This is a genomic window from Kribbella sp. CA-294648, assembly GCF_050943845.1.
Classification (GTDB): domain Bacteria; phylum Actinomycetota; class Actinomycetes; order Propionibacteriales; family Kribbellaceae; genus Kribbella.
Genome location: NZ_CP191981.1, coordinates 4,414,300 through 4,469,945, shown reverse-complemented (window position 1 = coordinate 4,469,945; position 55,646 = coordinate 4,414,300). Strand labels below are relative to the sequence as shown.

Genomic DNA, 55,646 nt, shown 5'->3' with positions numbered 1-55,646 from the left:
GGCGCCGTCGATGATCGCGGCCTCGTCGAGTTCGCGTGGGATGGTCCCCACGAAAGCGCGGAACAGCAGGATGCAGAACGACAATCCGAACGCGATCTCGACCAGGATCAGCCCGGGCATGGTCCGGAACAGCCCGATCCGCTGGAGCACCCAGATCGTCGGTACGACGGCGGGCGGGATGATCAAGCCGGACAGCACCAGGAAATTGACCAGGCCGTTCCAGCGGGTCTGCCGCCGCTGCAGGACGAACGCGGCCATCGCGGCGAGCACCACCATCCCGGCCACGCTCGCGACCGTCAGGATGGTCGAGTTGATGAACGCGATGATCAGCATGTAGTCGCGCGCCTCGACCACGGCGATGAAGTTCTGCACGAACTGGAACTGGTGCGGCCAGGAGAAGTCCAGCAGCGATGCCTGCTGCCGGTCCTTGACCGCGGTCAGCACGATGAACGCGAACGGCACCAGGAAGACGACGATCGACACCAGGATCGCCACCACACTGAGCAGATAGTTCTTCCGTGGCCTGGGTCCGGACATCGTCGCGGTGCTCACAACTCCACCTCCTTGCGGTTGAGAAACCGCGACAACGGCAGCACGATCGCCGTCACCACGACGAACAGGACGACGTTGCCCGCGGTGGACAGGCCGTAGAACCCGGCCTGGTACTGCTTGTAGATGACCGAGGCGATCACGTCCGAGGTGAATCCCGGCCCGCCGCGCGTCATCGCCCAGATCAGGTCGAACGACCGCAGCCCGCCGATCAGCGACAAGATGATCACCGTGACGGTGGCCGGCCGGGCCAGCGGCAGGACGATCCGGCGGAAGCTCTGCCACCCGGTGGCGCCGTCGACCTTGGCGGCTTCCAGGTACTCCGCCGGGATCGACACGATGCCCGCGATGTAGATCAGCGTCGCCAGCCCGACACCTTTCCACACGTCCACCAGTGCCACCGACAGCAACGCGTACTGCGGGTCGGTCAGCCAGCCCGGTCCGTCCACCCCGAGCACCGCGAGCCCGCTGTTGATCAGCCCCCGCTCGGGGTTCATCAAGACCGTGAAGGTCAGTCCGACACCGATCGTGGAGACCAGTACCGGGAAGAAGACCACCGACCGAAGGTAGCCACGGGCAACGATCTGCGAGGTCAGCAGGACGGCCAGCAGCAAGCCGAGGACGACCTTCGTCCCCGACGTGACGACGGCGTAGATCAGCGTGTTGGTGAAGCCCTTCACCAGGGCGGGCTCCTGGAAGAACGTGACGAAGTTCTCGAACCCGATGAACTTCGACTCGAAGATGCTCCACCGGGTCAGGCTGAAGTAGAACGAGGCGAAGGTCGGGATCGCGAACAGGACGCCGTAGACGACCGCCGCCGGAGCGTAGAACCAGGTCGGGTACGGACTACGCAGCCGGCCACGATCCGGGCCCGCGACCCTCGAGCGCGTCTTCGTGGACGTGTCGATCGACGTCGTGGCCACGGCTCACCAGCCCTCCAGCCCGAGTTGCTGCGCCTGCTTCTTGACGTCCTCGTCGTAGAGCGAGGCGCCGGCGGCGGCCTTGCGGATCCCGGAGCCGACCTCGACGGTGATCTGCTCCAGCGACGGGCCCTTCACCGGCGAGAGGAACTCCAGCGCCAGGCTCGAAGCACCCTCGGTATCGATGTAGGGCTGCATGTCCTTGACGGCCTGCGGTACGTCGGCCGGCAGCTTGCACTCCGTCACCGCGAACGGCCCGGTGACGGCGCCGGCCTTCGCCTGCGAGTCACACCCCTCCTTGCTGCCCACGAAGCCGAGGAACTTCTTCGCCGCGTCCAGCTTGGCCCCGGTCGTGCTGGTCGGGATGTAGACGCCACCGGGAGCCCACACGGTCAGGCCGTTCTTCGCGGCGTCGTCACCGGGGATGGCGAACAGGCCGACGTCCTTCGCAGCAGCCGGGTAGGTGGCGACCAACTCGCTGACCACAGCCGACAGGATCGGGTAGTGCGCGCCCTTGCCCTGGGCAAGCAACCTGAGACCGTCCGGCATCTTGGCCGACGCGAAGTCCTTGTTGACGTAGCCCAGGTCGTGCACCTCCTGAAGATGCTCGAAACCCTTCCGGGCCGCCGCGGAGGTGCCGTACTTGGCCTGGTTCTTGGTGTACTTGTCCGCGAAGTCCGGCTCGGCCGCGGACACGTTGTGGAAGTCGCCCAGGACGAACAGCTGCGACGTCCAGGTCTCGCCATAGGTCTGGATCACCGGCGCCACCCCGGCCGCCTTGATCTTGGCGTTGTTCGCCATGAAGTCGGCCCAGGTCTTGGGCACCTGCAGATCGAGCTTGGCGTACAGCGGCTTGTTGTAGAGGATCGCGCCGGCCAGGAACCCGCCGTACGGCGCGCCGTAGACCTGGTCGCCGGCCGTGACGGTGCTCTTGAAGTTGTCGTCCAGCCCGCCGACGAACGGCTGGTCGCCGACCGCGACCAGGTTCTTCTGCGGAGCGATCGCCTGGAACAGCGAGCCCGAGTTGTAGGCGAACACATCGCTCATGTCGCCGGTGGACAGCCGGGTCTTGACGATGTTGTCGCCTTCGCTGCCGGCCGGGCGGGTCTCCACCTTGATGGTGATGCCGGGGTTCTTCGCGGTGAAGTCCTTGCCCAGCTGCTCGGCCGTCTTGACCGTCTGGTCGGCGTTGTCGACCAGGAAGTTCAGCGTGACGACGTCGCTGCCGCCGCCGCCCTCGTCACTCGAACCGAGGCTGCCGGCACTGCAGGCGGTGAGGGCGAGTGCCGCGATCGCCAGGCCGGCCAGGGGAGTTGTCCTACGTGAGCGGATCATGATGGCCTCCAGTGCTGTTCACTGCGCGATGAGCAAAGAGTCGAGCCGGGCCTTCAGGGCCTCGGCGCCGGTCGAGAACCCGCCGCTGACGGCCCGGACGAGCTCGGTCGCGGGAGCGTCCAGGTAGCGCTCGAGCTTGCCGGCCAGCTGGGCGTCGTCCTCGACCACACCGGCCTCCACCGCCGCGCTGACGACTGCCTGCCAGGTCGGCTCGTGGTCGAGGAGCTGCCGGATGCTCGGATCAGCCCCGAGCGGCGCTGCGTCGGAGTACGGGTCGGTGGTGGTCCACTGGTGCTTCCCATGTCGTACTTCGACCGGGCTGCTGCTGTCTGGCAGGTGCACGGTCGCGGTCGCCCCGACTGGGACGGTGATGGCGAGGCGGAAGCTGCCGTCGCTGCGGGTCCACTCGACACTTGCTTCGCCGTACGGCGTGAGGTGGCGAGCAGCGGCCCTGGTGAGGCGCGAGTTGGGCAGCGGGTCCACCACGAGCGTGCGGTAGCCCGGTTCGCCTGGCGCGATACCGGCAACTCGTCGGTGCATCCAGTCGGCGACTGCACCCAGTGCGTAGTGGTTGAAGGACGTCATCTGTCCGGGGTTGATGCTGCCGTCGGGAAGCATGCTGTCCCAGCGCTCCCAGACAGTGGTCGCGTCCATGGTCACGGCATAGAGCCACGAGGGGCAGCCGGTCTGCAGGAGCAGGCGGTAAGCCAGCTCAGGTTCACCAGCGTCGGTGAGTGCATCAGTCATCAGCGGCGTACCGATGAAGCCAGTGCTGATTCGGAAGCCCGACGTGCGAACCAGGTCGGCCAGCCGCTGACCGGCACGCTTCCGCTGCTCCTCTGTCGGCAGCAGGGCCCACTGCAGCGCCAGCGCGTACGTCGTAGCCGCGTCACTGAGCACCCGGCCACCCTCAGTCGTGTACTCCGCGGCGAAGGCCGCACGGACCTTCGCTGCGAGGCCGGAGTACCGCGCGGCCAAGTCGGCATCGCCGGCCAGCTCTGCCGCCCACCCGACGATCTCGGCCGAGCGCGCCAGGTGTGCCGTCGCGACGACGTCGTGGTCCGCCTTGGCCTGGAACGGGTTGTCCGGGGGCGCGGTTGGGTCCAGCCAGTCGCCGAACTGGAAGCCGCCGGTCCACAGCAGGTCGTCACCGGCCAGGTCGGTCATCCGGTCGACCCATGCCCGCATGCTCGGCAGCTGCCGGACCAGCAGGCTGAGGTCGCCCGTCCGTTGGTAGAGCACCCAGGGGACGACTGTTGCCGCGTCACCCCAGGCAGCGGTCGCCGGGCCGGCGTCACGGAGTACGTCGGGGATCACGAACGGGACCGAGCCGTCCTTGTGCTGCTCACTAGCGAGATCGGCCAGCCAGTTGGTGAGGAAGCCCGCGCTGTCGAACAGGAACGAAGCAGTCGGGGAGAAGACCTGGATGTCGCCGGTCCAGCCCAGCCGCTCGTCCCGCTGCGGGCAGTCGGTCGGTACGTCGAGGAAGTTGCCGCGCATCCCCCAGACCACGTTCTCGTGGAACCGGTCGAGCAACGCGTTCGACGACTCGAACCAGCCGGTCCGGCGCAGGTCGGAGCCGACCACGACGGCTTCGAGATCCTCCTTGGCCAGGCCGTCGACGCCGGTGACCTCGGCGTACCGGAAGCCGTGGAAGGTGAGTTCCGATTCGAGGGTGACCCCGTCCGGACCGGCCAGCACGTAGGAGTCGGTCGCCTTCGCCGAGCGCAGCGGACGGACGCCGAGCTCACCGTCTTCGAGCACCTCGGCGTGCCGTAGTACGACCTCGTCGCCGCGAGCGCCGCCCCGGACGCGCAGCCGGACCCGGCCGACCACGTTCTGGCCGAAGTCGACCAGTGTCTTGCCCGACGGCGAGGTGGTCAGCTCGACAGCCGGCAGTACCTCGGTGACTCGGACCGGTGGGCCGTCGGGAGCGACCAGCAATCCGAGGTCCGCGTCCAGTACCTCGACCGGCGTCGGGTCGGCGGGTGAGTGGGTGAGGTCGGTGCGCTGGCCGTCGTACAGGTCATCGTCGATGATCTGGCTGTCGCGGGCGGTCCAGGTGGAGTCGCTGGCGAAGACCTGGGTCTTGCCGTCGGCTGTGGTGACCTCTAGCTGCGCGAGTACGGCCAGGCGGTCGCCGTACAAGGCGTGCTGGTTCTGGAAGCCGAGGCGGCCGCGGTACCAGCCGTTGCCCAGCAGGAAGTCCAGGGTGTTCTCGCCTGGCTGCACGAGGTCGGTGACGTCGTAGGTCTGGTAGCGGAGGCGGAACTGGTACGCCGTCCAGCCTGGGGCCAGCTCCTCGTCGCCGACCCGCTGCCCGTTGAGTTCTGGCTTGTAGACGCCGTGGGCGGTCGCGTAGAGCCGGGCGCTGACTATGCCGTCCGGCAGCGTCGTGGTGCCGCTGACGATGGGTGCCGGCTGCTCATACGTGCCGATGTCACTGGGGCTGACGAAACGGGCGGTCCAGTCGTCAGGGCTGAGCAGGCCGGCCTCTACAACGGCCGGATCGCTCCAGTCGCTCCAGTTGGTGCCGTCGCTGACCCTGACGCGGACCTGGGCCTGTTGGCGAGACGTGAGCGGCGTACCGGGCCAGGGGACCAGCACCTGTTCCGGTGACTCGACGGTGTGAAGCTCGGGGAAGTCGTCGCCTCGGACGATCTCCACCTCATATGCGGTCTGGCGGTAGTCGTCAGCGGCGGTCGGGACCTGCCACGAGAGGCGGGGGGACGCAGTACCGAGGCCCAGGACGGGGCCGTCTCCAGTGCGATGCTCGAAGCGGATGGACGCGGGTGCGGCGGCAGGACGAGTCATGGCGCTCCAGTCGGTGAAACGATTCATTCTTGTCTTCTCGATCCTGCGGCCCGCGCCGGTTCGCGCATAGTCCGGAGTGCACCGGAGGTAGCACGAAATGCACCTGGGCTCGTATGTTGGACCATGGCCGATCCGCCGGTCGAAACCACCGGAACCCTGCTGCATTTCATCGACGGCTCCTACGCGTACGCCGGTCGCTACGTGCACCCGGACGGGCATCCCGTCCACACCCACAGCTTTTTCGAGGTGGCGGTGGTGATGAGCGGCGCCGGGCTGCACCACAGCCCGGCCGGCTACCAGGAGCTGTCGGTCGGAGATGTCCTGCTGCTACGGCCTGGGGTTTGGCACGGGTACGACGGCTGCACGGATCTCGATGTCTTCAACTGCTGCTTCTCCGCGGACCTGTTGCAGCACGAACTGTCCTGGACGCGTGAGGACCCGCTGCTCGGCTACCTGCTCTGGACCGGGCCCAACTCGGCCCAGCGGCGAGGCGTGCTGACCGGCCACCTCGACTCGATCCCGCTGGAGGAGTGCGTCAGCCAGCTGGAGCACCTGGAGGATTTGCGCGCCCGGCCGTTCGACCTGCATCGCGGCGATGTGGTCGGCCGGTTGTCGCTGTTCCTGAGTTGTCTGGCGCGCGCGTTGGCCGGCGAGGATCTCGGCGCCAGCAGGCCGGCGCATCCCGCAGTACTGACCGCGATGAAGCTGATGGAAGCCGACCCCGCGCATCACTGGACGCTGAAGGAGCTTGCCGCCGAGCTTCACCTGGCGCCGGGCTACCTGGTGCGGCTGTTCAAGTCGTCGACCGGGTTGCCGCCGATGGCCTACCTGTCCCGCCATCGCGTCGAGCTGGCCGCCGCTCGGCTGCTGCACACCGACGAGCCGATCAGCCGGATCGGCGAAGCGGTCGGCTGGCCCGACCAGAACTACTTCGCCCGTCGCTTCAAGTCCCACTACGGCCTGAGCGCCAGCACTTACCGGGCCCGGTTCACCCGCGCTTGATCAGTACTTCGAGCCCGTCCAGGATCACGTCGAGACCAAAGGTCAGCCCTTTGTTCTGGTGGCCGTCGACCGACCTCATCGCGGCCGCGAGACCGGGAAACCGCTCAGCCTGAGTGGCCAGTACTTCGCTCAAGGCCGAGGTGATGTGTTCCTCGGTCACGCCCGTGGTCCCGCCGGGCATGGTCAGCGACTGTTGCGCGACCGTGCGCACGTGCCCGACGACGGTCAGAACCGCGTCAAGCTGCTGACCGCCGTTCAGGCCGGACCCGGTCAGCGCGCGGATCCCGTGGTCCATCCAGGTCAGCTCGTTCGGTCCGAGCTCGCGCCGGCCGACGGTCGAGAGCAGTAGCCACGGGTGCTTCTCGAAGGCGGCGTAGAGGTCCAGCGCCCAGGTTCTCAACGCTTCCCGCCACGGCTGCTGCTTGTGCTCAGGCGGCGGGCCGATCGCCACGTCGGTCATCAGCGCGACCAGCTCGGCCTTGCCCGGGACGTACCGGTACAGGGCCATCTTCGTGAACGACAGCGCGCCCGCGACGCGCTGCATGGACACGGCGTCGAGGCCGTCGGTGTCGGCGAGTGCGATCGCGGCACCGGTGATGCCTTCGACGGTCATCGCCGGCTTGGGACCGCGGGTCGGCGGCAGCGGGTCACCCCAGAGCAGGTTGATCATCGGGCTCCCGGTTGTGCTGTCGGCTGAACTGTGTCTACCATACACATATTGAAACCGCGTCTGGTGGACACAATTAAACTTCGGAGGGCACATGAAGGTTCTTGTCTCGGGAGCGAGCATCGCGGGTCCGGCGCTGGCGTACTGGCTGGGCCGCTACGGGCACGAGGTGACTGTCGTCGAGCTGGCTCCGGCGCTGCGCAAGGGCGGGTACGCCGTCGACTTCCGCGGTACTGCGAACAAGGTGGTGCTGGAGCGGATGGGCGTGCTGGAGGACCTGCGAGTCCTGCAGACGGGCGGCTCGGCGATGCGGTTCGTCGCCGAGGACGACCGGCTGTTGATGCGGCTGCCTCCGGAGTTCGCCGGGGGAGAGCTCGAGGTACTGCGCTCCGACCTGTCGCAGGTGCTCTACGACCACAGCCGGGACAAGGCGGAGTACGTGTTCGGTGACTCGATCGCGTCGCTGACGCAGCACGGCGGCGGGGTCGACGTGACATTCGAGAGTGGGTCGGAGGCGACCTTCGATCTCGTGCTCGGGGCTGACGGGCTGCATTCCGTGGTGCGCCGGCTGGCGTTCGGTCCGGAGAAGGACTTCGTCCGTCATCTCGGGTACTACGTCGCAGGCTGGGATCTGCCGAACGACTTCGGGATCGAGCGCGATGCGTTGATGTACAACGTGCCCGGCCGGCTGGCGAGTGTCGGCGTGGATCATCGGGACGCGCGCCAGGCGGGCGCGATGTTCGTCTTCGCCTCGCCCGAGCTGACCTACGACCGGCGTGATCCTTCGCAGCAGAAGGCCATCTTGCGATCAGCGTTTGCCGGGCTCGGCTGGAAGGTGCCGCAACTGCTGGACGGGCTGGACGACTGCACCGAGCTGTACTTCGATTCGATCAGCCGGGTGGATGTCATGCGCTGGTCGCAGGGCCGCGTCGCACTGGTTGGGGATGCGGGCTACGGCGCGACGCTCGGCGGCATGGGGACCGGTACTGCGATCGTCGCGGCCTACGTTCTTGCCGGGGAGCTGGCGGCAACCGGCGGCAACCACGCGGCGGCGTTCGCGGCGTACGAGAGTCAATTGCGCAAGCCCGTGCAGGCGTGTCAGGCCGGTGGCAACCGCGCCGGGAAGTTCCTGGCGCCGAAGACGCGCTTCGGGATCGCTGCCCGCAACCGGCTGCTCGGCACGCCTTTCCTGCTCAACCAGATGCTGCGGGTGGGGGAGAAGGTGAGTAGCGACTTCGTCATCCGCGACTACGCGGCGACTCAGGACGCGACGGCTCAGGGCAGCAGCGGCAGCTTGCTCAGGAACGTCTCCCAGGAGTCCGGCAACCAGCCCGGTACGCCGAGCACGGCCATGTAGAGCCAGATGCCGACCAGCACGCAGAGGAACAGCAACAGCGTGCCGAGCGCCTTCAGCCAGGCCGGCTGCTTGCCGGTCCACGCCGTGAGTTGCTGGACCCAGCCCTTGACCCGGTAGAGCAGCCGCTGCGCCCACTCGAACTCACTGGCCAGCACGGCCAGGCCGGCGATGAACAGCGGGATGCCGCCCGGCCCTGGCAGCCAGCCGGTCAGCGGCGCCGCGATGATCAGGATGCCCCCGACCACGCCCACACCAATCCGGTAGATCGCATGCTTGCGCTTGTCCGCCCGGATCTTCCGCCGCCACTCCCAGCGATCATCCTGGGCGTCCAGCGTCATGTTGTCGTCCGTGCGGTCGGGACTGGTCTGCTCGGCCACAGGCCCTAGCGTACGTGCTGAAAGGAGCTATCCCGGGGAGAATCCCCATTACCACGTCTCTTGCCGCGAGCCCTCAACGGGGTGTTACGCAGTGTGAGGTTTGCCGAACTCCCAGTGCCAGGGTTCTTCGCGGTTGCCGCCCTGCTTGGCCCAGCGGGGGTGGACCCAGCCGAAGGACTCGGCGTTGGCGACCATCCACTCGTACTGCGGGGTGCCGAACTTGTCGACGCCGCCGCAGAGGTCTATGGCTACACCCCAGCCGTGGTTCGACGTACCGGGCAGGGCGGCCAGCGACGGCTTGCGGCCGTAGAGGTCGACCTGTGCGGAGTACGAGCGGTAGGAGTCAGTGATGCAGAGGTTCTTGCCGAACGCCTGGCGGTAGGCGGTCGAGAGCTGCTGGTACGCCCTGGCCGCGTCACACCGCAACATGTGTCCGGAGCCGAGGCCGCACAGCTGCGACGCGGGGATCAGGCCGTTGCTGTAGCCACCCCAGCCGACACTCGTGCCACCGGTGGCCAGGAACGGCATCGGGTTCACCGCGTCACCACCGAGCCGTACTTCGAAGTGCAGGTGGGCGCCGGTCGAGTTGCCTTCCGAACCGACCGCACCGATGTGTTGCCCGGCGCTGACCTGGGTGCCGTCGGCAACATCCACCGCACTCAGGTGTGCGTAGAGCGTCTCGAGCCCGTTGCCGTGGTCGATGCGAACCAGGTTGCCCGCCCACGCCGGGTGCTCCACCCGTACGACGCCTGCCGCGACTGCGCGGACCGGCGTACCGGTGGCGGCTGGGAAGTCCTGGCCGGTGTGGACACCGCTGGACCACAGGGCGCCGGTCTGGCCGAACGACGTACCGATCTCGTAGGTGCCTTCGGCCAGCGGCCAGGTCCAGGCGCCGGAGCCAACCTCGATCGAGGTGGCAGTGTTGCCGCAACGGAAGGCCGAGGCACTGGCGGTGGCGGCCGGTGCGACCTGCGCCTTGGTGGGCTTACCCAGTGTCGGCCGCAGTGCGGCGTACAGGCTGTCGGGGATGGAGCTGACGACTACTGAGCCCTTGGCCTCGTCGGCGGCGATCATCTCGGCGTTGTCGAGCGCGATGCCGACGTGGAACAGGCCGACGGACCTACTGCCCATCAGCAGGATGTCGCCTGGCTGCACCTGCGTGGCCGGGACCTTCTGGTAGCTGGCGTACACGCCGTTCGCGAGGCCGGCGAGCGTCGTGTAGGGCTGCCAGGCGGCTCGTGCCGCGCCGAGACAGCCGTACTTGTCAGGACCGGTCCCACCCACGCCGTATGGCTTGCTCATCAAGCTGAAAGCCTGGTTGACCGCCCGGATCGTCTCGGCCGGCAGCACGCGGATCCCACGCCCGGCGCTGATGACAGCGGCCGCGCCCGGGACAGGTGCTCCGGCGATCTTGTACTGCAGCAGACCGGACGGCAGGTCGAAGGGGTTCTTGATGGTCGCCGCGGCCGGGGGAGTGACCTTTGCCGCGGCGAGCTCGGCCAGGTACGTCTGCCAGTTCGCCAGTGCCTGCTGGTTGCGGGTGTTCTGCAGTTGCTTGGACAGCTGCGTCGCGCCGGCCAGGTCGGCGAGCTGGCCTTCCATGGCCATGGCTGCGCTGGCTGCCTTTTCCCGGACCGTCTTGCCGAGCTCACTGGCGGTCTTGGCTGCCTTGTCGGCTGCCGCGCGCTTCGCCGCCGCGTCAGCGGTCGCAGTACCGGCTGTCGACTCTGCCGCGGTGGCTGCTTTGTACTGCGCGACCTGGGTGCTGCCGAGCTGCCGGATGGCGGTCTGACGGTCGGCGATCTCCTGCAGGTTCTCCGCGACCGGCGCGAGCGACCAGATCATCGACTCGGTGCCCAGCATCGTCGGGATGCCCATTTGGTATGCCTGAGCGGTCAGGAGACCGAGCCGGCGCCGCTCGACCTGCGACCTGTTCTGGGTCTTGGCCGCATACGCCTCAGCCTTCTTGGCGGCGGCCTCGGTGGTCTGCGCGACCTTCAGTGCACTGGTGTAGGCGACGGTGGCCTTGGCGACGTCGATCTGGATCGCGGCGGCCTCGGCCTGGAGCTGCTCGAGCGACCGGTTGACGTCCGTGACGGAGGCCGGCGGGGGCGGAGTGGGGTCGGCGAAGGCGGCGTACGTGGGCAGCGCGAGCACTGCAGCCACCGCGCCGAGTGCGGCGAGCCGCAACCTCCGGCCGTTGACCAGCATCGAGCCCCCAATGTCCTCAAGACCAGATCCCTGCGAAAGGGCGCCTCACGCGCGCACAGAAGGAGGACAGCCCCCGTGCCAGCCCCAGCGTAGGCGTCGGACGGTCCTTACGGAACCCATGGGCCCGGCGGGAGGCGCGACCGACTAGGATTTCGGTCATGGCCTCGCACTTTGACGTTGTTGTCCTCGGCGCCGGCCCGGGTGGGTACGTCGCGGCGATCCGCGCCGCCCAGCTCGGGCTCAAGACCGCCATCATCGAGAAGAAGTACTGGGGCGGTGTCTGCCTGAACGTGGGATGTATCCCGTCCAAGGCGCTGCTGCGGAACGCCGAGCTGGCGCACATCTTCCGCAAGGAGGCGAAGACCTTCGGTATCAGCGGCGAGGTGAGCTTCGACTTCCCGACGGCGGTGCAGCGCAGCCGCAAGGTGGCCGACGGGCGCGTCAAGGGCGTGCACTTCCTGATGAAGAAGAACAACATCACCGAGTTCGACGGGTGGGGTTCGTTCGTCGACGCCAACACCCTCGACGTCACTCTTAACGGCGACGGCAACGCTGAAGACACTGTGACCGTCACCTTCGACCACTGCATCATCGCCACCGGCGCGACCACCAAGCTGCTGCCGGGCACCCAGCTGAGCGACCGCGTCGTGACGTACGAGGAGCAGATCCTCACCGAGGAGCTGCCGGGCAGCATCATCATCGCCGGTGCCGGCGCGATCGGTGTCGAGTTCGCCTACGTGCTGGCCAACTACGGCGTGGACGTGACGATCGTCGAGTTCCTCGACCGGATGGTCCCGCTCGAGGACGTCGAGGTCTCCAAGGAACTGGCGAAGGCCTACAAGAAGCTCGGCGTCAAGGTACTCACCTCGACCCGGGTCGACTCGATCGACGACTCCGGCGACAAGGTCAAGGTGACCGTCACCGGCAAGGACGGCAATCAGCAGACGCTGGAGGCCGACAAGGTGCTGCAGGCGATCGGCTTCCAGCCGCGCGTCGACGGCTACGGCCTGGACAAGATCGGCGTCAAGCTGACCGAGCGCGGCGCGATCGACGTCGACGGCGTCCTGCGCACCAACGTGCCGAACATCTTCGCGATCGGCGACGTGAACGCGAAGCTGATGCTCGCCCACGCGGCCGAGGCGATGGCGGTGATCGCGGCCGAGACGATCGCCGGTGTCGAAACGATGGAACTCGACTACGTGATGATCCCGCGCGCCACGTTCTGCCAGCCCCAGGTGGCCAGCTTCGGCTACACCGAGGAGCAGGCCCGCGAGCAGGGGTACGACGTCAAGGTGGCGAAGTTCCCGTTCACGGCCAACGGCAAGGCGCACGGTCTGGGCGACCCGACCGGCTTCGTCAAGGTGATCAGCGATGCGAAGTACGGCGAACTGCTCGGTGCGCACCTGATCGGGCCCGAGGTCACCGAGTTGCTGCCCGAGCTGACCCTGGCCCAGAAGTGGGACCTCACCACCAAGGAACTGGCCCGCAACGTCCACGCCCACCCGACCCTGAGCGAAGCCCTGCAAGAGGCGTTCCACGGCCTCGAAGGCCACATGATCAACTTCTGATCGATCGGCTGTTTCGAGCCGGGCTTGCTGACGCTGACGGTCGCTGCCAGGCTCGGACGTATGGGAACTCTGTATGAGGCCGCCGGTGGAGCCGAAGGGCTACGCCGGCTGGCCGGGGCTTGGCACGCGCGGGTGATGGCCGACGAGGTGGTCAGTCATGCGTTCCACCACGGCTTCCATCCAGACCACACCGAGCGCCTCGCCACCTACTGGGGCGAGGCGCTCGGCGGTCCGCCTGCCTTCACCGAGGGTGGCGGCAGTGAGAGCGCGGTAGTCTGGATGCACAGCGGCAACGGACCGCACGAGGACATGGACCGCCGGGCGATCGCCTGCTTCGACCAGGCTCTGACCGACGTCGGCCTGTCCGAGGACGATCCGGTCAGGGCGGTTTTGCACGACTACTTCGCCTGGGCGACCAACGTCAGCATGGCCCGGTACCACGACTCCAAGGACGCCGTACCCGCCGACCTCACCATTCCCCGATGGTCCTGGGACGGCCTACAGCCTCCGGCTGACGGCACCGAACGGTAGACCATGAGCGGCTGTTGCGAGCCGGATGACTGCGGGGCCGTCTTCAGCGAACGCGCCGCCCGCCGGGTCGCGCGGCGCTACCGCCGGCACGGGCTGACTCCCGCGGCCCGGCGAATCGTGCAGTTCGTCGCGGCACAGGGGATCCGCGATGCAACCGTTCTGGAGATCGGCGGCGGAGTCGGCGAAATCCAGCTGGAGCTGCTGCGGCTCGGCGCCGGCCGAGTGACCAACCTGGAGATCACCAGCAACTACGAGGCAGAAGCCGAGCGGCTGATTGCGCAAGCCGGAGCAGGCGGTCGCATCACTCGCCGCCAGCTGGACATTGCCAGGTCATCCGATCAGGTGGAGGCAGCAGATGTCGTGATCCTGCATCGCGTGGTTTGCTGCTACCCGGACTACCAGCGGCTGTTGTCGGCAGCAGGAAGTCACGCGCGGCGGATGCTCGTGTTCAGTCACCCCGGCGACAACCTCCCGGCGAAGGCTGCGATCTGGTTCGAGAATGTCCTCCGAAGAGTGAGAGGCAATTCATTCCGCGCCTACGCCCATTCAGCGGCGGCGATGGTGGCAGCCGCCGAGGCGCAAGGGTTAGCGGCGGAGTACAAGCAGCGCTCTGGCGCCTGGCACGTCGTGGGGCTGGTGCGTCGGTCTCAGGAGGAGGTCGAAAGTACGGAGCGGTAGACCGTGACGAGCGGTTGGCCCTCGGCGGCGAGGTGGAGGGCCAGGCCGGGTGGGGCCTCCAGGTCGACCAGGCCGTTGGCGGCGGCTGGTTCGAAGGGCAGGGGAGCGGTCGATCTGATGCCGGGGGCAACGAGCAGCGGGTGGCCGGCGAAGGTGGTGGAGACACCGTTGTGGACGTGACCGGTGAGGATCGCGGTGATCGGCTTGCCGCGCAGTACGGCGGCGAACGGCTCGGCGTCCTGCAGGATCCACTGGTCGAGCACGGGGTGCTGCAGCTTGTTCGGCGGGTGGTGGAACGCGACGAAGAGGTGCCCGTCCACAGGCTCGTCGAGTACTGCGGCCAGCCACTTGAGCGAGTCCGCACTGAGCAGCCCATGGTCTTCATTCGGCACCGACGTATCCACCAGCACGAACCGCGCCGCCCCGACATCCCGCACCTGGTGCACCGGATGCCCCTCACCAGGCGACTCGACCGGCAGCCCCGCCCGCAGCGGTGCACTCACGTCATGGTTACCCGGCAACATCAGCACCGGCACGTCGAGCGCCAACTCGGCCACAACCTCGTCGTACTCCGCCGCCAGCCCATGATCGGCCAGATCCCCAGTCACCAGCACCACATCAACCGGCCGCGAGAACGCCCGAAGGTAGTCCACCACCCGCCGCAACCGCTGCCGCGCAACCTCGGTGCCGTCCAGATGCGGGTCACTGAGATGAGCAATCAAGAACATCCGAACCTCCACAGCCTGCCGAAGATCCCCAACTTACCGGGAGGCTGGTTCAGCCGCAGAAAGCTGCCGGAAGCTCGGCGCAGGGGACCAGGCCGTCCCGCTCCAGAATCGGCTTCGCCGCTGCCGACATGAGGTAGTTCAGGAACGCCTCCTGCAAGGTGTCCGCGCCGGGAGTCTTGTAGGTGTAGGCATACTCGACCTCCCAGAACCGGTACGACGAATCCGCCACTTTCGGCGCCTCCGGCACCACGGAGTCGATCGCCACTGCCGTGATCGCCGGGAACCTCCGCGAGTTGCCGAGCTCGGCGTACCCGATGGCGCCCTCGATCTCGTTGACGCGGGCCAGGACTTCTTCCGTCGTGCCGACCTCGCAGCGGTGATGCCTGGCGGCCGGATCGTCCTTGGCGCGGCAGTCGTCGGAGGAGATGCCCAGTTCCTGGTCACCGGCGAGCACCTTGTCACGGAATACCCGCCGCGAGCCGGAGTCCGGCCCGACCCGGCTCACCATCCGGATCGGCAGGTCGCGCCCACCGAGCTGCTTCCAGTTGGTCACGCGGCCGGCGTAGACCGCGCGCAGTTGGGTTGCCGAGAGTGCGGCGACATCGGCCGACCGGTTGACGACGACCGCGAACACCACCACCGCGACCGGTCTGCCCTGCAGTTCGGTCGAGTCCTCGGCCCGCCCGTCCGACATCGCGATCAACTGCCCCGCCGCGGCCGGGTCCTTGGCGCCGGTCTCCTGGAGCGACCGGGTGCCGCTGCGACTGCCGCCGGCAGCGATGGTGATGTCGGCCCTGGTGCACTCGGCGGCGTACGCGCTGCGCAACTCCCGGACCGTCGGCTCCACGGCGGTCGACCCGATGATCCGCAGCTGCCCGTCCACACAGTTGTCAGGCGGCTGCAGTACGTCCACCACGAACAGCGCGACCAGAGCCCCGACGAGCACCATCGACAGCGCGCCGAACAGCAGGGTCCGCCGGCCCGGTCCGCGCGGCCGCGGCTCGTGATAGACCCCGCCACCCGCGGAGCCGCCGGCCAGGTAACCCGAGTGCGTCACGCCGTCGCCCCGGCCGCTCAGGACCAGCAGGAACTTGAAGCTGTCACCACGGTTGATCGCGGTCCGCGGCAGGATCAGCTTGCTCGTCTCGATGAAGTTCTCCGAGTCGAGCTGACGCTGCAGCATCTCACCGAGTGCCTCGGGCTTGGACTCGGTCACCTCCAGCCCGACGATCTTGCGATCGGGAAAGGCGAACGACACCTTCTCGTGCACGTGATGAGGCTCGATGTCCATGCCCCCCGCGTTGTCCACCCGCAACAGCACGATGCTCGGGTCGGGCACGACCGCTCCCTGGTAGCGCACCTCGACGTCGACCATGTGCGAGCTCGGGAAGACCCCGATCGGCGCGTCGACCTGGACCCGGTAGACCAGCCGTTTGCGGCGCAGGAAGTACCGGTCGACCAGCCAGACGACAACCGTCCCGACCAGCGCCGTCGCGGCGATCACGGTCTCCAGATTGATCTCCCCGAGGCCGGACAGGTCCACGGCCAGAACGTTCACAAAACCCAAGGCGGAATCCATTGCCCCCACAGCATCCGTCGACGAACCGACGAGGATAGGCAGCACCGACGGCGCCCCGGTGAACACCCGCTGAACCGCACACGACACCGCAGAAAGTCCCCAGTGGTCTGGGTGGTGGTCAGCGTGCCGACCGACAGGAGGTAGAGGTGGTCACCCGCTCGGGCGTGGACCTCTTGTTGCGATTGGGTCGCAAGAAGATTGAGAATGTGGGTATGCACGTTCCTGACGGGTTTTTTGACGCGCCCACTTCTATCGCCACCGGGCTGATCGCGGCCGGGGCGGTCGGGTTCAGTTTGCGGCGGGCTAATCGGGAGATACGGGAGACCGGGCCGGCGCTGGCCGGGCTGACTGCTGCTTTCGTGTTTGCGGTTCAGATGGTGAACTTCCCCGTCGGTGCCGGCACGAGTGGTCATCTGCTTGGTGGTGCGTTGGCCGCGGCGCTGGTTGGGCCGTGGACGGCTGTGCTGGTGATGTCGACCGTGCTTCTCGTCCAGGGTTTGCTCTTCGCCGACGGCGGGCTGACCGCGCTCGGCACCAACATCACCCTGATGGCCGTCATCACAGTCATCGTCGGGTACTTCGTCACTCGCGCACTACTGACGGCCCTGCCCAAGCGGGTCGGCACCGTCGTACCGGCGGCTACCATCGGCGCGTTCGTCTCCGTTCCGGTCGCGGCGCTCGCCTTCACCGGGCTGTACATGATCGGCGGCGCGGTCGAGATCCCGATCGGCAAGCTCGCCACGGCGATGGTCGGCTGGCATCTCCTGGTCGGGCTCGGTGAGGCAGTGATCACCGCCGCCGTCCTGAGCGCCGTGGTCGCGACCCGCCCCGACCTCGTGTACGCCGCCCGCCACCTGAAGGCCGATCTCGTCCTGGTCGATGCCGACGGCAACACTTCCACCGTCGCGGCGGACAAGCCGATCGGGGCCCGGCCCGCCGGCCGTTCGTACGGGATCGCGGTCGCGGCGACCCTGCTGATCGCGGGCGTGGTCAGCCTGTTCGCGAGTGCGCACCCCGACGGGCTCGAGTTCGTCGGCGCCAAACTCGGTTTCGAGAGCGCCGCGAAGGACTCGGCCGTGGCGGGCAGCCCATTGGCCGACTACGGCGTGACCGGGATCGGCAACGAGCAGGTGTCCGGCGCGCTGGCCGGCATCATCGGCGTCCTGGTGACGATCGTCGTCGGTCTCGCGATCGCGAAGGTCGCCGCGCTGCGCTCCTCCGCTCGCACCGAGCAGCCAGACCTGATCAAGTCGTGAGCCGCACGGCCGGCGACGGCATCAACCCTGCTCAAGGCGTGAGCGGCGCGGCCGGCGACGGCACCAACTCGTGAGCGGCACTGCGGGCGACGGCCTGCTGGTGGCCGTGGAGAGCCGGATCCACCGGCTGCCCGCCCAGGTCAAGCTCGTCGCGTTGTTCGTGTTCGTCCTGGCCGTCGTCTCCACCCCGGCCGGTGTCTTCTGGGCCTTCGCCCTGTACGCCGTCCTGCTGGCCGCCGCGGTCGCGCTGGCAAAGTTGCCGCTGGCAACCGTGATGAAGCGGCTGGCGGTCGAGACCCCGTTCATCGTCTTCGCGCTGGTGCTCCCGTTCGTGGCGACCGGCCCGCGGGTCGACGTACTGGGCCTATCGGTGTCGGAGTCCGGCGTGCTCGGCTCGTGGAACGTCCTGGCCAAGGGAACACTCGGCGTCGTCGCGGCGATCGTGCTGTCCGCCTCGACCGCGCCGCGCGACCTGCTGGCCGGTTTGGAGCGGCTGCGGTTGCCGTCGACGCTCATCGCGATCCTCTCGTTCATGGTCCGCTACCTCAGTGTGGTCTCCGACGATCTGCACCGGATGCGGATCGCCCGGGAGTCCCGCGGGTACGCCGGTGGCCGGGCCGGTCATCTGAGAGCGGTCGCCGGGGGAGTGGGCGCGTTGTTCGTCCGAAGTTTCGAGCGCGGTGAGCGCGTGCATTTGGCGATGCAGTCGCGCGGGTACACCGGCCGGATGCCTCAACTCACCTCGTCCGGCGCGGCGCGCGAGCAGTGGGCCGAAGGGCTCGCGATCTCCCTGCTCGCCGTGCTCATCGCAGTGGCAGCTAGGGTTGCGGGCTTGTGAGCGGTCCGTCGATCCATGTCGAGCGTCTCGTCTTCGCCTACCCGGACGGCCGGCAGGCCCTGTACGGCGTCGACTTCACCGTCCAGCGTGGCGAGCGCGTCGCCCTGCTCGGCCCGAACGGCGCCGGCAAGACGACCCTCGTCCTGCACCTGAACGGCATCCTCGGCGTGGTCGCGGGCGGCACGGGCAGCGGCCGGATCCAGATCGGTGGCGCCGACCTGCACCGCGAGCACCTGCCCCAGGTACGCCGGAAGGTCGGCCTGGTGTTCCAGGACCCGGACGACCAGCTGTTCATGCCGACGGTCCGCGACGACGTCGCCTTCGGTCCCGCGAACCTCGGCCTGCGCGGCGCCGACCTCGATGCCCGGGTCCACGAGGCGCTGGTGCAGGTGGGAATGCAGGATCACGCCGACATCGCCCCGCACCACCTGTCCTACGGCCAGCGCCGCCGGGTCGCGGTCGCGACGGTGCTGGCGATGCGCCCCGAAGTACTGGTCCTCGATGAACCGTCGAGCAATCTCGATCCGGCCAGCCGGCGCGAGCTGGCCGACATCCTGTCCGGGCTCGACGTCACCTTGCTGATGATCACGCACGACCTGCCGTATGCGTTGCAGCTGTGCGAGCGCAGCCTGCTCATGGACGGCGGCCGGATCGTGGCCGACGGCAAGACCCGTGACCTGCTGGGTGACGCCGAGCTGATGAAGGCCCACCGGCTGGAGCTTCCCTACGGTTTCGATCCGCTGTCGGTCCCGGGCCCGGAGCGCTGACGGCGGCAGAGCGTCTGGTCGAAGAACCGCCGGACCATACCTCGGATCAGTGGGATCGACCGGCCGGGTTCGATCATGCCGATGAGTCGTGCGCGGTCGTGGGCGCTCATCAGCCCGGCCGCTTGCAGTTGCGGCGCCATCGCGGCGAAGTCGGTGAAGACCCAATGGTCGGCGCCGACGACTTCGGTACGCCGTACAGGCCCGCCGTGGCTGAGCAGCGCTGACCAGGAACTCTCGAAGCGACTGTCGTGGAAGCCGTCGGTGCCGACCAGGAGCAGCGGGCGATCGGTCCCGTGCTGTGCGATGGGATAGAGCTCGTGCGGATCGCCGGCCCGGAAGGGCAGGTAGTCCAGGTAGCCCTCGAGGTTGACGGCTGATCGGAGCTCGGGGTTCTCGTAGAGCGCCTGGGCGGCCGTCGCGCCGCCGGCCGAGTGGCCGTAGATACCGATCCTGCGCAGGTCGAGCGCTCGGCCGAGTCCGCGGGCGCCGGCGGCGAGCAGTTTCAACTGAGACAGCACGAAAGTGATGTCCGCCAGACGGGTCTGGATCATCAGGCGGGACAGCACCGGGTCGGTCGCCGTCGTCGGTGGCATCTGAATCTCCCGGACCCGCCCGTCGGGGAACTCGACCTCGCTGGTCTCACCCGGGTGGTCGATCGTGACGACGACATAGCCGTGACTCGCGAGTTCCTCGGCGACGCTCGTGCCGAGGGTCCTGGGGTCGGCACCGCCAGGCGAGTAGAGGACGACGGGACGGCGTACCGGCACGGCGGGTGCGTTCAAAACCGAGTGCGTCAAGGTCGCGGACCAGTCGACACCGGACTTGGGAAGCGGGTGCAGAAACACCGCATCGATCTCGCTGAACTTCTGCGCTGCCTTGCTGGTCATCTGCGGCGCAAGCGGGAAGCCGCGCGTGGTCAGGGCGGGGTAGAAGACGCTGAGCATCAGCTCGCGATCAGGGCTGCCGTTCCACGGGTCAGGTCTGCCCCTCTGGATGAGGTGCAGGGTTCGTACGCCGAGCCGATGGGGTCCGGTCGGTGCGGGCAACGTCAGCCTCAGGTCGGCAGAGGCTGAGGGTGAAGTAGAGCTCGAGGCGGCTTGCGCGACGGTTGCCATCGGCATCGCGGCGGCCGCGGTGGTCAGGGCCAGGAAGCTTCGTCGGGTCCACATAGCCAGCACGCTCGCAGCCGCCGGCCCGGCTGTCCGCTGACTCCGGCGGATCTCCATCTCCGCGGAAACAGAATTCCACCCACCGGTGGAGAGAAAGCGACGGTGGCCGGAAGCAACCGCCGGGAGGGCAACAACGGTTACCGGTTGCGGCACGCGCCGGTGAATTTCCAACCGAGCCCTTGCAAGTTACTCACTGGTCGTGGATGGTGACTCTCAGTTCCCCCTGCCTTGGTTCCCCTCCCGCACCAGTGCAAAGGCGGTCCGCCCAATGAAACCCATCGCCGGAGTCATCAGCGCGGCAGTTCTCGGTACCGCGCTTCTCACCAGCCCCTCGCTCGCCCACGCCGCCGCCCCGGTCTACGTCGCGCTCGGCGACTCGTACGCTTCGGGTGTCGGCACCCGCACCTACATCGCGGACAGCGGCTCGTGTCAGCGTTCGACCCGCGCCTACCCGTACGTCGACGCCGCCCGCGTCGGCGCGGCGCTCACCTTCGTGGCTTGCTCCGGCGCCCGGGTCTCCGACGTGACGGCCAAACAGCTCGGCCCGCTGAACAGTGGCGTCAAGTGGGTCACCCTGCAGGTCGGGGGCAACGACGCCGGCTTCTCGTCGGTGATCACCGAGTGCGCCAAACCGTCCTGGCTCGGCAACTGCACGACAGCGGTCAACAACGCGCAGGCGACGATCAACAACACGCTGCCCGGCCGCCTCAACACTCTCTACGCGACTGTGCGAAGCCGGGCGTCCACGGCGAAGGTGATCATCGTCGGTTACCCCCGCCTGTTCAACGGCATCGACTGCAACGCGGCGACCTTCTTCAGCCCCGACGAGATGACCAGGCTGAACGCGACGGCCGACCTGCTGAACTCCAGGATCGCGACCGCGGCGAACGCGGCCGGCTTCAGCTTCGTGAACCCGACGTCGGCGTTCATCGGTCACGCGGTGTGTGGCAGCCCGGAGTGGATCAATGGTTTGTCCAACCCGGTCAGCGAGTCGTACCACCCGAACACCACCGGCCAGAGCGGCTACGCCAACCTGGTGGACGATCACTTGACCTAGAACGGGGAAACTCGCTCGACCTGCGCGGCGCCCCTGGACGTGATCTCATGCAGGGGTGCCGCAACGGCTTGTCCGGTGCGCGATGCCGACCCCGGAGGGGTGGCCCGGTGTCGTCCGCCGGGCAGCTTTGCGGCCGTTACGCCCGCTCAGCGTAAGCACCGCCCAAGGGGAGGAACTTCAGTGAAATCCCGTACCTTGCTCGCCGGCCTCGCGGTCGGCGCAGTCTCACTCAGCCTGACCGCTCCAGGCCTGGCGAACAGCGCTCCGGCCACCACCACAGCCACGACGACAGCCACCGCCGACAGCCCGAAGATCCGCACCGTGGAGACACCGAAGGCCGGCGGCAAAGGCCTGGTCACGAAGCGGGACGCCACCGGCCGTGCCCACTCGATCCGGCCCGCGACACCGCTGAAGGCGCCCGCCTCGGTCAGCGCGAAGGCCGCGAAGTCCGGCACCAGCAAGGCCGACGCGGTCGCCGTCGCCAAGGCCCAAGTGTCGACGATCGCCCCGTACTTCGGCGCCCGCCCGGCCGACCTGGTCGCGAAGTCGAGCGCCTTGAGCCGCTTCGGCTCGCAGGTCCGGTTCCAGCAGACCATCGACGGCGTCCCGGTGTACGGCGGCGAGATCGTCACCAACCTGACCAAGGGCGGCGCCCTGGAGTCCGCGAACGGTGAGGTCGCGCTCGCGACGTACGGGACCTTTCCGAAGGCCGATGCGGTCGAGGCCGCGAAGGCCACCGCACAGAGGTCCGCGGCAGAGGCGGTCGCGACCCGCGGCAAGCTCGACGCTTCGAAGCTGACCGCCAAGCTGGTCGGCCCGCGCTGGCTCGACCTGAGCATCGTCACCCGCCAGCCGGGCTCGGTCGCCATCCCGGTCTACCTGTACGACGTGACCGGTCCTGGCGACGTCCGTTGGCAGGCGATGGTGCACGCCTCGGCCGGCAAGGCACTGCTCGCCTGGGACATGATGCGGCACATCAACCGCGTCATCTGCGACGCGAACCGCGCGATCATCCAGACCGGCGCTGAGGACGTCCGCTGCGGTGGCGGCGTCTTCGCGCCGACCCGGGTGGAGGGCGGACCCGCATCGTCGGTACCGGACGTCAACCAGCTCTACGAGTTCATGGGTAACACCTCGGACACCTTCGCCACGCTCGGTACGGATCTCACCCAGCTGATCGGTGTCGACTATGGCGACGGCCTGGGTAAGGCGCTGCGCGGTACTGTCCGGGTTTGCATCGAGGGCAGCTGCCCGTTCGCCAACGCGTTCTGGAACGGCGAGCAGATCGCCTTCGGTGAAGGCCTCACCACCGACGACATCACGGCCCACGAACTGGCCCATGGCGTCACCCAGTACACCTCCGACCTGGCCTACCTGTGGGAGTCCGGCGCGATCAACGAGTCGCTGTCCGACATCTTCGGCGAGATCGTCGACCTGACCAACGGCTCCGCCGACGACACCCCGGCCAACCGCTGGCTGATGGGCGAGGGGTCCAGTCTCGGCGCGATCCGGTCGATGTCCGACCCGACCCAGTTCGAGCACCCGGACAAGATGACGAGTGCGCACTGGTTCGACGACGAGTTCTTCCAGGACAACGGCGGTGTGCACCTCAACTCCGGGGTCGGCAACAAGACGGCGTACCTGATCGCCGACGGCGGGTCGTTCAACGGGCAGACCGTGACCGGGATCGGCCTGGCTCGGTCCGCGGCGCTGTGGCACGAGACCCAGAAGGTGCTGACCACGGGCGCCGACTACGGTGACCTGGCCGAAGGGCTGCGCTCTGTCTGCAACAAGCTGCAGAAGCACGACGTCGCCGGTATGACGAAGGCGCACTGCGTGCAGGTCGGGCTGGCGATCAAGGCCACCGAGATGGACCTCGAGCCGGGTGTCGGCAAGCCGGCCCAGGCTCCGGTCTGCGACACCGCGGGCGCGAAGGTCAAGAACCTGATCACGACCAGCTTCAAGACCTACCCGGACGGCGTCGTCACGCGCAGCGCGGGCTGGGTGCTGGGCAAGGGTGAGGGTGCCCCGAGCCAGCTGGTCGACTCGTCGTACTCCTCGGACGGCAACGACTCGATGTTCGGTCAGATCACCGAGCCGGACGACAGCTCGATCACCGTCCAGACGGCGAACGCGATGAAGATCAAGAACGAGAAGACGTACCTGCGCTTCACCCACGCGTACAACTTCTACAACGTGTTCTTCATCTTCGCCGTCCGCACGGGCAAGGCGACGATGGAGTACTCCGCCGACAACGGCGCGACCTGGCAGGACAGCTCGGCGCTGCCGTGGAAGAACGGGCCGACCGTCGACGCGAACTTCCCCGACGAGCCGGCCGCCTGGCACGGCAACTCCGGTGGCTGGGAGACCAGCCGGCTGGAGGTCTCGCAGTTCAGCGGCGAGCTGCTGAAGTTCCGCTGGAACGGGCGCGGGGGCGACTTCTCCAACCTGATTCCGGGCCACTGGTGGCTGGACAACGCCACCATCTACACCTGCAGCCAGTAACCGGGACCGAGGCCCGGCGGACCCCGATCCGCCGGGCCTCTTCCTTGTCCCTTATATGCCTCATCGGGTATATATGGATGGCATGAACGAGACACTGACCACCGAGAACGGCCGGACGGTCCTGCGGATGGAGCGGAGCCTGCACCATCAGCCGGAGAAGGTCTGGCGAGCACTCACCGAACCGAAGGAGCTCGGCGGCTGGTTCCCGGCGGCGGTCGAGCTGGACCTGCGGCTGGACGGGCGGATCAGCTTCACCTTCCCCGAGGAGCAGGACGACACCGACGGGAACGTCGGCGTGATCCGCGCCTACGACCCGCCGCGGCTGCTCGAGTACAACTGGGGGAGCGAGATCCTGCGCTGGGAGCTGGACCCGACCGCGGACGGCTGCCTGCTGAAACTGACAGCCATCCACGACGACCGCCCCGGCTCCGCGAGCTTCACGGCCGGCTGGATCCAGTGCCTGGACGCCCTCGACCGGGTCCTCGGCGGCTCCAGCATTCCGCGCGAGCACTACGCCCTCCTGCACGAACACTTCGTGAAGGCCTACGGCCTCGACCAGGGCACCGTGCTCGACGACGGCTCGATCCACTTCGAACGCCAACTCACCGCCCCGAAGGAACAGGTCTGGCCGGCCCTCGCCGACCCCGCTTTCGTTGCTGAAGGCATCGAACGCGGCCGGCTCCTGAAGTCGGACGAGCCAGTGGAACTGACCTACGAGTGGCAACACGGCACCGTCACCTGGCACCTCCGCGACGGCAACGGCGGAGCCCGCCTGCAACTGACCCAAACCGGCCCGGCCAAACAGTTCCTCGACCCCTGGCACGACCTGATCGAGACCCTCGCAAGGAACCTGGCCACCACCACTGCAGCCTCTTGACCTCAAGGCTTGTTGAGGTTCTACGGTCTGGCTATGACCATGGACGAGAAGCTGATCCGGGACCTCGTGTCCCGCAGCCAGGATGCTCAGATCGACCCCGAAGTACTGCCCGCACTGCACACCGATGACATGGTCATCGTCAACGTGGCCGGCCGCCGGCTGTTCGGGCGGGACTCCTTCTCGTCGGCGATGGCGTCGGCGCTGTCCTCGCCGCTCAAGGATGTCCGGACCACGCTGGAGATCGAGGACATCCGGTACGCCGCCCCGGACGTCGCGATCGTGAGCCTGACCAAGACGATCCACGACGAGCGCCCCGAGGCCGGCCAGGACGCCCTGCCGTCGACCGGCGCGATGACCTATGTGCTGACTCGCGCCGGTGACGACTGGCGGATCGCCTTGGCTCAGACCACTCCGATCCACTGACGGTCTTACACGTCGACGGTGACCGGGGTGCCGACGTACTGGCGGAGGTGTTCGGCGGTGAGGGAGGCGCTGCTTTCGACCAGGTCGGCGGGGATGCCGGTGAAGACGATCTGGCCGCCGTCGTGGCCGGCGCCGGGACCGAGGTCGATCAGCCAGTCGGCGTGCGCCATCACCGCCTGGTGATGCTCGATGACGATCACCGTGTTGCCGTCGTCGACGAGTTTGTCGAGCAGGGTGAGCAGCTGGTCGACGTCGGCCAGGTGCAGCCCGGTGGTCGGCTCGTCCAGGATGTACGTCGTCCCCTTCCGGCCCATGTGGATCGCCAGCTTCAGCCGCTGCCGCTCACCACCCGACAGGGTCGTCAATGGTTGCCCCAGGCCCAGATATCCGAGGCCGACGGCCACCAGCCGGTCGAGGATCGCCCGGGCCGGTCCGCGCTCGAAGAACGACCGCGCTTCGGTGGCCGACATACTCAGTACTTCGCTGATGTTCTTCCCGCGCAGCTTGTACGCGAGCACCTCCGGGGTGAACCGCGCACCGTTGCAGTCCTCACACACCGACGACACCTCGGCCATCATCGCCAGGTCCGTGTAGACCACCCCGAGCCCTTTGCAGGTGGCGCAGGCGCCGACCGAGTTCGCACTGAACAGCCCCGGCTTCACCTTGTTCACCTTGGCGAACTCGGCCCGGATCGGATCGAGCAGTCCCGTGTACGTCGCCGGGTTGCTCCGGCGCGACCCCCTGATCGGATCCTGCCCGGCGACGATCACGCCATCCCGCCCGCCGAGCGACCCGTGGATCAACGAACTCTTCCCCGACCCGGCAACCCCGGTGACGACGGTGAGCACTCCGAGTGGGATGTCGACGCTGACGTCCCGCAGGTTGTGCAATGTGGCGCCCTCGATCCGCAGGCTCCCGGTCGGCTGCCGCACCTGGTCCCGCAGCGCCACCCGATGGTCCAGGTACCGCCCGGTCAGCGACCCCGACTTCTTCAGACCCTTCAGATCACCCGCGTAGCAAAGCCGCCCGCCAGCCCGCCCGGCGCCCGGCCCGAGGTCGACCACATAGTCGGCGATCGCGATCGTCTCGGGTTTGTGCTCGACGACCAGCACTGTGTTGCCCTTGCCGCGCAACTGCAGCAGCAGCTCGTTCATTCGCTGGATGTCATGCGGGTGCAGCCCAACCGTCGGCTCGTCGAACACGTAGGTGACGTCGGTCAGGCTCGACCCGAGATGCCGGACCAGCTTCACCCGTTGCGCCTCACCACCGGACAGCGTCGACGACTCCCGGTCGAGACTGAGGTAGCCCAGCCCGATGTCGACCATCGACTCGAGCATGGCCAGCAGCCCCTCCAGCAAGGGCCCGACCGAGGCGTCCTTGATACCCCGGACGAACTCGGCCAGGTCGCTGATCTGCATCCGCGAGCACTCGGCGATCCCGATGCCGTCGATCCGCACCGACCGGGCCGCCTCGTTGAGCCGGGCACCGGCACAGTCCGGGCAGCGGACGAGTTTCACCGCCCGATCGGCGAACACCCGGACGTGGTTCTGCATCGAGTCGCGATCCTTGGCCAGCAACTGCCGGCGTACCTTCGTGACCAGTCCTTCGAAGGTCAGGTTGCTGGTGCCGATCTTCACCTTCATGGCCGGCTGGTAGAGGAACTGCTCCCACTGCTCGGCCGGATAGTCCTTCAGCGCCAGGTCCGGGTCGAACAGTCCCGAGGTGGCCATCAGCTGCCAGTACCACGTGCCGACGGCGAACCCGGGCACCCTCACGGCACCCTCGTTCAGGCTCAGCGACCGGTCGACGAACTCGTCGAGGTCGATCTCCGAGGACTTGCCCAGACCCTCACAGGTCGGGCACATCCCGTCCGCGAGGTTGAAGCTGAACGCCGACGGCGACCCGATCCGCGGCGCACCGAGCCGGCTGAACAGGATCCGCAGCATCGTGTGCGCGTCGGTCGCGGTGCCGACCGTCGAGCGGGCGTTGGCGCCGATCCGTTCCTGGTCGACGATGATCGCAGCACTCAGGTTGCGCAGCGAGTCGACGTCCGGGCGGGCCAGGCTGGGCATGAAGTTCTGGACGAAGGCGGTGTAGGTCTCGTTGATCAGCCGCTGCGACTCGGCGGCGATGGTGTCGAAGACGAGCGAGGACTTGCCCGATCCGGAGACGCCGGTGAAGACGGTCAGCCGGCGCTTGGGGATGTCGACGGACACCCCGGCGAGGTTGTTCTCGCGGGCGCCGCGGACCTGGATGACGTCGTGGCTGTCGGCAACTTCGTGGCCGGAAAACTCCAGCAATTTCGTAGCAGGCATGCATTCAAGTTTCTCATTGACGTGCCCGTAAAGACTTTTCCCGTACTACGGCCTGCCACTGAGCGTGGATGCTCGGCTCAACCTTCTAACAGCAGGTTAAGCCTCTAGTGCGGGGTCAGGCAGTCGGCGAAGCCGGGCGACCGGTGAAAGGAAGACAGCCACCACCACGATGGCCGACCCGATCGCGGCGACGGTCAGCGCGCCTCGTGCGCCGAGCGCCTCCGCGAGCAGGCCCGCGCTGAGACCGCCGAGCGCTCCGCCGCCGAACAACAGTGTGCGGAACACCGCCGTCATCCGGCCCATCATCGCCTGCGGCGTGCTGAGCTGTCGCAGGCTGACGATGATGACGCCGGCCACGCCGAGCCCCAGATAGGTGACGAAGAAGGACAGCACGAACATCGCCACCCAGGTGCCCGGTGCGATCACGAGCAGCGTGGGACCCAGCAGCAACAACGACTGGGCGATCAGGTAGACCCGTCCGACCGGGAAGCGGGCCACGATCCGCCGGGCCAGGCCGGCTCCGAGGAGTCCGCCGGCCGAGGCGGTCGCGAAGATCAGGCCGAGGGTCTGCGCTCCGAGCTGGAGGTCGTTGGTGGCGTAGAGCAGGAACATCGTCCAGACGGTGATCATCGAGAAGTTGCAGCAGCAGCCGATCAGCGCGAGCGCGCGCAGGACCGGCGTACCGAAGACCCAGCGCAAGCCGTCGCGGAGCTCGGCCGCGACCGGGCGGCGCAAGGCCGGATCCGGTCGTGGCTCGGCCTTTCGGATCAACAGCAGGGAGATCGCCGACAACAAGTACGAGCAGGCATCGGCGATCAGGGCCACCGGTGCCGTGAGCCAGCTGATCAGCAGGCCGGCCAGTCCCGGGCCGGCCACATCCGCGGCCGATGAGCTGACGGCCAGTTTCGAACTCGCTTCGACGTAGTGGCGGGGATCCTCCACCAGAACGGGCACGTAGGACATCCAGCTCACGTCGTACAGGACCGAGGCGATGCCGATCGCGCACGCCATCGCCAGCAGCGAAGGCAGGCTGAGCAGGTCCAGCCAATGCAGCACCGGGATCAGGGCCAGCAGGACCATCCGGACCAGGTTCGCGCCCAGCATCACGCGCCGCCGCCGGGCGCGATCGACCCAGACACCGAAGATCAGCGCCAGGCCGAGGTACGGCGCCAGCTGGAGGAAGCGCAGTACGCCGACCTCACTGTCGCTCGCGCCGAACGCGTGGATCGCGGTCAGCGGGAGCGCCAGCGTCGTGACCTGGGTGCCGAGCAGGGACAGGCTCTCGCCGAACCAGAACCGCAGGAAGTCCCTGTTGCGCCACAAGGTCGGCGGTTCGGCCAGTGTGGTCATCCGGCCGCCCGGAGTTCCGCGACAGCCGCGATGACCTGGCTGACCTCGTCCTCGGTGTTGTAGTAGTGCGGTGACAACCGCAGGCACCAGTCGACGTCCTTGTCACCGAAGTCGAACTGGGCGAACCGCCGGAAGCTCAGCGCCGAATTGATGCCCCGGGCATCCATCGCCGCCTTGAACTCCTCAGCCTGCCAGCCTTCAACCGCGATCGTGACGAGCCCACCCAACTGCTCACCCCGATCCAGCGCCCGTACGCCGGGCAGCGCGTCGAGCCCGTCACGCAAGCGGCCGGCGAGCAACGGAGTCCGCGCGGAGATCGCGTCCAGCCCGACTGTGCGCGCGTACCGCACGGCCGCCGCGCAACCGAGAACTGTTGCGTAGGGCATCTCCCACTCCTCGAAGCGGGCCGCCGTCGCGCTGGCCACGTAGGCCTCCCCGGCCGTCCACGTCGCGCCGTGCATGTCGATGAACAGCGGCTCGTACCCAGCCTGCAGGAACCGGTCCGAGACGAAGAGGAAGCCCGAGCCGCGCGGACCCCGCAGGAACTTGCGGCAGGTCCCGGTCAGCAAGTCGCAACCGATCTCCTCGACATCGATCGGGTACTGCCCGACCGACTGGCAGGCGTCGACCAGATACAGCAGCTCCAGTTCACGGCAGTGCCGGCCGATCTCCGCGACCGGCTGGACGAGACCGGAGTTCGTCGGGATGTGCGTCGCCGCGACCAGTCGCGGCCGGTGTTCCTTCATCAGCTGAGCCATCGCCTCGACGTCGACCCCGCCCGTGGGCAGGTCCGGCGCGTGCACGATCGCGACGCCGAAGCGCCGGCGCAGCGAGAGGAACGCGATCTGGTTGGAGATGAAGTCGTTCCGGGTGGTCAGGATGACGTCGCCTCGTTCGAACGGGATCGCCGAGAGGGCGGTCGCGTAGGCGTGGGTCGCACTGCCGGAGAAAGCGATGTTGTCAGGACCGCAGTTGATCAAGGCGGCCAGCTCGGTGTAGAACTCGCGGACCTGATCGGCCTTGGCGGCCGAGGCCTCGTACCCGCCGATCCGCGCCTCCAGCTGGAGGTGGTCGAGCATCGTAGTCAGGACGGGTTTGGCCAGCAGACCGCAGCCGGCGTTGTTGAAGTGGATCACCTGCTCGCAGCCCGGGGTGTCCGCCCGGAGACCCGGAAGTGATTCCCAGCTGGACTCAGTAGCGCTACCATGTGCTCTCATGTCAGACAGTAGCACTACTGAGGAGCTGCTGGGCGTCCTCCGTCGCCTGGTCGAGCAGAGCGCGCCGGGGGACAAGCTGCCCAGCAGTCGCGACCTCATCGACCGCCATCGCGTCGGTCCCGGCACGGTCTCAAGGGCGATTGCCCAACTGACCGCCGAAGGTGCTGTTATCACCCGCCCGGGCAGCGGAACCTTTGTCGCACCGAGGCCGCAGGCGACGGAGCTCCCGATCGACACCGCGTGGCAGACCGTCACACTGGCCGACCGAAGCGTCGACTCGAGAGCGCTCAGGGACTCACTCGGACCAGCGCCCGAGGGTGCCATCCGTCTCGACGGCGGCTACCTGCACCCTTCGCTGCAGCCAACTCGTGGTCTGAGTGCCGCGTTAGCCCGGGCCGCCCGTCGCCCCGACGCCTGGGACCGCGCGCCCGCCAGCGGGCTCACGACGCTGAGGACCGTGTTCGCGAGGATGGCCGGCGCAGGTACGACCGCAGAGGACGTGCTCGTCACCGCCGGCGGCCAGAGTGGTCTCTCGATCGCCTTCCGCGCGATCGCCGGCCCGGGGACACCAGTCCTCGTCGAGTCGCCGACGTATCCAGGCGCTCTGGCCGCGGCCCGCGCCGCCGGTCTCAGTCCCGTGCCCGTTCCGATTGACGATCAAGGACTCCGCCCTGACCTGCTGGCCGATGCATTCGCAAGATCAGGCGCCCGCCTGCTGTACTGCCAGCCGACGTACCAGAATCCGACTGGGGCGGTGCTGGCCGCCGATCGACGCCGGCGGGTCCTCGAGGTGGCTCGCGATGCCGGTGCGTTCATCCTCGAGGACGATTTCGCCCGCCTCCTGGGACACGGCGCGTCGGTCCCCGAGCCGCTGCTGGCCGAGGATCGCGACGGCCGGGTCGTCTACCTCACCTCGCTGACCAAACCGGCCGCGCCGAGTCTGCGAATCGGGGCCCTGATTGCCCGCGGACCGGTGCTCGAACGGTTGCGGGCCATCCGCCAGGTCGACGACTTCTTCGTACCGCGTCCATTGCAGGAAGCGGCCCTCGAGCTCCTCGGATCACCCGGCTGGGAGCGTCATCTCCGGACTCTCGCGGGTTCACTGCGGCAGCGATCGCAGACTCTCGTCGCCGCACTCGGCCAGGCGCAACCCGCCTGGGCCGTGACCGGTCCACCCGACGGCGGCCTTCATCTCTGGGTCCGCCTGCCGCCGGATGTCGACGACACGACCGTCGCCGCCGAGGCGCGGCGACTCGGTGTTGTGGTCAGCGCCGGCAGCCGGTACTTCGCCACCGAGAAGCCCGGCTCCTGGCTGCGTTTCAACTTTGCCGCGGCGGCCGATCCTGCCGAGCTGTCAACGGCCGCGCGCCGCCTTGGCGGGATCTGAGGCCACCCGGTCGGTCACGTCGTCGAGCAACAGTTGCAGTTTGCTCGCCAGCAGGTCCCGCTCGGTCGGGGTGAGCGACGAGACGAGCTCGGACTCCCGGCTCAGGACCTGGTCGACGGTTCGCTCGATCAGGGCATGACCCGCGTCAGTGAGCGACACGACCACGGCCCGGGATCCGTCCGTCCGCGTACGCCGCTCCACCAGGCCGGCCTGCTCACCCCGGGCGACGCGCTGCGAGATCGCGCCGGCTGTGACGAGGGTCCGTTCCGCGAGCTGGCGCGTGGTCAGCTCGTACGGCGTACCGGCGCGGCGCAGCACGCTGAGCAGGTCGAGCGTGGCCGGGTCGACACCGAGTTCGGTGAGGAGGCGTCGCCGGTCGTCGGCGAACAGCTTGGCCAGCCGCCACAGGGGAGTGACGATGCCGATCGAGTCGGTCGGCGCACCGGGGCGTTCCCGTTGCCAGGCGTCGGCGATCGCCGAGGCCGGGTACGGGCTGGCCTGGTCCAGCGGGTAGGAGTCCACCAGGCCATGCTACGTTTAGGGCTAAACATTTAGACCTAAACGAGGAGTTCGGCGTGTCCAGAACGATTGTGGTGACCGGCGGCGGAACGGGAATCGGCCGGGCCGTGGCGGAACGGTTCCGCCAGGACGGCGACCAGGTGGTGATCACCGGACGGCGTCCCGACGTCCTCGAGAAGGCAGCGGCCGAGTTCGGCGCGCGGGCCGTGGTCTGCGACGGCACCGATCCCGCCCAGGTCCGCCGGCTGGCCGAGCAGCTGGGCGAGGTGCACGTGCTCGTCAACAACGCCGGCGGCAACGTCGACTTCACCGGTTCGTCCGTTGACGACGATCTGGAGCAGGTGAAGCTGAGCTGGCTGGCCAATCTCGAGGCCAACCTGCTGACCGCCGTCCTGGCGTCGGCAGCCATCGGCCCGCGGCTCGCCGACGGGGGAGCGGTGGTGCACGTCGGCTCGATCGCCGGCGCCAGCGGCTCCGGATCGTACGGCGCCTCGAAGGCCGCCCTGGCGGTCTGGAACCAGAACCTGGCCGCCGAGCTCGGCCCGCGTGGCATCACCTCGAACGTCGTCGCGCCCGGCTTCACCGCGGACACCGAGTTCTTCGGTGACCGGCTGACCAGCGAGCGGCGCCAGAAGTTGCTAGAGGCAACCATGACCAAACGCGAAGGTGAGGTGCCCGACGTGGTCGCCGCGATCCACTTCCTCGCCTCGCCGGGAGCGCGGCACATCACCGGCCAGGTTCTGCACGTGAACGGCGGCGCGCTCACCACCCGCTGAGTCCCGCCGAGCCACGACGTCCGGCTCGATGCCGGTGACAACGAAGGCATCGCCGGCCTGCCCCGGTCGTCGGGAACAATGGGGCCATGCGTGCCACGGTCAAAGACGTCGCGAAGCTGGCCGGGGTGTCGCCGAAGACGGTCTCCAACGTCATCAACGGCGTCGTGTTCGTCCGCCCGGAGACCCGGGCGCGGGTCGAGCAGGCGCTGGCCGAGCTCGACTACGTGCCCAACCTGAGCGCCCGCGGCCTGCGCAACGGCCGGTCCGGGATGATCGGCCTGGCCCTGCCCGACCTGCTCCGGCCGTACTCCGCGGAGATCACCCACCTGGTCGTCGAGCTGGCTCACCAGCGCGGCTGGGGAGTGCAGATCGAGCAGACCGCGGCGGAACCGCAGCGCGAGTTCGAGCTGTTGTCCAAGGCCCGCGCCCACCTGGTCGACGGGCTGATCCTGAACCCGATCAATCTCGACGACAGCGCGGTGACGACCGCGGGCCCGTTGCCGGCGGTCGTCCTGATCGGCGACGTGGACCAGGACATGGTCAGCCAGGTCGCGATCGACAACGTCGCCGCCGCGCGCGACATGACCCGGCATCTGCTGGACCAGGGCTACCGGCGGATCGCCGCGGTCGGCACCCCGGAGATCCCGAGCGGCTCCAGCGGCACCGGCCGGATCGGCGGCTCCACCGACGCGGCCGGTACGGCGGCGGCGCGGCTCCGCACCCTCGGCTATCGCGAGGCACTGGCCGAAGCCGGCATCGATCCCGACCCGGAGCTGGAGGTCGCGCTCGACCGCTGGAGCCCGGAAGGCGCGGCGACGGTGGTCGGGCGCTATCTGGCCGAGCACGAACCGCCGGAGGCGTTCTTCTGCTTCACCGACACGATCGCCGTCGGCACGCTGTCGGCGCTGTGGACGGCGGGTCTCGCAGTACCGGCCGACTGTGCGGTCGCCGGGTTCGACAACATCGGCGAGAGCCGGTTCACCGTGCCGCCGCTCACCACGGTCGACTTCGACCGGCGCCTGTTCGTCGAGTCGGCGCTCGATCTGCTGGCCGAGCGGATGGCGGACAAGGACACCAGGCCACGCCGGGTGATGATCCCGCACCGCATCATCACCCGCGCCAGCACCGTCCGCCCGTCCTGACCCTTGGACACTTTGTTGCCCTGAGCAACTGGTTTGCGCCGGGCGGTCCCCATGGCCGGTTTCGGCGCGAGCTGTTTCGGTGGGCGGTAGATCGCTGGACAATGGTTTCGGCAGGCGGGATTCCGTGAGTCATCCCTTGAAAACACCGTCACTGTGAGCAAGGCTGCCGTGGTCACTTCAGCGCCGGAACCGGTGCGGAAGGGCGGCAACTGGTGATCGGTACCGCGCGGTGAAGGCCGTCGCGTGGCACTGACAGTTGCCTGGTCAAACAACTGTTCCTCGGGGGAACGAAGAGAGGGGGATGTGTGTCACCGATGAAGAGGCTCGCCGAGCAGTGCCGTGGTGTGAGGAGTCACGGTACGTCGGAACTCGGCCGGGCTGCGATCCAACCAGCGGTCTGTACCGGCGTCCACGAGGTGAACTCGTCGATCCAGTCCGGGCAGCCGCGCCGAGTGGCGGTCCTGAGGCTCAGTAACGGCCTCACCACCACACTGCGTCTCGGCAACGGCGTGCAGGCGCCGGAGCGGGGCGCGACCGTGTTCGTCCAGGGTGGCCGTGGGAGAGGCGATCAGCCCGACTCAGGTGGGGTCACCCTCGCGCCGGGATACTCCGGCTGACGGGCGAACAGACCCACAACGGGTGCACCCAGCCTGCGGCTGGGCATACCGGCTGAATCAGTGACTCGCCGGTCTCAGGTCAACGCCGAGCTGAGACCGGCAAGTCCCTGGTACGCCGGGGGTCACTCCTCGAAGGGGTCTGTCAGCGCTCGGACCTCGATCGGGGAGTGGCGGGCTTCGGGGAGCCTCGCGGCGAGTTCGGTCGCGCGCTCGAGGGTGCAGTCGAGCAGGTAGTAGCCGGCCAGCACCTCCTTGGACTCCGAGAACGGCCCGTCCGTCACGGCCGGTACGCCGTCCTTGACCTGGACGACGCGGGCGTTCTCGACGGTCAGCCCGTCGGCGGCCAGCAGCTCTCCGTTCGCGCGGGTCTCGGCCAGGATCGCGCGATGCACGGCGTACACCGCCTCGATCCCTTCCTGGTCCAACGCGTCCCACGTCTCGGTGTTGCCGTAGATCAGCAGCATGTACTTCACAGCGACTCCTCTGGTTTCGGACAACAGAGACGTCGGAGCCCTCCGCGTCACCTCGACATCATCACCCGCGGCCGGGTTTCACGCCCAGGTGGCGCCGGCGATTGTGACAGCTGCCTGGGCGAATTCCAGGTCGGCGCGCAAGCGGGTCTCGACGGGCACCGACAGGTCGGAGTACTGGGCGGTGAGGCAGATGGGGCCGGTGTAGGTCTTGAGGTTGTGGAGGACGGTGGGCCAGTCGGAGAGGCCTTCGTCTGCCTGGCCGAACCAGGTCTTCCAGCCGTCGTCAGTGCGGACGTACTTCGCGTTCTTGAGATTCACGATCCCCAGCCGGTCCCTCACCAGGTCGAGCGTGATCGCGGGGTCGTCGCCGGCGAGAGCGTCGTGAGCCGCGTCCCAGACCACCTTGAACTCCTCGGACAGACCGTCCAGCAACTGCAGGACCCCGAGAGACGACGTGACGAACCGACCGTGATGAGGCTGCACACCAACCTGTACGCCGTACTGCCGCACGAGCGCGACAGCATCCTCCAACTCCCGCCTGATCCGGCGGACCGACGCGGCGTACCCGTCCGGACCGATCGGGGCCATGATGCGGATCATCGGAACACCCGCCTCGGCGCAGGCGGCGAACGCGCTCTCCGACAGGTCGCTCGCGATGCTGATCGGCTCGACGCCCTCGGCACGCAACTGGCCGACGAAGCCCGGCAGCACGGCCTCGGCGGTGGCCGGGGTGACGTAGGCGGTGTCGCGGACGGGAATCTCGGCGCCGGTGAAGCCGAGACCGGCGACCAGCTTGCCCAGCTCGCCACCGGGCAGCCCGGACCACGGTTTGGTGAAGACGGACCAGGTATTCACGGTGACTCCTCAGCTGAAGAGCAGGTCGATCGACTCGGCGCGGATGCGGTCCTCGTCGACCTGGACGCCCAGACCGGGCGCGGTGGGGACCGTTGCGACGGCCTTGGTGATGGTGAGCCCCTCGACGTACAGGTCCGCGAGCAGTTCCGGGCCGTTCAGCTCCGCGGGTAGTGCCAGGTCCAGTTGGCTGAACAGGTGCAGCGCGGCCGCGAAGCCGATGCCGCAGTCCGTCAGGCCGCTGGCGAGGATCTCGACGCCGCCGGCGAGCGCGACCTGAGCGGTCTTGAGCGCGTTGCGCAGCCCGCCGGACTTGCAGATCTTCACCACCACCAAGTCGGCGGCGTCGAGCTGGATCGCCCGGGCCAGATCCTGCGCGGTGAAGCTGCCCTCGTCGATCGCGACCGGCAGGTCGATCAGCTCCCGGACCCGGCGCAGGGCCAGCAGGTCGGTACTGGGCACTGGTTGCTCGATGCAACGAATCGAGGGGAGGTGGCGGGTGCGGTCGAGCAACTGCCGGAGCGCGCTCGGCCGGTACGATTGGTTGGCGTCCAGCCACAACGGCTTCGCCCCGGCGACTTCCGCGACCGCCTCGATCGCGGCGGCGTCGGCATCCAGGTCACCACCGATCTTCACCTTGTACGCCGCATAGTCCGACGACTGCTGCGCGTGCTCGCGAACAGCATCCGGCGGACCAACCCCGATCGCGGAGCACAGCGCGATCTCGTCGTGCACCTTCCCGCCCAGCAGTGCATGCACCGGTACGCCGGCCAGCTTGCCGGCCGCGTCGTGCATCGCCAGATCCACCGCCGCGCGAGCGAACGGGAAACCGTTCGAGACCGACGGGCTCAGCCGTTTGCTCACCCGTTGGTGGAACAACTCGCTGTCGAAGGGCGTCAGCTCCAGCAGGATCGGTTCGAGGTGTCGCTTGATCACCACCGCGATCGTCTCGGCCGTCTCGTAGCTCCAGCTGGGGAGCGCTCGCTGCTCGCCCCAGCCGACGACGCCGTCCTCGGTCGTCAGCTTCACGAACACGACAGCCGTGGCCTGGTCCGGCGTCTGGCCGGGGGAGCCGACCGCGCCGCTGCCGAGCACGAACCGCCGCGCGAAAGGCACCGCGACCGGAAACACCTCGACCGACCTGATATTGCTCATGCGGCCATCGCCCAGACCGCGGGATCGACGAAACTCGGCCCACGGACGCCGTCGTCCAGCCAGCGCAGTACGTCGGCGATGACGTAACCGGCCAGCGCGAGGTGGCCTTCGACGGTGTCGCCGGCGATGTGCGGGGTCAGCAACAGGTTCGGCGCGGCCAGGACGTCGGGACCGAACTTCGGCGGCTCGGGATCGAAGACATCGAGGGCGGCGAAGAGGCGCCCGTCGAGACAGTGCTCCAGCAACGCCGGCTGATCGATCGCCGGTCCGCGCGACGAGTTGACGAGGATCGCCTGGTCGGGAAGCTGCTCGATCAGCTTCCGCGTCACCAGGCCGCGAGTCTCCGGCACATCGGGCACGTGGATGGAGACGAACCGGCACTGCAACGTCTCTTCCAGCCCGGCCGTCCGTACGCCGAGCTGCCCTGCGCGCTCCGGTGTCAGGTAGGGGTCGTAGACGACGATGTCGCAGCCGAAGGGTTTGAGCAGGGTGATCAGCGCTCGGGCAGTCGAGCTCGCGCCGAGGATGCCGACCTTCTGGCCGGCCAGCTCGCCGCCGCGCAAGTGCGGCTGCTTCCATCCGCCTGCCCGTAGCGCCTGGTCGAACTGGGGGAGTCGCCGCGCGAGGGTCAGCATCGAGGCCAGGCAGTATTCGCCCACGGACCAGGCGATTCGCGTGCCGGCGGAGAAGACCGCGACGCCCTGGTCGAGGATCGCGGGGTCGACGAGCTTCTTCACGGAGCCGGCAGCGTGCGCGACCACCTTGGGTCCGTTGCCGTCAGCCCACAGTTCTTTGCCGAGGTGCGGCGTACCCCAGCTGGTGAGGACGACGTCTGAGCCGCCGATCAGGCTGGCAACCGCGTCGGGGCTGAGGTCTGATCCTGCCCACCGCACGTCGAACCTCTGCGCGAGCAGCTCGCGAGTCTCCGGGCCGCAGACGTCGTCGGCTCGTTCGGGGGTCATCACCACGGCAAGTTTGGGCAAGCTGACTCCTCGGGTCGGGACGGTTCCAGACTCGACGGTAAAGGCTTTCCGTTATGCTCGTCCAAGCCCATTTCCGCATCGGCCCATACCGTGGAGGCATCAGATGGACCTCTCGCTGCAGCAACTGCGGGGCTTCGTCGCGGTCGCCGAGGAACAGCACTTCGGCCGTGCGGCCCAGCGGCTGAACCTGACTCAGCCACCGCTGACGCGACAGATCCAGGGCCTGGAGCGTTCCCTGGGCGTCTCGCTGTTCGACCGGACCGGCAGGGGAGCGCGGCTCACGGCCGCCGGCGACGTCTTCCTCGAGCACTGCCGACGAGTTCTCGCGCTGCTCGAGGTCGCGCCCGAGGCAGCCCGGCGAGCAGCCGATGGGCACACGGGGACCCTGCGCATCGCGTTCACCGCCATCGGCGCGTACGCCGTACTGGCTGATTTCCTGGCGATGGTGAACCGGCGGACCCCCGCGGTGACGGCGGAACTGACCGAACTGGTGAGCCCCGACCAGTTCGAGGCGCTGGCGAATCTCCACATCGATCTCGGCCTGGTTCGCCCGCCGATTCCCGCGCAGTTCGACTCGGTGCCGGTGCATTCGGAGGACCTGGTGCTCGCCGTACCGGCCGGCCACAAGCTGGCCGAGGGGGACGGGACGGTGTCGCTCGGTGAGGTGACTGCCGACTACATCGGGTACAGCCCCGAAGGATCGCAGTACCTGCACGACATCTGCGCCGCGATGATCGGCATGAACCGGTACGCCGTCAGCCAGCTCGCCTCCCAGGTGCCGACGATGCTCGCGCTGGTCCGCGCCGGCCTCGGCTGCGCCCTGATCCCACGGTCGGTCACGGCAATGGGGGTGGAGGGCGTGCGGTACCGCGAACTGGCCGCGGCCGATGCGCATTCGGTGACCCTGCACGCGGCCTGGAGCCCGGACAGTCCCAACCCCGCGCTGCAGCGCCTGGCCGAGTCCCTGAAAGCTGATCCGCGCCTCGACGCTTGACCTAGAGTCGGCTCTAGTTCGTACCGTCATCGGCATGAGCACTGCACAGCACAAGATCGGTTCGGGCTTCGGCCATGACACCACGGCGGACGAGGTCCTGAGCGGCCTCGACCTGACCGGCAAACTCGCCCTCGTCACCGGCGGCTACTCGGGACTCGGGCTGGAGACTACGCGCGCACTGGCGAAGGCGGGCGCGCACGTCGTCGTACCGGCGCGGCGGCCCGAGGCCGCTGAGGAAGCACTCGCCGGCATCTCTGGTGTCGAGGTGGGTGAGCTGGATCTGGCCGACTTGGCCAGCGTCCGTTCCTTCGCCGACGGGTTCCTCGCATCGGGCCGGACCATCGACCTCCAGATCAACAACGCGGGCATCATGGCCTGCCCGGAGACCCGTGTCGGACCTGGCTGGGAAGCACAGTTCGCGACCAACCACCTCGGGCACTTCGCCGTGACCAACCTCCTGTGGCCGGCGCTGGCCGACGGCGGCGCCCGGGTCGTGTCGGTGTCCTCGTCCGGACACCGGGGATCGGACATCCGGTGGGACGATCCGCAGTTCGAGCAGGGGTACGACAAGTGGGCGGCGTACGGGCAGGCGAAAACCGCGAACATTCTGTTCGCCGTCCAGCTCGATGCCCTGGGCAAGGATTCCGGCGTACGGGGCTTTTCCTTGCACCCAGGTGGGATTCTGACCCCGTTGCAGCGACACCTGCCGCGCGAGGAGATGGTTGCCTTCGGCTGGATCGATGCCGAGGGCAATCCGTTGAACCCGGCATTCAAGTCTCCGGAGCAGGGCGCCGCCACCCAGGTCTGGGCGGCGACCTCACCACAGCTCGACGGTCTGGGTGGCGTGTTCTGCGAGGACTGCGAGATCACGGAGATCTCCACCGACGGCGCCCCCGGAGTACGGCCGTACGCCGTCGACCCGGCTTCGGCGGAGCGGCTGTGGACGCTGTCGGCCGACCTCACCGGAGTCAACGCCTTCCGGTAATCTGACCGGCATCACAACCTCCACCATCGTCAGTACCCTCCGCGCCGCCGGCTGTGTCTTTGCCGAGGACGAGGCGGACCTGCTGATCTCCGCGGCACACGACGACGCCGAGCTCGCCCGCATGGTCGAGCAACGCGTCGCCGGGCTGCCGATCGAGCACGTGGTCGGCTTCGCGGAGTTTTGCGGACTGCGGATCCTGCTCGACGAAGGAGTTTTCGTACCGCGGCGACGTACCGAACATTTGGTCGCCGAGGCCCTCGCGCTCAGCCACCCCGGCGCGGTGGTCGTCGATCTGTGCTGCGGGTCGGGCGCCCTCGGGGTCGCCATCGCGGTTGCCCAGAGCATCGAGCTGTACGCCGCCGACCTCGAGCCGGCCGCGGTCCGCTGTGCCAGACGCAACGTCGAGCCGATCGGCGGACAGGTCTTCGAAGGCGACCTGTACTCCGCACTGCCCGCGTCGCTGCGAGGGCACGTCGACCTGTTGATCTCGAACGTGCCCTACGTGCCGACCGACGAAGTCCGGCTACTTCCTGCGGAAGCCCGACTGCACGAGCCTCTGGTGACCCTCGACGGCGGCGACGATGGACTCGAAGTACTGCGACGCGTCAGCGCCGAGGCGGCCCAGTGGCTCGCTCCCGGTGGCAGCGTGTTCGCCGAGACCAGCGAGGAACAAGCACCTGTTGCGGCCGCGATCTTCTCGCAAGACGGGTTGAAACCACGGGTCAGTACCTCCGACGAGCTCTACGCAACCGTCCTCATCGGCACGAAGGAGTAGCACCGTGGAGATCAGGCCCGCCACTACGCACGACCTCGACGGGCTGGTCGCGTCCAGCGCCGCACTCTTCGCCGAGGACGCCGCAACCCGCGACCCCCTCCGCAACGCGAACTGGCCGGCGGCTCACGGCGCCGAGTGGTGCCGCGACCTACTGGCCAATCCGCAGGCTTTGGTGCTCGTCGCCGTAGTGAACGGAGGAGTCGCCGGTCACCTCATCGGGATCTTCACTGAACCGTCGGCCATGTGGATGGCCGGCAGGGCCGAGCTGGCGAGCCTGCATGTCCGCCAAGACGTCCGCGGCCAGGGGGTGGGCGGACAACTGGTGGATACCTTCACCGGCTGGGCGAAGGACCGCGGCGCGTCGAGACTGCACGTCACGGCGTACGCGACGAACGAACCCGCTCTGCGACTCTACCGAAGCAGAGGCTTCGCGCCGCAGTCCATCACGCTTGCCACCGATCTCTGACCTGGACGTCAGCTGGGGCGCGGGGTCTCGGGTGTCGTGAACTCGGGTGCGGTCCAGCTGGCCAGGACCTGCAGGGCCTGCGCGGTTTCGGAGCCGGGCTCGACGTTGTAGACGCACAGGGTTTGTTCCGGGTCGCCGGGGGCCTGGAAGGACTCGTAGGCGAAGTGCAGGTCGCCGACGAGCTGGTGGTAGTAGTGCTTGGCTCCGTGGGTGCGGCGCAGCACCCGGTGGTCGTTCCACCAGCCGGTGAACTCGGGTGACTGGAGGGTCAGTTCGCCGACGAGGTCGGCGAGCTGCCGGTCGTGGGGGTAGCGGCCTGCTTCGAACCGAAGGATGGCCACTGTCTCTGAGGCGATCCGTTCCCAGTCGCCCACGCGCTCGCGGGCCCGCGGGTCCAGCAGGTAGTAGCGAGCCAGATTGCGACGGGTGGCCGGCAGGGCGTCGAAGTCGGTGAGGACGACCCTGGCGAGCCGGTTGGAGGCCAGCACGTCGGTGCGGCGGCCCAGGATGAAGGCCGGGACGTGGTCAAGGGTCTCCAGCATCAGGTGCAGCCCCGGCCGGACCCGCTGGGCCCTGGCCGGCGCGCGGCGTACGGTCCGGGTGCCGGCCCGCAGCAGGTCGTTGAAGTGTTCGCGTTCGGTCTCGTCAAGGCGCAGCGTGCGGGCGATCGCGTCGATGACCTCGGCTGAGGGGTTGCCCGCACGCCCCTGCTCCAGACGCGTGTAGTACTCCGTGCTCACGCCGGCCAGGCGGGCCACCTCGTCCCGCCGCAGACCCGGTACGCGGCGTACGCGTCCATCGGAGGGCAGCCCGGCCTCTTCCGGGGTGATGCCCGCGCGTCGTGAACGCAGAAAGTCAGAGATCTCCTTGGTGCCGTCCATGCCTCAAGTGTGACCGCCTCAACGGTGCAGTGCGGCTCTCAGGGTGGTCCTGCCGGTACCCGTTTCGGCAGGGCCAGTTATGGCGTCCTGAGAGGACGGCGCGGGTGGTGTTCTGGATGGGCGGTCAACAGCCGCCACCCTCTCTTATCGCTTGGAAGGAACGCATCATGACCACGAACACCACCTCCCGCCCCCTGGCCGGTCGCGTTGCCGTCGTCACCGGCGCCTCCAGTGGCATCGGCGAGGCTTCCGCCGAGCAGCTGGCATTCCTGGGCGCCCGCGTCGTCGTCCTGGCGCGGCGTGCCGACCGGCTGGCGGACCTGGTCTCCCGGATCGAGAAGGACGGCGGCAGCGCGATGGCGATCGCCGCCGACGTGACCGAGGCCGTGGCGGTGCAACGCGCCGCCGACCTGGTGGCGGCCGAGTTCGGCGCTGCTGACCTTCTCCTGAACAATGCCGGCGTCATGCTTCCCGCTCCGGTCGAGGAGCTCGCGACCGACCAGTGGAAGCAGCAGATCGACCTGAACATCACCGGCCTGATGAACGCGATCGGCGCCTTCACCCCGCAGTTGGTCAAGGCCGCCGCCGAACGCGGTGTGGCCGACCTGATCAACACTTCCTCGATCGCGGCGCAGAACATCTTCCCGAACTTCGCCGTCTACTCCGCCAGCAAGGCGTACGTCACTCACCTCTCCCGTCACCTGCGGGCCGAGCTGGGCGCGAAGAACGTCCGCGTCTCGGCGCTCGAGCCGGGCATCGTCGGCACCGAACTGCAGAGCCACGTCACCGACCAGGGCGCCCGGGACTGGCTGGCCGGCTCCAAGCACACGATGGACTGGCTCACGGCGCAGGACGTCGCGCAGACCGTCGGCTTCATCGCCTCGCTGCCGCCGCGGGTGAATCTCCAGCAGGTCACCATCATGCCCACCGGCCAGGCTGCCTGACCGGCGCTTCGACGAAAGGACAGACCTTCATGCGCATCCCCACCGTCGCCGCCCTCGCCGTCCTGCTCGTGGCCACCCCCGCCGCAGCCTCCACGCACACCGGAGATCCGGCTCCCATCCCGCGGGCCCAGGCCGCGGAACTCCGGAACGACGCCGGTGTCGGCCTGCCGTCCAGGTACGTCGTACCGGGACGGCGGGCATACCCCGGCGGGCTGGCGTACGACTCCGCCACCGGCCAGTTCTTCACCGGCAGCACGCAGGAGGGCACCCTGTTCGTGGGCAGGCCCGGTCGGGAGAGGATGCAGGTGTGGCTCCCGGGTGGCGCGGACGGCCGGACGACCACGTCGGGAATCATCTCCGACGACCAGGGCAGGCTCTACGTGGGCGGAGGCCCGACCAACCGGGTGTGGATCTACGACATCCGGTCCCGCCGGCTCCTGGCCACCGTCTTCGGCGTACCCGGTGGCTTCGTCAACGACATCACCATCGCCGAGGACGGCACCGCCTACGCCACCGACTCGCTCGGCCACCTCATCTACCGGATCAGCGAGCAGGACGGGGACTGGAGCATGCACCCCTGGCTCGACCTGGCCGGCACTCCGGTGGAGCACGTCGCCGGGCACAACCTCAACGGCATCATCGCGGTCGACGGCGACAAGCTGATCGCCGTACACAGCCAGTCGGGCAAGCTGTACCGCTTCGACCGGACCTCCCAGGAGATCCACCAGGTGGACCTCGGCGGCGCCTTCCTCTACGGCGGCGACGGCCTCGTCCTGCATGACGGGCGGCTCTATGTGGTCCGCGGCGGACTCTCCCCGCAGAACCCGCGGCCGCAGGTCTCGGTGCTGCGGCCGGCCGCGGACTGGTCGGCGGCCGAGGTGGAGTCCGTGATCTACTCGGACTTCCTGCATCCCAGCACCGCGCGAGTGGTCCGTGGCCGGCTGATGGTGGTCAACAGCCAGTACAACACCGGGCAGACCGGCGGTCAGCCGGAGCTCCCGTTCTCGATCTCGGCCATCCCGCTCGGCTGACGCCGCCCGTCGACGTGCTGCCTGCACGGCTAGACCCTGCGTAGTACGTGGAGTAGGTAGTCGCGGCGGTTGAGGGGGTCGTTGTCGGTGCGCGGGCGGGTGGGGATCGGGCCGGTGACGGGCTGGTAGCGCTCGAAGGCTGACTCCAGGACGCCTTCACCCCGCGAGAGTCCTGGCAGCTGCTGCTCCAGTTGGTAGACGGCGGCTGCTGGGATTTCTCCTTCCAGGACTGAGGTTTCGGCACCCAGCGCGGGCACCTGCGGGATCGCGCGAAGGCGGGTGAGGGTCGCGAGTACGCCGCGAACCGTGTCCGTCGGGATCTCCAGGCGGAACCGGTGCATCGGCTCGTACACCGTCGTACCGGCTTCCTGCAGCGCCGTCATGAGCACCAGCGGCGTCAGGTTGCGGAAGTCACCGGCCGTGCTCGACATGCTCTTGTCGAACACGGCGTGCGCGTGACTCTGCCGCGCGGAGTACCCCGAGTGCGTCATCACCACCGACACGTCCGGGATCTCCCAGCCGTACACGCCCTGCCGCAGCGTCTCGCGCACTGTCTCCTCGACCGCCTTGATGAACGCGTACGGCATCGAGCCGAGCTCGACCTCCAGCCGGAAGCTGACCCCGGAGTTCACCGGCGCCGGCTCCACCCGCAGGCCGACCGTCGCGAGGAACGGGTTCGGGTCCGCCTTGTTGAACTCGACGGCTGCCCCGATGCCGTCCAGCCGCTCGATGCAGATGGTGGTCGTCTCCCGGAACGTCACGTCGATACCGAACTCGTTGGCCAGCGTGGTCTGGATGACTTCCTTCTGCACCTCGCCGTACAGGGACACGTAGGTCTCCTGCCTGACGTCGTCTTGGCGCAGGTTGATCAGCGGGTCCTGCTCGGCGAGCTGGGAAAGCGCGACCTGCAAGTTGCCCTGATCCGACGGTTTCGCGGGGGCGATCACGGTCTCCAGCGTCGGGGGAGCGAAGTGGCCGCTCTGGACCGCTCCTGAACCGTCACCGATCACGTCACCGATCTGGATGTCACCGAGCCCCCACAGCTTGCCGATCTGACCGGCCGTCACCTCGGGCTTGGTCAGCACCGAACCGCCGTCGAAGACGCTGATCGCGGTCACCTTGGCTTCCTTGCCCTCGTCGACTCGGCTGCTGCTGTGGAACCGCAGCCGGTCGCGGGTCCGGATCGCGCCCGAGAACATCCGTACGAAGGCGATCTTCTCGCCGGCCCGGCCGCGCTCGACCTTGAAGACGGAGCCCGACACAGGTGCCTCGACTTTGCCTTCGGTGGCCGGCAGCAGTTCACGGATCGCGGCGATGAGCGCGTCGGTGCCGGCGCCGGTGATGGCCGAACCGAAGTACACCGGATGCATGAGTGCCCGCCGCGTCTGCTCGGCCAGCCGGGCACGCAGCGCGTCGTACGAGAGCATTTCCTCGTTGTCCACGTACGTCGCCAGCAGCTGATCATCATGCTCGGCGAGCAACTCGATCATCGCGGCTTCGAAGCCGGCGTCGTCCCGCCCGTACGGCGTGAACGCGGCTGCGCGACCGCCGAGATCGGTGGCTGAGCCCATCGCGATGACGTCGGCCGAGAGCCGGTCCGTGATGCTCTTCAGCAACTCGGCCGACTGCGCGCCACGCCGATCGACCTTGTTCACGAAGATCAGCGTGGGGATCCGGAGCCTCTGCAGCGTCCGCATCAGCACCCGTGTCTGCGCCTGGACGCCCTCGACCGCCGAGATGACGAGCACCGCGCCGTCGAGCACGCTGAGCGCCCGCTCCACCTCGGCGATGAAGTCCGGGTGACCGGGAGTGTCGATCAGGTTGACCGTGACGTCGTCGATCGCGAACGACACGACCGCGGACTTGATCGTGATGCCGCGCTGGCGTTCCAGCGCGAGCGAGTCGGTCTGGGTGTTGCCGTGATCGACGCTGCCGACTTCGTCGATCACCCCGGCGGCGTAGAGGAGCCGCTCGGTCAGGCTGGTCTTACCGGCGTCGACATGGGCCAGAATCCCGAGGTTCAGTAATTTCACGCAGCAACATGTCCTTTGAGGAGGAGAAACGACCTGTCTGGTGGGACATGACGCGAGGTCGCATGACTGCTCTCCTTCAAACTCTGGCTGCCGGACGAAGTACGCCCACGAGTAGACCAGAGACCACATTCCGCCAGCAATCCGTTTTCCCCGGCTACGGTGGCCGGATGCTCGATGCCACCCACCTTCGCGCCCTCGGCCCGATCGCCACCGTCGAACCGGTCCAGGGGTTTGTCGGCAACCAGAATTTCCGCCTGCGGACGGAGGCGGGGGAGACCTTCTACTACAAGTCAGGTGCCGCCACGGCGGTCTCGGCGGAGGTGTGGGCCTGCCAGCGCGCGCGGGAGGCCGGTGTCCCGGCGCCCGAGATCGTCTCCAGCGGAGACGGCCACCTGATCCAACGTGCGCTGGCAGGATCGCCTTCGTCCGAGCCGGAGGTCCTGGAGCAGGCGGGCGCTCAGTTGCGGCTGCTCCATGAGATCCCCGGCGACGGCTACGGCTTCCTGCACGAAGGCCTGCGGGACAACTGGCTGGACGTACTGACCGAGCCGCTGGAGCGCCTCGACGTACTGACCGGAATCATCGACGACGACCTGGTACGCCGCTTACGCGGCGTAAGCTTCGCGGAACGCCTCACCCCAACCACACCACGCCTGCTCCACGGCGACCTGGTCCCTCGCCACATCTATGCCGAGGGCAACAAGCTGACCGGCTTCATCGACTGGGGCGACGCCGCCTTCGGAGACCCACTCTTCGACCTGGGCCGCTTCTCAAGAGACGGCGCAACCACCACAAACGCCCTACTCCGCGGCTACGGCCTCGACCGCACCCCAGCAACCGAGTGGACATTGAGCTTCTACCGAACCATCTCGTCCGTCATGGCCCTCCACTGGGAACACGCAGCCGGCGGCGACTGGTTCACCGGCCACATCGCCGCCATCACAGCAGAACTGCCGGTACTAGAAGTCAGTTGATGAGGGTGCCGATGTGGGCGCCCGAGCCGATCGCCGCGGCGACGCCTTCGCGGTCGATGTCGAAGACATGCAGGGGGAGACCGTGGTCGCGGGCCAGGATGAAGGCGCTCTGGTCCATCACGCCGAGACCCTGGTCGATCACCTCCTGGTAGCTGAGCCGGTCGAAGCGGCGCGCCGAGGCGACCTTGTTCGGGTCGGCGTCGTACACGCCGTCGGTACCGTTCTTCGCCACCAGCAACGCATCCGCGCCCAGCTCGATCGCACGCTGGACCGCCGGATAGTCCGTGGTGGTGAACGGCTGCCCATTGCCACACGCCAGCAGGACTATCGAGCCCTTCTCCAGATGGCGCAGAGCGCGCAGCCGGATGTACGGCTCGGCCAGGTTGTTGATCGGGATCGCGGTCATCAGGCGCACGTCGTCGGCCCCGAGCGCCACGAGCCGGCCGCGGAGCAGCACCGCGTTGATCACCGTGCCCAGCATCCCGATGTTGTCGGCCTCGACGCGATCGATACCCCAGTCCTCGGCCCGGTTGCCGCGGAACACATTGCCGCCACCGATCACCACGGCCACCTGCACACCGGTGTCGTGCGCCGCGATCACCTCCCGCGCCAGGTGCGTCAGGCTGTCGCTGTTGAACCCGAACTCGGCCGAACCGGCGATCGCCTGGCCGGACAACTTGAGGACAAGCCTGCGGTACATCGGAGCTCCTCGCTGCGGCCGGCGGTTCAGAAGGCGGCGATCGTCTGCGGAGCACGCTCCGCCCGAGACAGCGTACGCAGTACGGCGGTCGGGCCGTGGCGTCTTACGGAGAGTCGGGTCAGGAGGTCGACCACCGCGTTGACGGCAGTTGCGGGGAGAGCGGGAGTGGGCAGGGCGACGCTGACGGCTAGGTCGTCGGAGTGGACGGCGAGTTCCATCAGTCTGGTGAGGAGCATGTCGTTGAGCGTCAGTGACCATGGGCCCCAGAGTGAGATTCGGACCGGGCGGTCGGGGATGGCTGGGAGGTCCGTCCGCAGTTGCTTCAGTGCCGCGTCCAGGCGATCCGCCAGTGCTTTGGGGCCGTCGGCGGCGATTTGTTCACCGCCGGATCTGATGCGGACGCTGATCTCGTCCTGTGGGTCGGCGTCGATCCATTCCACTCGGGCGTAGTGATCGAGGACCGAGATCACCTGTTCAGTGGGTACTGGCGCGGCGACGATCTCCGGGATCGCGAGGACCTGGTAGGCGAGATGGCCGGCCAGGCCGCTCACGGTGAACTCTTGTAGCGCGCTCGGCTTCGACCAAGCTGCGGCGACCGCGGGCTCACGCAGGAGCTGCGCGGCCGACGTACCGACGGCGAGAAAGTCTTCCCTGATCCCAGTCACAGCTCACATTCTCACCGCTGGCGGGTGTCTCATCAGTCGACCGGCGATTCGTCGTCGACCGGGGTACCGATGAGCTGGTCGAGGGAACGGTAGGTCCGGTTGCTTGCGGCCGCGGCTCGTTGCTCCCGGCCGGTGGCTTCGATGTAGTTCTGGCTGGTGGCGAGGCTGGCGTGGCCCAGCAGCCTCATGATCTCCGTGGCGGTCGCGCCGTCTTCGGCGAGTCTGGTGGCGAAGGTGTGCCGCAGGGCGTGCAGGTTCGCGCCGACGGGGACGCGGTCGTGCAGGCCGGCCCAGCGATAGCAGGACTTCACCAGATACTCGAGGCCGCCACGGCCGATCGGCTCGCCGGTACGGTCCAGCAGCAGTTTGGTGGATCGCCCGAAGCGCTTGCGGGGAAAGCGTTGTGCGCAGGACTCCAGATACGCCTCGATGATTCTGGCCATGATCGGCTCGACCGGGATCGAGCGGTCGCGGCTGCCTTTGCCGTGGATGTGCAGGCGCATCTCACCGGGCCGGCCGGCCAGCGAGTCCGCCGTCAAGGTCCTCATCTCGGCCGAGCGGAGACCGGCGACCAGGCCGAGGGCGATGACCAGGACGTCGCGCTCGGGCCACGGGTCACGGGCACGCCGCGCACCGTCGGCGACCGAGCGCAGAAGCACTTCGGGAGTGTCCTCGCCACGCAACGGCTTGGGGGACAGGGGAGGGGTCTTGGGCCTGGCCACTGCTCCCATCGGGTTGCCCGGCAGGAGATTGTCGGACACGCAGAAGGTGAGGAACTGGTTCCAGGTGGACCAGGCGCGTAGTACCGAACTCTTGGCGTGGTTGTCGGCGAACGCACCGAAGGCGGCCCGGAGAGCGTGTGCGGTGAGTTCGTCGACCTCGAGGTCTTCGGCGTCGCGGTCGAGGGTGGTGCAGAGCAGAGTGGTGATACCGGCCAGGTCGCGGCGGTAGGCGTCGGTCGTGTGGGGGGAGTCCTTGCGGGGACGCCGGGCAGCGAAGAACGCCGACTGAGCTGCGAGAACCTTCATGGGGGAGTTCTACCGACCGGCACCGACAGTTTTGCGTGAGGTGGCTGACTCCCCCGTCGTCTTTAGTTGCCAAACGCAACAATCAGGGTTCTGAAGTGCTGCATAATGTCGATTATGCATGACGGAATGGTGTAGGGTCGGCCGGTCAGGGGATGGGTTGAGCGGAAGGCTTCACTGGGGTGATTCGCGAGCGACTGGAACAGGACATTGATTTGCTGTGCGCCGTCCTGGAGAGGATGGAGGATCCTGCGGGATCCCTGGCCGGCAAAGACCCCAGAGAATGGCTCCTGGAGCACGATGCGGAGCTGGCCTGGGTGTTCGACCAGGCACCGGTAAGCGTCGCGCCGACCAAGAATGTCGTCGGCCACCTGGAGATCCACAAATCCGCCGATAACACCCTTTATATCGGAAAGCATTTCGTCCGCCCTGATACCTACGAAAACAATATCGGCAGATTCCTGCTCCGGGAATCCGTCAAATACATCCAGGCCCGCGGCCAACTGCCGGTGCTCAACCTCCAGGACAACTGCTTCCCACAAGCCTTCTACGAGAAGTCCGGCTTCACCGAAGTACCGTCGAACGAACCGGGCAACACCCTGATGCGCTACACGAAGTAGCCCCTCTCCGCCTCCTCCCACAGATGTCCGATAACTGACATTATGTCAACTAGTGGGTTCCCCCGCGCTCTTGCGAAGGGTGCGGTGTTCGCGTGGGCTGGTTCCTCGTTCTCGTTTGAAGGCGGTGCTCAGTGCGAAGCCGCTGCCGTAGCCGACCTCGCGAGCTACTGACTCCAGCGTGCTGTTCGGGTCGAGGATGCGGTCGGCGGCCAGTGCGAGTCGCCAGCCGGTGAGATACGTCATCGGTGCCTCGCCGACGGTTTCGGTGAATCGCTTGGCCAGGGCCGCGCGCGAGATTCCGCAGTGCTCCGCGAGGCTTGCCACCGTCCATGGCTGCGCCGGCCGCTCGTGCAGCAGACGCAGCGCGTTCGCCACGACCGGATCGCCGTACGCCCGGTACCAAGCAGGTCGCTGGGCCGCGTCCCGAGAAAACCAGGCCCGCAGGACGGCGGCGAAGACCAGGTCGAAAAGACGGTCCAGTACTGCGTCCTGCCCCGGGCCGTTCTTGTCCATTTCCGCGGCAAGAAGCGGGATGAGTGGTGGGTCGAGCTCCCCCGCTGGGACTGTGAGCATGGTTGGCAGAGCAGCGAGCAGCCGCTTGCTGACTTCGCCGCGCAACTGGTGACAGCCCAACAGCAACGAGGTGGTGCCCGTCGGGTCGTTGCCCCACAGGCGCCATCCAAGACTCAGGCTGTCGGTGATCTCCTCGCCGTCCGGATTGGTGCAGCGCAGGCCGGGATGCAGGATCATTTGCGGCTGGGTCGATGGACTGTCCGCGACAATGAACTCGTCAGGCCCACGGAGAACCGCGACATCGCCCGGCCCAAGAGCTAGAGCTGCGCCGGTGTCGTCGCCGATCCACACTCCCCCGGCAAGCACCGCCACCAGTCCGACCGGCGCCTTGTCCCGCATCCGGACGGCCCACGGAGGCTGCATCCTCCCCCGCAGCAGGTACGCCCCGCCGCCCCGCGGCCCGTCCAACAGCCTGGTCAACGCATCCATGAGCCCACGATAGACGCTCACGCATGTTATCGAGCCGTTTGACCATGGAGACTCCAGCGCCGAGCCACTTCACTAGCTTCATGGACACTCACCCACAGCTCCCCGAATCACAGCTTCCGACCCTCACTCTCGTGACCGCCGGCACCGGCAAGACCGGTCGCCGGATCATTCAGCGCCTCACCGACCGCGGCCTGCCGGTCCGTGTGGGCTCCCGGGCCGGCGACCCGCCGTTCGACTGGGCCGACCGCAGTACCTGGAAGGCCGCGTTGGCCGGTGTCGATGCGGCGTACCTGGCCTATCTGCCGGACATCGGCGCACCGCAGGCCGCCGACGACATCGCAGCCTTCGCCGACCTCGCAACTGACCTCGAGGTTCAGCGGGTGGTCCTGCTGTCGGGACGCAACGAGCCGATGGCGCAACGCTGTGAAGAGGTGCTGCAGGAGCGTCCGTGGCAGTGGACGGTACTGCGCTCGTCGGTGTTCAACCAGGACTTCAGCGAAGCGTTCTGGCTCGAACCGGTCCGCAGCGGCGTGGTGGAGGTTCCGGCCGGAGAACACATCGCTGAACCGTTCGTCGACATCGAAGACGTGGTCGACGTCGCCGTCGCGGCACTCACCGAGCAAGGGCATGCCGGACAGATCTACGAACTCTCCGGACCGCGATCGGTACCGCTGGCCGAAGCCACCGCCGAGATCGCCGCCGCCATCGGACGACCGGTGCGCTACCAGCCGACGACGCCGGAGCAGTATGTCGCGGCCATGACGGACGCAGGCGTGGCGGCCGACGAGGCTCAGTTCGTCGCCGATCTGTTCGCTGCACTCTTCGACGGCCGCAACGCCGCAACCACCGACGGAGTACAGCGGGCGCTCGGCCGGGAGCCTCGGGAGTTCCGCGACTTCGTCCGCGAGACCGCCGGCACCGGTTTCTGGGACCTCGACCACCAAGGCTGAGCGACCTACAGGCCTGGAAACCCGTTGCGAGTGAGGGCGATCAGATGCTTTGTTGGGCGGCATGTCATTGCCTACTCCTACGCTGCAGACTGCTCGCCTTCGGCTTCGCCCCTTCGACGAGGCGGATGCGGACGATCTCTTCGCGCTGCAGAGCGACGCTCACGTACTGCGCTACTGGGACTCGCCACCGTGGACCGACCCCGAGCGCTCGAAGCGCTTCATCGCGGCGTGCCGGCAGATGGAGGAAGAAGGCACTGGCGCGCGAGTGGCCGTGGATCGTCTCTCCGACAGCCAGTTCATCGGCTGGGTCACCTTCAACGAGTGGAATCCCGAGTTCCGCAGTGCATCACTGGGCTACTGCTTCACCGAGGCCTCCTGGGGCCATGGCTACGCAACCGAGGCAGCCCGCGCCCTTCTCCAGTGGGCCTTCGACACCCTCGACCTGAACCGGGTCCAGTCCGAAGCCGACACCCGCAACCTCGGCTCCGCCCGCGTCCTCGAAAAACTCGGCTTCGTCCGCGAAGGAACCCTCCGAGAAGACTGCATCGTCAACGGCGACATCTCCGACTCCTGGGTCTACGGCCTCCTCAAACGAGAATGGCAACCCAGCTAGAGCCCGTCCTCTACCGTCAACTCGAGCCACGGATGCTGCTCATCGACACCACGAAGCATCTGACGTAACCAGTCCTGCTTGTCTCGCGTAAGGCGCGGCCAGGTACGTTCCAGATCTCGCAGGTCTTTCGAACGCCGCAACCGCGCCTTGAACAGCAGCCCCGGAGCTGGCTGGCCGGGCGGAACACGTCTGGATGCTGGTGGGTGAGCGGGCGCAGGTCTCCCCCGGCGAGGTTCCACAGGTGCCAGCGGTCGCCGACGTGGGCTCGGAGAGCCGGTACGTCGGAGGCGAAGATCGACACGTCCACATCCGCATGCCGACCAGCAAGGAAGTTTCAAGGTGGCGGCGTTCTGCTGGGGCGTATATTCGGCGGTATGGGGGCCGTTGTGGTCAACCGGGCTGTTCTGGCGGGTGGAGTCGGGGTTCCGTATGCCGAGGTGGGCGGGGCTGCGGGTGTGCCGGTCGTGTTTGTTCATGCGTATGTGGAGTCTTGGCGGTACTTCGAAGTCGTCTTGGGGCAGTTGCCTGATCGGCTGCACGGGTATGCGCCTTCGTTGCGGGGGCATGGGGATGCCGATCGGCCGGAGGCTGGGTACTCCCCCGGCGATTTTGCGGCGGATGTTGTGGGGTTCATGGATGTTGTCGGGATCGACCGGGCTGCGCTGGTGGGGACGTCGAGCGGTGGGCTTGTGTCGCAGGTTGTTGCGGGCAGCTATCCCGATCGGGTGTCGCGGCTGGTCCTCATCTCCAGTCCGGCTTCCCTTGGGGACAAGGCGGCTGTGGACGGGATGTGGGCGGAGATCTCCGGTTTGGAAGACCCGCTGGACCGTGGGTTCGTAACGGATTTCGTTCGCGGTACGGCGCCTGGGGCGATGTCCGAGGACTTTGTCGAGATGCTTGTCGAGGAGAGTCTCAAGGCGCCTGCCCGGGTCTGGAAGGAGACGTTGCGTGGGCTGCTGGATTACGACGCGCGGGCCAGCCGCGACCGGATCACCGCGCCGACGCTGCTCATCTGCGGCGACGAGGACCTGTTCGTCCGAGACGACCAGCAGTTGTTGCTCGAGGCAATCCCCTCCGCTCGGCTCAGGCTCTACCGCGGCGCGGGACATGCCGTTCACCTGACTCAGCCCACCCGCGTCGTCTCCGACATCACGGAGTTCCTCTCCGAGTCCTAGGAGTCCGGGTGTGAGGCGAGGACGTCGGTGATCATGCGGAGGCCTTGTTGTTCGAAGTCTTCGGCTCCGACCCGGTGCGCCCAGCAGGCTGTGCCGATCGCGTCGCGGACGCGCTGACGTTGCCAGGTCGCGGGATCGCGGGGATCAGCGCCGTATCCGTCGAGGAACGCCGCTTCGAGTGCAGGCTCGGTACGGAACTGCTGGACGGCGAGTCGCCCGAAGTCCGTGTACGCCGGGCGCAGGGCGGCGCGGCCGAAGTCGATCACGCTGACCGTGCCTTCGTGCATCAACCAGTTGCGCGGTTGCCAGTCCCCATGAGTCGGGACCAGCGTGGTCGACGGTGTCGGCCAAGCCGCGATGGTTGCCCTCAGCTGCTCGGCGATCTCCGGCGCGATCCGATGAGGTTCGTTGAGCCAGTAGAGCGCTTTTCGGTTCTCCGCGGCCTCGAAGTCGTCGTCTGAGATCGCGAGTTGACCGTGGAACTGAGCCAGCAGCTGGCCCGCCTGGCGATAGGTGTCGGGCTCATGCTCGGAGCTCGTCCCCACCACCAACTCCCCCGGCAGATAACGCGTGACGATCAGTTTCGCTGCCTCGTCACCGTGCACGAGCTCCGGCGCCCGGCCCAGCGTTGTCCACGGTTTCAGCCAGGCGTGATGCGCCTCCAGCTCCCTGGCGATGTGGCCGTCGGCCTCGTCTCCCGCCTTGACGACGTACCGGTTGCCGCCGTGCAGCAGCTCCAGCACAGTGGTGCCCACCAGCCCCCAGCTGTGGTCCTTCACCACCTCCGCGCCCGGCAACCACTCGGACAAGAGCTCACGCTGCTGTTCAGTGAGGCTCATGCCGCGGATCGACCCATCACCTGAACACCCGGACGCAGTACGCCGAGCTTGCGCCAGCCACTCGACAGGTAGAGCCGCACGGCTGGATCCCCAGGGTCGTCGCTGGTGCTGAGCAGACAGCGGCCGGTGACGGACTCGAGCAGCTTGTCGTGGAGCGCCCGGCCAACTCCTTGCCCGCGGTACTCCGGCAGCACCGCCAGCTCGACAACCTCGAAATGCCCGCCGACCCACTCATCGGTGATGGCCTTGGGCAACGAGTTGCAGACCAGGTCGCTCCAGAACTGCCCACGCTGACCCGTATATCCCCAACCGAACCCTGCCAACGTCGTACCGGCAGGTCTCGAACCGTCGACCGCCGTAAGCAAGCGATAGCCGGCCCGCGCCGCGTGCCGGTCGAACAGATCGGCACGCCAGAGCTCATAGCTCTCGAAGTCACCGAAGACGGTCGCGTAGACCGGCCAGATCTGTGGGGCGAGGTGATCGACGTCAGTTGGGCTCTGAATCTCCACCGAGGGCTACCTCTGCTGTGGTGGCTGTGCCGGCTTTGCGGCCGGGGGCTGTGTGGTACGTCCAGTAGAGGTTGGTGTGGGCGATGACCTTGTCGGGCGTCGGGGCGCCCCATTCGGACTGGTCCTCGGTGGTGTGGGCGTCGCTGACGAGCAGGGTGTCGTAGCCGCGGACCAGCGCGCCGTGCAGGGTCGAGCGGATGCACTCGTCGGTCTGCGCGCCGGTGACGACCAGCCGGCCGATCTTGCGGTCGGCGAGGACGGATTCGAGGTCGGTCTCCTCGAACGAGTCGGCCCACCGCTTGTGGACGACTGGCTCCGACTCCCCCACCTTCAGCTCGGGCACGAACTGCCAGCCGTCGCTGTCGATCGGCAGGTTCTCGCTCGAGTGCTGCACCCAGACCACCGGTACGTCCTCGGCTCGCGCGCGGTCGACCAGCGTGGCGATGTTGGCCACCACCGCATCGCGCTCGT

At 67.9% G+C, this 55,646-nt stretch carries 54 protein-coding genes (2 of these 54 only partly in view); 27 read left to right on the top strand and 27 right to left on the bottom strand.

Annotation, left to right across the window (positions count from 1 at the left end; genetic code table 11):
• The 4 genes in view from ACQPYM_RS21205 to ACQPYM_RS21190 are tightly spaced (at most 18 nt apart) and all read right to left on the bottom strand, a layout consistent with a single transcriptional unit that may run on beyond the window.
• Positions 1–552, bottom strand: partial view of a carbohydrate ABC transporter permease gene (locus tag ACQPYM_RS21205; RefSeq protein ID WP_433002308.1) — the 5' portion only. Its footprint begins 300 nt before the window's first position; the window shows 552 of its 852 coding nt (coding positions 1–552); its start codon is at positions 550–552; its stop codon lies beyond the left edge, outside the window.
• On the bottom strand, positions 549–1,472 hold the full coding sequence (locus ACQPYM_RS21200; RefSeq protein ID WP_433002305.1) for a carbohydrate ABC transporter permease: 924 nt from the start codon (positions 1,470–1,472) through the stop codon (positions 549–551). The genes ACQPYM_RS21205 and ACQPYM_RS21200 overlap by 4 nt, the downstream gene beginning before the upstream one ends.
• Positions 1,473–1,475: 3 nt before the next feature.
• Complete coding sequence (locus ACQPYM_RS21195) at positions 1,476–2,804, bottom strand: ABC transporter substrate-binding protein (RefSeq protein WP_433002302.1); 1,329 nt, start codon at positions 2,802–2,804, stop codon at positions 1,476–1,478.
• Positions 2,805–2,822: 18 nt separating this feature from the next.
• Positions 2,823–5,645, bottom strand: a complete 2,823-nt coding sequence (locus ACQPYM_RS21190; protein WP_433002299.1) for a family 78 glycoside hydrolase catalytic domain — start codon at positions 5,643–5,645, stop codon at positions 2,823–2,825.
• A 96-nt stretch (positions 5,646–5,741) separates the two neighbouring features.
• Here ACQPYM_RS21190 and ACQPYM_RS21185 point away from each other — a divergent pair, with 96 nt between their 5' ends.
• Positions 5,742–6,620 carry an AraC family transcriptional regulator gene (locus ACQPYM_RS21185; protein WP_433002296.1) on the top strand — a complete coding sequence of 293 codons (879 nt, stop codon included), beginning with the start codon at positions 5,742–5,744 and terminating at the stop codon, positions 6,618–6,620.
• Here ACQPYM_RS21185 and ACQPYM_RS21180 read toward each other — a convergent pair.
• Entirely contained in the window at positions 6,607–7,290 is a 684-nt protein-coding gene (locus ACQPYM_RS21180) for a TetR/AcrR family transcriptional regulator (RefSeq protein WP_433002293.1), read from the bottom strand. The genes ACQPYM_RS21185 and ACQPYM_RS21180 overlap by 14 nt on opposite strands.
• Before the next feature lie 91 nt (positions 7,291–7,381).
• On the opposite strand from ACQPYM_RS21180, the gene ACQPYM_RS21175 reads away from it, so the two are divergent.
• Positions 7,382–8,644: an FAD-dependent monooxygenase gene (locus ACQPYM_RS21175; protein ID WP_433002290.1), complete on the top strand. Its 1,263-nt coding sequence runs from the start codon at positions 7,382–7,384 to the stop codon at positions 8,642–8,644.
• Here the strand turns inward: ACQPYM_RS21175 and ACQPYM_RS21170 are convergent.
• The gene (locus ACQPYM_RS21170) at positions 8,563–9,021 is read right to left on the bottom strand and encodes a PGPGW domain-containing protein (protein ID WP_433002287.1); all 459 of its coding nucleotides are present in this window, start codon (positions 9,019–9,021) and stop codon (positions 8,563–8,565) included. The genes ACQPYM_RS21175 and ACQPYM_RS21170 overlap by 82 nt on opposite strands.
• Before the next feature lie 84 nt (positions 9,022–9,105).
• Entirely contained in the window at positions 9,106–11,232 is a 2,127-nt protein-coding gene (locus ACQPYM_RS21165) for a peptidoglycan DD-metalloendopeptidase family protein (RefSeq protein ID WP_433002284.1), read from the bottom strand.
• Between the two features lie 158 nt (positions 11,233–11,390).
• Between ACQPYM_RS21165 and lpdA the strand changes: the two genes are divergently transcribed.
• From lpdA to ACQPYM_RS21150, 3 genes are all read left to right on the top strand, one after another.
• Positions 11,391–12,800, top strand: a complete 1,410-nt coding sequence (lpdA, locus tag ACQPYM_RS21160) for a dihydrolipoyl dehydrogenase (RefSeq protein ID WP_433002281.1) — start codon at positions 11,391–11,393, stop codon at positions 12,798–12,800.
• 60 nt (positions 12,801–12,860) lie between these two features.
• On the top strand, positions 12,861–13,331 hold the full coding sequence (locus ACQPYM_RS21155; protein WP_433002278.1) for a group II truncated hemoglobin: 471 nt from the start codon (positions 12,861–12,863) through the stop codon (positions 13,329–13,331).
• Positions 13,332–13,448: 117 nt separating this feature from the next.
• Positions 13,449–14,009, top strand: a complete 561-nt coding sequence (locus ACQPYM_RS21150) for a class I SAM-dependent methyltransferase (RefSeq protein WP_433002275.1) — start codon at positions 13,449–13,451, stop codon at positions 14,007–14,009.
• On the opposite strand, the gene ACQPYM_RS21145 is transcribed toward ACQPYM_RS21150, so the two are convergent.
• Entirely contained in the window at positions 13,979–14,737 is a 759-nt protein-coding gene (locus tag ACQPYM_RS21145) for a metallophosphoesterase (protein ID WP_433002272.1), read from the bottom strand. The genes ACQPYM_RS21150 and ACQPYM_RS21145 overlap by 31 nt on opposite strands.
• 49 nt (positions 14,738–14,786) lie before the next feature.
• Complete coding sequence (locus ACQPYM_RS21140) at positions 14,787–16,316, bottom strand: PstS family phosphate ABC transporter substrate-binding protein (RefSeq protein WP_433002269.1); 1,530 nt, start codon at positions 16,314–16,316, stop codon at positions 14,787–14,789.
• A gap of 212 nt (positions 16,317–16,528) precedes the next feature.
• On the opposite strand from ACQPYM_RS21140, the gene ACQPYM_RS21135 reads away from it, so the two are divergent.
• The 3 genes from ACQPYM_RS21135 to ACQPYM_RS21125 all read left to right on the top strand — a co-directional run bounded on the left by ACQPYM_RS21135 (position 16,529) and on the right by ACQPYM_RS21125 (position 19,177).
• Complete coding sequence (locus ACQPYM_RS21135; RefSeq protein ID WP_433002266.1) at positions 16,529–17,572, top strand: energy-coupling factor ABC transporter permease; 1,044 nt, start codon at positions 16,529–16,531, stop codon at positions 17,570–17,572.
• Between the two features lie 70 nt (positions 17,573–17,642).
• On the top strand, positions 17,643–18,410 hold the full coding sequence (gene cbiQ, locus ACQPYM_RS21130) for a cobalt ECF transporter T component CbiQ (protein ID WP_433002263.1): 768 nt from the start codon (positions 17,643–17,645) through the stop codon (positions 18,408–18,410).
• Positions 18,407–19,177, top strand: coding sequence for an energy-coupling factor ABC transporter ATP-binding protein (locus tag ACQPYM_RS21125; protein ID WP_433002260.1), 771 nt, complete (start codon positions 18,407–18,409; stop codon positions 19,175–19,177). The genes cbiQ and ACQPYM_RS21125 overlap by 4 nt, the downstream gene beginning before the upstream one ends.
• On the opposite strand, the gene ACQPYM_RS21120 is transcribed toward ACQPYM_RS21125, so the two are convergent.
• Positions 19,135–20,346: an alpha/beta hydrolase family protein gene (locus ACQPYM_RS21120; RefSeq protein ID WP_433002257.1), complete on the bottom strand. Its 1,212-nt coding sequence runs from the start codon at positions 20,344–20,346 to the stop codon at positions 19,135–19,137. The genes ACQPYM_RS21125 and ACQPYM_RS21120 overlap by 43 nt on opposite strands.
• A 268-nt stretch (positions 20,347–20,614) precedes the next feature.
• Here ACQPYM_RS21120 and ACQPYM_RS21115 point away from each other — a divergent pair, with 268 nt between their 5' ends.
• From ACQPYM_RS21115 to ACQPYM_RS21100, 4 genes are all read left to right on the top strand, one after another.
• Positions 20,615–21,403, top strand: a complete 789-nt coding sequence (locus tag ACQPYM_RS21115; protein WP_433002254.1) for an SGNH/GDSL hydrolase family protein — start codon at positions 20,615–20,617, stop codon at positions 21,401–21,403.
• Between the two features lie 180 nt (positions 21,404–21,583).
• A complete protein-coding gene (locus tag ACQPYM_RS21110; RefSeq protein WP_433002251.1) occupies positions 21,584–23,908 on the top strand; it encodes a M4 family metallopeptidase in 2,325 nt (774 codons plus the stop codon).
• Positions 23,909–23,990: 82 nt separating this feature from the next.
• Entirely contained in the window at positions 23,991–24,785 is a 795-nt protein-coding gene (locus ACQPYM_RS21105; protein WP_433002248.1) for an SRPBCC family protein, read from the top strand.
• A gap of 33 nt (positions 24,786–24,818) precedes the next feature.
• Positions 24,819–25,208, top strand: a complete 390-nt coding sequence (locus ACQPYM_RS21100; protein ID WP_433002245.1) for an SgcJ/EcaC family oxidoreductase — start codon at positions 24,819–24,821, stop codon at positions 25,206–25,208.
• Positions 25,209–25,213: 5 nt separating this feature from the next.
• Here ACQPYM_RS21100 and ACQPYM_RS21095 read toward each other — a convergent pair whose 3' ends face one another.
• The 3 genes from ACQPYM_RS21095 to ACQPYM_RS21085 form a co-directional block, all read right to left on the bottom strand.
• Positions 25,214–27,523 (bottom strand): ATP-binding cassette domain-containing protein, encoded by a 2,310-nt coding sequence (locus ACQPYM_RS21095; protein ID WP_433002242.1) that lies wholly within the window; start codon positions 27,521–27,523, stop codon positions 25,214–25,216.
• Positions 27,524–27,619: 96 nt separating this feature from the next.
• Entirely contained in the window at positions 27,620–28,873 is a 1,254-nt protein-coding gene (locus ACQPYM_RS21090) for an MFS transporter (RefSeq protein WP_433002239.1), read from the bottom strand.
• Positions 28,870–30,090: an aminotransferase class V-fold PLP-dependent enzyme gene (locus ACQPYM_RS21085; protein WP_433002236.1), complete on the bottom strand. Its 1,221-nt coding sequence runs from the start codon at positions 30,088–30,090 to the stop codon at positions 28,870–28,872. Before ACQPYM_RS21085 ends, ACQPYM_RS21090 begins: the two co-directional genes overlap by 4 nt.
• Between ACQPYM_RS21085 and ACQPYM_RS21080 the strand changes: the two genes are divergently transcribed.
• Positions 30,089–31,477 carry a PLP-dependent aminotransferase family protein gene (locus ACQPYM_RS21080; protein WP_433002233.1) on the top strand — a complete coding sequence of 463 codons (1,389 nt, stop codon included), beginning with the start codon at positions 30,089–30,091 and terminating at the stop codon, positions 31,475–31,477. The genes ACQPYM_RS21085 and ACQPYM_RS21080 overlap by 2 nt on opposite strands.
• Here ACQPYM_RS21080 and ACQPYM_RS21075 read toward each other — a convergent pair.
• Positions 31,445–31,999, bottom strand: a complete 555-nt coding sequence (locus ACQPYM_RS21075) for a MarR family winged helix-turn-helix transcriptional regulator (protein WP_433002230.1) — start codon at positions 31,997–31,999, stop codon at positions 31,445–31,447. The genes ACQPYM_RS21080 and ACQPYM_RS21075 overlap by 33 nt on opposite strands.
• A 53-nt stretch (positions 32,000–32,052) precedes the next feature.
• Here ACQPYM_RS21075 and ACQPYM_RS21070 point away from each other — a divergent pair, with 53 nt between their 5' ends.
• The 3 genes from ACQPYM_RS21070 to ACQPYM_RS21060 all read left to right on the top strand — a co-directional run bounded on the left by ACQPYM_RS21070 (position 32,053) and on the right by ACQPYM_RS21060 (position 34,531).
• Positions 32,053–32,772: an SDR family NAD(P)-dependent oxidoreductase gene (locus ACQPYM_RS21070; RefSeq protein ID WP_433002227.1), complete on the top strand. Its 720-nt coding sequence runs from the start codon at positions 32,053–32,055 to the stop codon at positions 32,770–32,772.
• Positions 32,773–32,858: 86 nt separating this feature from the next.
• A complete protein-coding gene (locus tag ACQPYM_RS21065; RefSeq protein WP_433002225.1) occupies positions 32,859–33,914 on the top strand; it encodes a LacI family DNA-binding transcriptional regulator in 1,056 nt (351 codons plus the stop codon).
• A gap of 314 nt (positions 33,915–34,228) precedes the next feature.
• Positions 34,229–34,531: a hypothetical protein gene (locus ACQPYM_RS21060; protein WP_433002222.1), complete on the top strand. Its 303-nt coding sequence runs from the start codon at positions 34,229–34,231 to the stop codon at positions 34,529–34,531.
• Positions 34,532–34,653: 122 nt separating this feature from the next.
• On the opposite strand, the gene ACQPYM_RS21055 is transcribed toward ACQPYM_RS21060, so the two are convergent.
• The 4 genes from ACQPYM_RS21055 to ACQPYM_RS21040 form a co-directional block, all read right to left on the bottom strand.
• The gene (locus ACQPYM_RS21055; RefSeq protein ID WP_433023349.1) at positions 34,654–34,995 is read right to left on the bottom strand and encodes a YciI family protein; all 342 of its coding nucleotides are present in this window, start codon (positions 34,993–34,995) and stop codon (positions 34,654–34,656) included.
• 87 nt (positions 34,996–35,082) lie between these two features.
• The gene (locus tag ACQPYM_RS21050) at positions 35,083–35,859 is read right to left on the bottom strand and encodes a sugar phosphate isomerase/epimerase family protein (protein WP_433002219.1); all 777 of its coding nucleotides are present in this window, start codon (positions 35,857–35,859) and stop codon (positions 35,083–35,085) included.
• A 9-nt stretch (positions 35,860–35,868) separates the two neighbouring features.
• Complete coding sequence (locus tag ACQPYM_RS21045) at positions 35,869–37,011, bottom strand: mandelate racemase/muconate lactonizing enzyme family protein (RefSeq protein WP_433002216.1); 1,143 nt, start codon at positions 37,009–37,011, stop codon at positions 35,869–35,871.
• Complete coding sequence (locus ACQPYM_RS21040) at positions 37,008–37,994, bottom strand: hydroxyacid dehydrogenase (protein ID WP_433002213.1); 987 nt, start codon at positions 37,992–37,994, stop codon at positions 37,008–37,010. The genes ACQPYM_RS21045 and ACQPYM_RS21040 overlap by 4 nt, the downstream gene beginning before the upstream one ends.
• 103 nt (positions 37,995–38,097) lie before the next feature.
• Between ACQPYM_RS21040 and ACQPYM_RS21035 the strand changes: the two genes are divergently transcribed.
• From ACQPYM_RS21035 to ACQPYM_RS21020, 4 genes are read left to right on the top strand one after another with little or no spacing between them, the layout of a single operon-like run.
• Entirely contained in the window at positions 38,098–38,988 is an 891-nt protein-coding gene (locus tag ACQPYM_RS21035) for a LysR family transcriptional regulator (RefSeq protein ID WP_433002210.1), read from the top strand.
• A 34-nt stretch (positions 38,989–39,022) separates the two neighbouring features.
• Positions 39,023–39,973, top strand: coding sequence for an SDR family NAD(P)-dependent oxidoreductase (locus ACQPYM_RS21030; RefSeq protein WP_433002207.1), 951 nt, complete (start codon positions 39,023–39,025; stop codon positions 39,971–39,973).
• A 1-nt stretch (position 39,974) separates the two neighbouring features.
• Positions 39,975–40,748, top strand: coding sequence for a putative protein N(5)-glutamine methyltransferase (locus tag ACQPYM_RS21025; protein WP_433023347.1), 774 nt, complete (start codon positions 39,975–39,977; stop codon positions 40,746–40,748).
• A 4-nt stretch (positions 40,749–40,752) separates the two neighbouring features.
• Positions 40,753–41,214, top strand: a complete 462-nt coding sequence (locus tag ACQPYM_RS21020) for an N-acetyltransferase family protein (protein WP_433002204.1) — start codon at positions 40,753–40,755, stop codon at positions 41,212–41,214.
• An 8-nt stretch (positions 41,215–41,222) separates the two neighbouring features.
• On the opposite strand, the gene ACQPYM_RS21015 is transcribed toward ACQPYM_RS21020, so the two are convergent.
• Positions 41,223–42,095 carry a helix-turn-helix transcriptional regulator gene (locus ACQPYM_RS21015; RefSeq protein WP_433002201.1) on the bottom strand — a complete coding sequence of 291 codons (873 nt, stop codon included), beginning with the start codon at positions 42,093–42,095 and terminating at the stop codon, positions 41,223–41,225.
• Between the two features lie 167 nt (positions 42,096–42,262).
• Here ACQPYM_RS21015 and ACQPYM_RS21010 point away from each other — a divergent pair, with 167 nt between their 5' ends.
• Together ACQPYM_RS21010 and ACQPYM_RS21005 are read left to right on the top strand one after the other, a co-directional pair.
• Complete coding sequence (locus ACQPYM_RS21010) at positions 42,263–43,039, top strand: SDR family oxidoreductase (RefSeq protein ID WP_433002198.1); 777 nt, start codon at positions 42,263–42,265, stop codon at positions 43,037–43,039.
• 29 nt (positions 43,040–43,068) lie between these two features.
• Positions 43,069–44,070: an SMP-30/gluconolactonase/LRE family protein gene (locus ACQPYM_RS21005; protein WP_433002195.1), complete on the top strand. Its 1,002-nt coding sequence runs from the start codon at positions 43,069–43,071 to the stop codon at positions 44,068–44,070.
• Between the two features lie 29 nt (positions 44,071–44,099).
• Here ACQPYM_RS21005 and ACQPYM_RS21000 read toward each other — a convergent pair whose 3' ends face one another.
• Positions 44,100–46,103, bottom strand: coding sequence for a GTP-binding protein (locus tag ACQPYM_RS21000; protein WP_433002192.1), 2,004 nt, complete (start codon positions 46,101–46,103; stop codon positions 44,100–44,102).
• A gap of 167 nt (positions 46,104–46,270) precedes the next feature.
• Between ACQPYM_RS21000 and ACQPYM_RS20995 the strand changes: the two genes are divergently transcribed.
• Positions 46,271–47,077 (top strand): phosphotransferase family protein, encoded by an 807-nt coding sequence (locus tag ACQPYM_RS20995; protein WP_433002189.1) that lies wholly within the window; start codon positions 46,271–46,273, stop codon positions 47,075–47,077.
• On the opposite strand, the gene pyrH is transcribed toward ACQPYM_RS20995, so the two are convergent.
• Genes pyrH through ACQPYM_RS20980 form a run of 3 tightly spaced genes read right to left on the bottom strand, consistent with a single transcriptional unit; the run spans position 47,070 to position 49,470 of the window.
• Complete coding sequence (gene pyrH, locus ACQPYM_RS20990) at positions 47,070–47,777, bottom strand: UMP kinase (protein WP_433002186.1); 708 nt, start codon at positions 47,775–47,777, stop codon at positions 47,070–47,072. The genes ACQPYM_RS20995 and pyrH overlap by 8 nt on opposite strands.
• A 26-nt stretch (positions 47,778–47,803) precedes the next feature.
• On the bottom strand, positions 47,804–48,442 hold the full coding sequence (locus ACQPYM_RS20985) for a maleylpyruvate isomerase N-terminal domain-containing protein (RefSeq protein ID WP_433002183.1): 639 nt from the start codon (positions 48,440–48,442) through the stop codon (positions 47,804–47,806).
• A 32-nt stretch (positions 48,443–48,474) separates the two neighbouring features.
• The gene (locus ACQPYM_RS20980) at positions 48,475–49,470 is read right to left on the bottom strand and encodes a tyrosine-type recombinase/integrase (protein ID WP_433002180.1); all 996 of its coding nucleotides are present in this window, start codon (positions 49,468–49,470) and stop codon (positions 48,475–48,477) included.
• Between the two features lie 179 nt (positions 49,471–49,649).
• On the opposite strand from ACQPYM_RS20980, the gene ACQPYM_RS20975 reads away from it, so the two are divergent.
• Positions 49,650–50,087, top strand: coding sequence for a GNAT family N-acetyltransferase (locus ACQPYM_RS20975; protein WP_433002177.1), 438 nt, complete (start codon positions 49,650–49,652; stop codon positions 50,085–50,087).
• A gap of 45 nt (positions 50,088–50,132) precedes the next feature.
• Here ACQPYM_RS20975 and ACQPYM_RS20970 read toward each other — a convergent pair whose 3' ends face one another.
• Positions 50,133–51,089 (bottom strand): AraC family transcriptional regulator, encoded by a 957-nt coding sequence (locus ACQPYM_RS20970; protein ID WP_433002174.1) that lies wholly within the window; start codon positions 51,087–51,089, stop codon positions 50,133–50,135.
• 80 nt (positions 51,090–51,169) lie between these two features.
• Here ACQPYM_RS20970 and ACQPYM_RS20965 point away from each other — a divergent pair, with 80 nt between their 5' ends.
• From ACQPYM_RS20965 to ACQPYM_RS20955, 3 genes are all read left to right on the top strand, one after another.
• On the top strand, positions 51,170–52,039 hold the full coding sequence (locus tag ACQPYM_RS20965) for an NmrA family transcriptional regulator (protein ID WP_433002171.1): 870 nt from the start codon (positions 51,170–51,172) through the stop codon (positions 52,037–52,039).
• A 61-nt stretch (positions 52,040–52,100) separates the two neighbouring features.
• Positions 52,101–52,652 carry a GNAT family N-acetyltransferase gene (locus ACQPYM_RS20960; protein WP_433002168.1) on the top strand — a complete coding sequence of 184 codons (552 nt, stop codon included), beginning with the start codon at positions 52,101–52,103 and terminating at the stop codon, positions 52,650–52,652.
• A 374-nt stretch (positions 52,653–53,026) separates the two neighbouring features.
• Entirely contained in the window at positions 53,027–53,827 is an 801-nt protein-coding gene (locus ACQPYM_RS20955) for an alpha/beta fold hydrolase (RefSeq protein WP_433002165.1), read from the top strand.
• On the opposite strand, the gene ACQPYM_RS20950 is transcribed toward ACQPYM_RS20955, so the two are convergent.
• The 3 genes in view from ACQPYM_RS20950 to ACQPYM_RS20940 are tightly spaced (each overlapping or abutting the next) and all read right to left on the bottom strand, a layout consistent with a single transcriptional unit that may run on beyond the window.
• Positions 53,824–54,666: a phosphotransferase gene (locus ACQPYM_RS20950; protein ID WP_433002162.1), complete on the bottom strand. Its 843-nt coding sequence runs from the start codon at positions 54,664–54,666 to the stop codon at positions 53,824–53,826. The genes ACQPYM_RS20955 and ACQPYM_RS20950 overlap by 4 nt on opposite strands.
• On the bottom strand, positions 54,663–55,175 hold the full coding sequence (locus ACQPYM_RS20945) for a GNAT family N-acetyltransferase (protein WP_433002159.1): 513 nt from the start codon (positions 55,173–55,175) through the stop codon (positions 54,663–54,665). Before ACQPYM_RS20945 ends, ACQPYM_RS20950 begins: the two co-directional genes overlap by 4 nt.
• On the bottom strand, positions 55,153–55,646 hold the 3' portion of the coding sequence (locus ACQPYM_RS20940; RefSeq protein WP_433002156.1) for a cysteine hydrolase family protein. 76 nt of this gene lie beyond the right edge of the window; the window shows 494 of its 570 coding nt (coding positions 77–570); its start codon lies off the right edge, out of view; its stop codon occupies positions 55,153–55,155. Before ACQPYM_RS20940 ends, ACQPYM_RS20945 begins: the two co-directional genes overlap by 23 nt.

Coding starts and splice junctions, on each gene's coding strand:
- ACQPYM_RS21015 (WP_433002201.1), bottom strand. CDS start 42,095: ATGGACGGCACCAAGGAGATCTCTGACTTTCTGCGTTCACGACGCGCG.
- ACQPYM_RS21095 (WP_433002242.1), bottom strand. CDS start 27,523: ATGCCTGCTACGAAATTGCTGGAGTTTTCCGGCCACGAAGTTGCCGAC.
- lpdA (WP_433002281.1), top strand. CDS start 11,391: ATGGCCTCGCACTTTGACGTTGTTGTCCTCGGCGCCGGCCCGGGTGGG.
- pyrH (WP_433002186.1), bottom strand. CDS start 47,777: ATGTACCGCAGGCTTGTCCTCAAGTTGTCCGGCCAGGCGATCGCCGGT.
- ACQPYM_RS20960 (WP_433002168.1), top strand. CDS start 52,101: ATGTCATTGCCTACTCCTACGCTGCAGACTGCTCGCCTTCGGCTTCGC.
- ACQPYM_RS21055 (WP_433023349.1), bottom strand. CDS start 34,995: ATGCTGCTGATCTACGGCAACACCGAGACGTGGGACGCGTTGGACCAG.
- ACQPYM_RS21100 (WP_433002245.1), top strand. CDS start 24,819: ATGACCATGGACGAGAAGCTGATCCGGGACCTCGTGTCCCGCAGCCAG.
- ACQPYM_RS21060 (WP_433002222.1), top strand. CDS start 34,229: ATGAAGAGGCTCGCCGAGCAGTGCCGTGGTGTGAGGAGTCACGGTACG.
- ACQPYM_RS21080 (WP_433002233.1), top strand. CDS start 30,089: ATGTCAGACAGTAGCACTACTGAGGAGCTGCTGGGCGTCCTCCGTCGC.
- ACQPYM_RS21120 (WP_433002257.1), bottom strand. CDS start 20,346: ATGTGGACCCGACGAAGCTTCCTGGCCCTGACCACCGCGGCCGCCGCG.
- ACQPYM_RS21045 (WP_433002216.1), bottom strand. CDS start 37,011: ATGAGCAATATCAGGTCGGTCGAGGTGTTTCCGGTCGCGGTGCCTTTC.
- ACQPYM_RS21105 (WP_433002248.1), top strand. CDS start 23,991: ATGAACGAGACACTGACCACCGAGAACGGCCGGACGGTCCTGCGGATG.
- ACQPYM_RS21135 (WP_433002266.1), top strand. CDS start 16,529: ATGCACGTTCCTGACGGGTTTTTTGACGCGCCCACTTCTATCGCCACC.
- ACQPYM_RS21115 (WP_433002254.1), top strand. CDS start 20,615: ATGAAACCCATCGCCGGAGTCATCAGCGCGGCAGTTCTCGGTACCGCG.
- ACQPYM_RS21005 (WP_433002195.1), top strand. CDS start 43,069: ATGCGCATCCCCACCGTCGCCGCCCTCGCCGTCCTGCTCGTGGCCACC.
- ACQPYM_RS21185 (WP_433002296.1), top strand. CDS start 5,742: ATGGCCGATCCGCCGGTCGAAACCACCGGAACCCTGCTGCATTTCATC.
- ACQPYM_RS21190 (WP_433002299.1), bottom strand. CDS start 5,645: ATGAATCGTTTCACCGACTGGAGCGCCATGACTCGTCCTGCCGCCGCA.
- ACQPYM_RS20970 (WP_433002174.1), bottom strand. CDS start 51,089: ATGGATGCGTTGACCAGGCTGTTGGACGGGCCGCGGGGCGGCGGGGCG.
- ACQPYM_RS21010 (WP_433002198.1), top strand. CDS start 42,263: ATGACCACGAACACCACCTCCCGCCCCCTGGCCGGTCGCGTTGCCGTC.
- ACQPYM_RS21180 (WP_433002293.1), bottom strand. CDS start 7,290: ATGATCAACCTGCTCTGGGGTGACCCGCTGCCGCCGACCCGCGGTCCC.
- ACQPYM_RS21155 (WP_433002278.1), top strand. CDS start 12,861: ATGGGAACTCTGTATGAGGCCGCCGGTGGAGCCGAAGGGCTACGCCGG.
- ACQPYM_RS20980 (WP_433002180.1), bottom strand. CDS start 49,470: ATGAAGGTTCTCGCAGCTCAGTCGGCGTTCTTCGCTGCCCGGCGTCCC.
- ACQPYM_RS21145 (WP_433002272.1), bottom strand. CDS start 14,737: ATGTTCTTGATTGCTCATCTCAGTGACCCGCATCTGGACGGCACCGAG.
- ACQPYM_RS21165 (WP_433002284.1), bottom strand. CDS start 11,232: ATGCTGGTCAACGGCCGGAGGTTGCGGCTCGCCGCACTCGGCGCGGTG.
- ACQPYM_RS21035 (WP_433002210.1), top strand. CDS start 38,098: ATGGACCTCTCGCTGCAGCAACTGCGGGGCTTCGTCGCGGTCGCCGAG.
- ACQPYM_RS21090 (WP_433002239.1), bottom strand. CDS start 28,873: ATGACCACACTGGCCGAACCGCCGACCTTGTGGCGCAACAGGGACTTC.
- ACQPYM_RS21030 (WP_433002207.1), top strand. CDS start 39,023: ATGAGCACTGCACAGCACAAGATCGGTTCGGGCTTCGGCCATGACACC.
- ACQPYM_RS21065 (WP_433002225.1), top strand. CDS start 32,859: ATGCGTGCCACGGTCAAAGACGTCGCGAAGCTGGCCGGGGTGTCGCCG.
- ACQPYM_RS21175 (WP_433002290.1), top strand. CDS start 7,382: ATGAAGGTTCTTGTCTCGGGAGCGAGCATCGCGGGTCCGGCGCTGGCG.
- ACQPYM_RS20965 (WP_433002171.1), top strand. CDS start 51,170: ATGGACACTCACCCACAGCTCCCCGAATCACAGCTTCCGACCCTCACT.
- ACQPYM_RS20955 (WP_433002165.1), top strand. CDS start 53,027: ATGGGGGCCGTTGTGGTCAACCGGGCTGTTCTGGCGGGTGGAGTCGGG.
- ACQPYM_RS20950 (WP_433002162.1), bottom strand. CDS start 54,666: ATGAGCCTCACTGAACAGCAGCGTGAGCTCTTGTCCGAGTGGTTGCCG.
- ACQPYM_RS21195 (WP_433002302.1), bottom strand. CDS start 2,804: ATGATCCGCTCACGTAGGACAACTCCCCTGGCCGGCCTGGCGATCGCG.
- ACQPYM_RS21085 (WP_433002236.1), bottom strand. CDS start 30,090: ATGAGAGCACATGGTAGCGCTACTGAGTCCAGCTGGGAATCACTTCCG.
- ACQPYM_RS21140 (WP_433002269.1), bottom strand. CDS start 16,316: ATGGATTCCGCCTTGGGTTTTGTGAACGTTCTGGCCGTGGACCTGTCC.
- ACQPYM_RS20995 (WP_433002189.1), top strand. CDS start 46,271: ATGCTCGATGCCACCCACCTTCGCGCCCTCGGCCCGATCGCCACCGTC.